54 protein-coding genes and 2 tRNA genes are annotated in these 57671 nt (G+C 55.9%); 33 read left to right on the top strand and 23 right to left on the bottom strand.

Translation table 11 applies throughout. The annotated features are described in order from the left end of the window. Positions 1-67: 67 nt before the first annotated feature. A complete protein-coding gene (locus I5L79_RS10735; protein ID WP_196955045.1) occupies positions 68-1015 on the bottom strand; it encodes an acetyl-CoA carboxylase carboxyltransferase subunit alpha in 948 nt (315 codons plus the stop codon). 254 nt (positions 1016-1269) lie between these two features. Here I5L79_RS10735 and I5L79_RS10730 point away from each other — a divergent pair. The 6 genes from I5L79_RS10730 to I5L79_RS10705 all read left to right on the top strand — a co-directional run bounded on the left by I5L79_RS10730 (position 1270) and on the right by I5L79_RS10705 (position 6593). Further along, positions 1270-1343: transfer RNA gene (locus I5L79_RS10730), tRNA-Asp, on the top strand. Between the two features lie 151 nt (positions 1344-1494). Then, the gene (locus tag I5L79_RS10725; protein ID WP_196955044.1) at positions 1495-2775 is read left to right on the top strand and encodes a site-specific integrase; all 1281 of its coding nucleotides are present in this window, start codon (positions 1495-1497) and stop codon (positions 2773-2775) included. Between the two features lie 499 nt (positions 2776-3274). Then, on the top strand, positions 3275-4015 hold the full coding sequence (locus tag I5L79_RS10720) for a hypothetical protein (RefSeq protein ID WP_073282589.1): 741 nt from the start codon (positions 3275-3277) through the stop codon (positions 4013-4015). Positions 4016-4146: 131 nt separating this feature from the next. Then, entirely contained in the window at positions 4147-4596 is a 450-nt protein-coding gene (locus tag I5L79_RS10715) for a hypothetical protein (RefSeq protein WP_196955043.1), read from the top strand. A gap of 288 nt (positions 4597-4884) precedes the next feature. After that, complete coding sequence (locus I5L79_RS10710; RefSeq protein ID WP_196955042.1) at positions 4885-5781, top strand: hypothetical protein; 897 nt, start codon at positions 4885-4887, stop codon at positions 5779-5781. Continuing rightward, positions 5778-6593 carry an agmatine deiminase family protein gene (locus I5L79_RS10705; RefSeq protein ID WP_196955041.1) on the top strand — a complete coding sequence of 272 codons (816 nt, stop codon included), beginning with the start codon at positions 5778-5780 and terminating at the stop codon, positions 6591-6593. The genes I5L79_RS10710 and I5L79_RS10705 overlap by 4 nt, the downstream gene beginning before the upstream one ends. Before the next feature lie 9 nt (positions 6594-6602). Here I5L79_RS10705 and I5L79_RS10700 read toward each other — a convergent pair whose 3' ends face one another. Further along, positions 6603-6992, bottom strand: coding sequence for a hypothetical protein (locus I5L79_RS10700; RefSeq protein WP_196955040.1), 390 nt, complete (start codon positions 6990-6992; stop codon positions 6603-6605). Positions 6993-7169: 177 nt separating this feature from the next. Between I5L79_RS10700 and I5L79_RS10695 the strand changes: the two genes are divergently transcribed. Genes I5L79_RS10695 through I5L79_RS10680 form a run of 4 tightly spaced genes read left to right on the top strand, consistent with a single transcriptional unit; the run spans position 7170 to position 11523 of the window. Further along, a complete protein-coding gene (locus I5L79_RS10695) occupies positions 7170-8315 on the top strand; it encodes a hypothetical protein (RefSeq protein WP_196955039.1) in 1146 nt (381 codons plus the stop codon). A gap of 46 nt (positions 8316-8361) precedes the next feature. Beyond that, positions 8362-9882 (top strand): hypothetical protein, encoded by a 1521-nt coding sequence (locus I5L79_RS10690; RefSeq protein WP_196955038.1) that lies wholly within the window; start codon positions 8362-8364, stop codon positions 9880-9882. After that, a complete protein-coding gene (locus I5L79_RS10685) occupies positions 9875-10693 on the top strand; it encodes a hypothetical protein (protein WP_231403040.1) in 819 nt (272 codons plus the stop codon). Before I5L79_RS10690 ends, I5L79_RS10685 begins: the two co-directional genes overlap by 8 nt. Before the next feature lie 50 nt (positions 10694-10743). After that, entirely contained in the window at positions 10744-11523 is a 780-nt protein-coding gene (locus I5L79_RS10680) for an HNH endonuclease (protein ID WP_196955036.1), read from the top strand. A gap of 77 nt (positions 11524-11600) precedes the next feature. On the opposite strand, the gene I5L79_RS10675 is transcribed toward I5L79_RS10680, so the two are convergent. The 8 genes from I5L79_RS10675 to I5L79_RS10640 form a co-directional block, all read right to left on the bottom strand. Continuing rightward, positions 11601-12095 (bottom strand): hypothetical protein, encoded by a 495-nt coding sequence (locus I5L79_RS10675; protein WP_196955035.1) that lies wholly within the window; start codon positions 12093-12095, stop codon positions 11601-11603. Positions 12096-12146: 51 nt separating this feature from the next. After that, positions 12147-12800: a PD-(D/E)XK nuclease-like domain-containing protein gene (locus I5L79_RS10670; RefSeq protein ID WP_196955034.1), complete on the bottom strand. Its 654-nt coding sequence runs from the start codon at positions 12798-12800 to the stop codon at positions 12147-12149. A gap of 45 nt (positions 12801-12845) precedes the next feature. After that, positions 12846-13091, bottom strand: a complete 246-nt coding sequence (locus I5L79_RS10665) for a hypothetical protein (RefSeq protein WP_196955033.1) — start codon at positions 13089-13091, stop codon at positions 12846-12848. Between the two features lie 59 nt (positions 13092-13150). After that, entirely contained in the window at positions 13151-13834 is a 684-nt protein-coding gene (locus I5L79_RS10660; protein WP_196955032.1) for a hypothetical protein, read from the bottom strand. A gap of 102 nt (positions 13835-13936) precedes the next feature. Continuing rightward, positions 13937-14251 (bottom strand): DUF3846 domain-containing protein, encoded by a 315-nt coding sequence (locus I5L79_RS10655; protein ID WP_196955031.1) that lies wholly within the window; start codon positions 14249-14251, stop codon positions 13937-13939. Positions 14252-14301: 50 nt separating this feature from the next. Further along, entirely contained in the window at positions 14302-14586 is a 285-nt protein-coding gene (locus I5L79_RS10650; RefSeq protein WP_196955030.1) for a hypothetical protein, read from the bottom strand. Continuing rightward, on the bottom strand, positions 14583-14897 hold the full coding sequence (locus I5L79_RS10645; protein WP_196955029.1) for a hypothetical protein: 315 nt from the start codon (positions 14895-14897) through the stop codon (positions 14583-14585). Before I5L79_RS10645 ends, I5L79_RS10650 begins: the two co-directional genes overlap by 4 nt. Then, positions 14890-15282 carry a hypothetical protein gene (locus I5L79_RS10640; RefSeq protein WP_196955028.1) on the bottom strand — a complete coding sequence of 131 codons (393 nt, stop codon included), beginning with the start codon at positions 15280-15282 and terminating at the stop codon, positions 14890-14892. Before I5L79_RS10640 ends, I5L79_RS10645 begins: the two co-directional genes overlap by 8 nt. 169 nt (positions 15283-15451) lie before the next feature. Between I5L79_RS10640 and I5L79_RS10635 the strand changes: the two genes are divergently transcribed. The 5 genes from I5L79_RS10635 (at position 15452) to I5L79_RS10615 (ending at position 18521) form a co-directional block, all read left to right on the top strand. Further along, positions 15452-15859, top strand: coding sequence for an SLOG family protein (locus I5L79_RS10635; RefSeq protein ID WP_196955027.1), 408 nt, complete (start codon positions 15452-15454; stop codon positions 15857-15859). A gap of 985 nt (positions 15860-16844) precedes the next feature. After that, complete coding sequence (locus I5L79_RS10630; protein WP_196955026.1) at positions 16845-17339, top strand: M15 family metallopeptidase; 495 nt, start codon at positions 16845-16847, stop codon at positions 17337-17339. Next, on the top strand, positions 17326-17784 hold the full coding sequence (locus I5L79_RS10625) for a hypothetical protein (RefSeq protein WP_196955025.1): 459 nt from the start codon (positions 17326-17328) through the stop codon (positions 17782-17784). The genes I5L79_RS10630 and I5L79_RS10625 overlap by 14 nt, the downstream gene beginning before the upstream one ends. A gap of 221 nt (positions 17785-18005) precedes the next feature. Then, positions 18006-18302, top strand: coding sequence for a hypothetical protein (locus tag I5L79_RS10620; protein WP_196955024.1), 297 nt, complete (start codon positions 18006-18008; stop codon positions 18300-18302). 30 nt (positions 18303-18332) lie between these two features. Next, the gene (locus I5L79_RS10615) at positions 18333-18521 is read left to right on the top strand and encodes a hypothetical protein (RefSeq protein WP_196955023.1); all 189 of its coding nucleotides are present in this window, start codon (positions 18333-18335) and stop codon (positions 18519-18521) included. Positions 18522-18980: 459 nt separating this feature from the next. Here the strand turns inward: I5L79_RS10615 and I5L79_RS10610 are convergent, their stop codons facing one another. Then, on the bottom strand, positions 18981-19322 hold the full coding sequence (locus I5L79_RS10610) for a hypothetical protein (RefSeq protein ID WP_196955022.1): 342 nt from the start codon (positions 19320-19322) through the stop codon (positions 18981-18983). A gap of 228 nt (positions 19323-19550) precedes the next feature. Here I5L79_RS10610 and I5L79_RS10605 point away from each other — a divergent pair, with 228 nt between their 5' ends. The 11 genes from I5L79_RS10605 to I5L79_RS10555 all read left to right on the top strand — a co-directional run bounded on the left by I5L79_RS10605 (position 19551) and on the right by I5L79_RS10555 (position 37737). Continuing rightward, positions 19551-21308, top strand: a complete 1758-nt coding sequence (locus tag I5L79_RS10605; protein WP_196955021.1) for a DUF262 domain-containing protein — start codon at positions 19551-19553, stop codon at positions 21306-21308. Then, positions 21295-23640, top strand: a complete 2346-nt coding sequence (locus I5L79_RS10600; RefSeq protein ID WP_196955020.1) for a DUF262 domain-containing protein — start codon at positions 21295-21297, stop codon at positions 23638-23640. Before I5L79_RS10605 ends, I5L79_RS10600 begins: the two co-directional genes overlap by 14 nt. Before the next feature lie 274 nt (positions 23641-23914). Beyond that, positions 23915-27313 (top strand): helicase-related protein, encoded by a 3399-nt coding sequence (locus tag I5L79_RS10595; protein ID WP_196955019.1) that lies wholly within the window; start codon positions 23915-23917, stop codon positions 27311-27313. A 12-nt stretch (positions 27314-27325) separates the two neighbouring features. Continuing rightward, positions 27326-28597 carry an AAA family ATPase gene (locus tag I5L79_RS10590; protein ID WP_196955018.1) on the top strand — a complete coding sequence of 424 codons (1272 nt, stop codon included), beginning with the start codon at positions 27326-27328 and terminating at the stop codon, positions 28595-28597. Positions 28598-28600: 3 nt separating this feature from the next. Beyond that, a complete protein-coding gene (locus tag I5L79_RS10585) occupies positions 28601-29263 on the top strand; it encodes a DUF4276 family protein (protein ID WP_196955017.1) in 663 nt (220 codons plus the stop codon). Between the two features lie 176 nt (positions 29264-29439). Then, complete coding sequence (locus I5L79_RS23655) at positions 29440-33114, top strand: Eco57I restriction-modification methylase domain-containing protein (protein WP_196955016.1); 3675 nt, start codon at positions 29440-29442, stop codon at positions 33112-33114. 134 nt (positions 33115-33248) lie between these two features. Then, entirely contained in the window at positions 33249-33920 is a 672-nt protein-coding gene (locus tag I5L79_RS10575; RefSeq protein WP_196955015.1) for a hypothetical protein, read from the top strand. 18 nt (positions 33921-33938) lie between these two features. Continuing rightward, entirely contained in the window at positions 33939-34580 is a 642-nt protein-coding gene (locus tag I5L79_RS10570; protein ID WP_196955014.1) for a hypothetical protein, read from the top strand. Between the two features lie 19 nt (positions 34581-34599). Beyond that, entirely contained in the window at positions 34600-35199 is a 600-nt protein-coding gene (locus I5L79_RS10565) for a hypothetical protein (protein ID WP_196955013.1), read from the top strand. Between the two features lie 55 nt (positions 35200-35254). Continuing rightward, positions 35255-35743 carry a GNAT family N-acetyltransferase gene (locus I5L79_RS10560; protein WP_196955012.1) on the top strand — a complete coding sequence of 163 codons (489 nt, stop codon included), beginning with the start codon at positions 35255-35257 and terminating at the stop codon, positions 35741-35743. A 41-nt stretch (positions 35744-35784) separates the two neighbouring features. Beyond that, positions 35785-37737: a DUF262 domain-containing protein gene (locus I5L79_RS10555; protein ID WP_196955011.1), complete on the top strand. Its 1953-nt coding sequence runs from the start codon at positions 35785-35787 to the stop codon at positions 37735-37737. Between the two features lie 129 nt (positions 37738-37866). Here the strand turns inward: I5L79_RS10555 and I5L79_RS10550 are convergent, their stop codons facing one another. The 12 genes from I5L79_RS10550 to I5L79_RS10495 form a co-directional block, all read right to left on the bottom strand. Beyond that, a complete protein-coding gene (locus I5L79_RS10550; RefSeq protein ID WP_196955010.1) occupies positions 37867-38274 on the bottom strand; it encodes a hypothetical protein in 408 nt (135 codons plus the stop codon). 9 nt (positions 38275-38283) lie between these two features. Continuing rightward, positions 38284-38703, bottom strand: a complete 420-nt coding sequence (locus tag I5L79_RS10545) for a hypothetical protein (protein WP_196955009.1) — start codon at positions 38701-38703, stop codon at positions 38284-38286. A 74-nt stretch (positions 38704-38777) separates the two neighbouring features. Then, the gene (locus I5L79_RS10540) at positions 38778-39605 is read right to left on the bottom strand and encodes a hypothetical protein (protein WP_196955008.1); all 828 of its coding nucleotides are present in this window, start codon (positions 39603-39605) and stop codon (positions 38778-38780) included. A gap of 18 nt (positions 39606-39623) precedes the next feature. Beyond that, positions 39624-44015 carry a DEAD/DEAH box helicase gene (locus I5L79_RS10535; protein WP_196955007.1) on the bottom strand — a complete coding sequence of 1464 codons (4392 nt, stop codon included), beginning with the start codon at positions 44013-44015 and terminating at the stop codon, positions 39624-39626. A 220-nt stretch (positions 44016-44235) separates the two neighbouring features. Further along, positions 44236-44985 (bottom strand): DNA cytosine methyltransferase, encoded by a 750-nt coding sequence (locus tag I5L79_RS23765; RefSeq protein WP_196955006.1) that lies wholly within the window; start codon positions 44983-44985, stop codon positions 44236-44238. Positions 44986-44987: 2 nt separating this feature from the next. Next, a complete protein-coding gene (locus I5L79_RS10525; protein WP_196955005.1) occupies positions 44988-45236 on the bottom strand; it encodes a hypothetical protein in 249 nt (82 codons plus the stop codon). 2 nt (positions 45237-45238) lie between these two features. Beyond that, the gene (locus tag I5L79_RS10520) at positions 45239-46009 is read right to left on the bottom strand and encodes a hypothetical protein (RefSeq protein ID WP_196955004.1); all 771 of its coding nucleotides are present in this window, start codon (positions 46007-46009) and stop codon (positions 45239-45241) included. Next, positions 45969-47027, bottom strand: coding sequence for a hypothetical protein (locus I5L79_RS10515; RefSeq protein WP_196955003.1), 1059 nt, complete (start codon positions 47025-47027; stop codon positions 45969-45971). The genes I5L79_RS10520 and I5L79_RS10515 overlap by 41 nt, the downstream gene beginning before the upstream one ends. After that, a complete protein-coding gene (locus I5L79_RS10510) occupies positions 47024-47626 on the bottom strand; it encodes a hypothetical protein (RefSeq protein ID WP_196955002.1) in 603 nt (200 codons plus the stop codon). Before I5L79_RS10510 ends, I5L79_RS10515 begins: the two co-directional genes overlap by 4 nt. Beyond that, positions 47623-47931 carry a helix-turn-helix domain-containing protein gene (locus tag I5L79_RS10505; RefSeq protein WP_196955001.1) on the bottom strand — a complete coding sequence of 103 codons (309 nt, stop codon included), beginning with the start codon at positions 47929-47931 and terminating at the stop codon, positions 47623-47625. Before I5L79_RS10505 ends, I5L79_RS10510 begins: the two co-directional genes overlap by 4 nt. 65 nt (positions 47932-47996) lie before the next feature. Further along, entirely contained in the window at positions 47997-48305 is a 309-nt protein-coding gene (locus tag I5L79_RS10500; RefSeq protein ID WP_073282512.1) for a DNA-binding protein, read from the bottom strand. Continuing rightward, positions 48305-48565 carry a hypothetical protein gene (locus I5L79_RS10495; RefSeq protein ID WP_196955000.1) on the bottom strand — a complete coding sequence of 87 codons (261 nt, stop codon included), beginning with the start codon at positions 48563-48565 and terminating at the stop codon, positions 48305-48307. Before I5L79_RS10495 ends, I5L79_RS10500 begins: the two co-directional genes overlap by 1 nt. A 303-nt stretch (positions 48566-48868) precedes the next feature. Here I5L79_RS10495 and I5L79_RS10490 point away from each other — a divergent pair, with 303 nt between their 5' ends. The 7 genes from I5L79_RS10490 to I5L79_RS10460 all read left to right on the top strand — a co-directional run bounded on the left by I5L79_RS10490 (position 48869) and on the right by I5L79_RS10460 (position 57490). Continuing rightward, complete coding sequence (locus I5L79_RS10490; protein WP_317191376.1) at positions 48869-49588, top strand: S24 family peptidase; 720 nt, start codon at positions 48869-48871, stop codon at positions 49586-49588. Positions 49589-49913: 325 nt separating this feature from the next. After that, a tRNA-Asp gene (locus tag I5L79_RS10485) sits at positions 49914-49987 on the top strand. 457 nt (positions 49988-50444) lie between these two features. Further along, positions 50445-50843, top strand: a complete 399-nt coding sequence (locus I5L79_RS10480) for a hypothetical protein (protein WP_196954999.1) — start codon at positions 50445-50447, stop codon at positions 50841-50843. A 326-nt stretch (positions 50844-51169) separates the two neighbouring features. After that, positions 51170-54022, top strand: coding sequence for a hybrid sensor histidine kinase/response regulator transcription factor (locus I5L79_RS10475; RefSeq protein WP_196954998.1), 2853 nt, complete (start codon positions 51170-51172; stop codon positions 54020-54022). A 190-nt stretch (positions 54023-54212) separates the two neighbouring features. Then, the gene (locus I5L79_RS10470; RefSeq protein ID WP_231403037.1) at positions 54213-55097 is read left to right on the top strand and encodes a sugar phosphate isomerase/epimerase family protein; all 885 of its coding nucleotides are present in this window, start codon (positions 54213-54215) and stop codon (positions 55095-55097) included. 89 nt (positions 55098-55186) lie between these two features. Next, positions 55187-56863, top strand: coding sequence for a GMC oxidoreductase (locus tag I5L79_RS10465; RefSeq protein WP_196954997.1), 1677 nt, complete (start codon positions 55187-55189; stop codon positions 56861-56863). Between the two features lie 12 nt (positions 56864-56875). Then, on the top strand, positions 56876-57490 hold the full coding sequence (locus I5L79_RS10460; RefSeq protein ID WP_231403036.1) for a gluconate 2-dehydrogenase subunit 3 family protein: 615 nt from the start codon (positions 56876-56878) through the stop codon (positions 57488-57490). Positions 57491-57671: the final 181 nt, after the last annotated feature.

Here is a 57671-nt window from a genome sequence, read left to right as displayed (position 1 = left end):
GGAATGAAGAATTGACGTTGGCCTGTTTCTTCCTTCCCCCTTTTCAATTCTTTATTCAAACTCAACCTTATCCTACCACCACGCCCATGGCCGAGAACTTGTCGATGCGCTGACTGATGCGCTCTTCGGCGGGCACGGCTTCCAGTTCGTCGAGCGTTTTAAGGATAGTTTTCTTCAGGGTTTTGATCATGGTGGCGGTGTCGGTGTGGGCGCCGCCAAGGGGCTCCTTCACGATGCCATCCACCAGGCCGGCCTTGAGCATGTCGTTGGCCGTGAGCTTGAGGGCTTCGGCCGCCTGCTCTTTGTAGTCCCAACTGCGCCACAGGATGCTGCTGCACGACTCCGGCGAAATCACCGAGTACCAGGTATTTTCCAGCATCAACACCCGGTCGCCGATAGCAATGCCCAGGGCTCCGCCTGAAGCGCCTTCGCCGATGATGATGCAGATAACCGGCACCTTGAGCAGGAACATTTCCTTGAGGTTGCGGGCAATGGCCTCGCCCTGCCCCCGCTCCTCGGCCTCCAGGCCCGGAAAGGCACCGGGCGTATCAATGAGCGTGATGATGGGTTTGCCAAACTTCTCAGCCAGCTTCATCAGGCGCAGGGCTTTGCGGTAGCCCTCGGGGTTGGGCATACCAAAGCGGCGAAGCTGGCGCTGCTTGGTATTACGACCCTTCTGCTGCCCGACAATCATGACGGAGCGCCCTCCCATCTCAGCAAAGCCACCTACCATGGCCTGGTCATCGGCCACGGTTCGGTCGCCGTGCAGCTCAATGAATTTGTCGGTCATGCCCTCAATGTAGTCGAGGGTGTAGGGCCGCTCGGGATGGCGCGAGAGCTGCACGCGCTGCCAGCGGGTGAGGTTCTGGTAGGTTTCCTTTTTGAGGGCTTTGATCTTGGCTTCGAGGGCCGCTACGGCTTCTGAGACGTCCACCTGGCTGTCGAGGGCCAGCTGTTGCATTTCACGGAGCTTGCCTTCGAGAGCGGCAATTGGTTGTTCAAAATCGAGGAGCATTGCCACGGCAGGATGCGAGAGAAGTTGCGGGGTGAGAGAAGAAAGCAAAGGTAAGTGAAGCCGTGCTTACGGCGCACGGCCCGGCCCTATCGTTTTTCAGAGAAAATTTTCTCCCTGATAAACAGCCGCTACCGCCGCCGCCGGAAAGTATTTTGCCGTTTTTACGGCCCAACAGTTGCGTCGTGCGCTTCCGTCTTCTACTTTTGCACCACTTCACCGGAAAGCAGCTGGCTTTTCACAGTGCGGTCTACCTTGGTTCGGTAGTTCAGTCGGTTAGAATGCCGCCCTGTCACGGCGGAGGTCGCGGGTTCGAGTCCCGTCCGGACCGCAACTATTTGTTGCAAAGAATCCCCTAGAGTCGCAAATCTGGTAACAGAAGCGGTTTTAGGGGATTTTTGCTTTGGGATGGATCAGGATTTGGACCCTGTATATGCGGAAATGCGCCCCCAAACGCACCCCCACATACACCCCCATCTCCCATGACGTTTCGGTTTGAACTTCGTACTGACCGGCCCGACGCTGCGGGCCGCTGCACTGTTTACCTGCGCGCTTACTACGAGGGGCAACGGCCCCGCTTCGCCACGCGGGAGAAATGCCTACCATCCGAATGGAATCCGGAAAAAGAGCGGTTCCGCCGTTCGCTTGGCGGGTACCAGGATGCTAACGATTATCTGGACTCCATTACGGAGCGGTTGCAGTCAACTTACCGGAAGCTACTGACGGAGGGTAAAAGTGTGACTCCAGAGCTGTTGAAGGCCTCGCTCCTGCCGGCTGAGCCGGCCCCAGAGCCGGTAACGATGCTGCCAATTTACACGGAGTATACTGACGCGCTGGAAGCGCGAGGCTACCGGGGCCCCACACTACTGGTGGTGCGCTCGGTATCGAAGCATCTGCAGAACTTTGAAGCTAGCCGCCGTAAACCCCTTACGCTTGGTCAGTACGATGTGGCCATACATGATCTATTTCTCTCTTACCTGCGGGTACGATTGAAAATGGCGCCTAATACTGTAGCCAAGATTGTACGACGGCTTAAAGCATTTCTGCGCTACGCCCGTGATGAGCGCGGGTTCATATTGGGTATTGAGTTAACTGCCATCAAGGCGGATTGGGTTGACGTAGACAAGCTATGCTTGGCCTCCTCTGACCTCATTAAATTGGAGCGTGCGATGCTGCCATCGGGGCTAGTACCCACTCGAGATGCCTTTTTATTCTGCTGCTATACTGGACTGCGGTACTCAGATATGCGTAGTTTGACCGGAGCCAATGTGCACGAATGGCAGGGCAGCCGAATTCTACGGCTTACTCAAACAAAGACCCGCACTGGAGTCAGTATCTACCTGACCGCGCCGGCAGCGGAATTATTGGATAAATACGCTGGCACTCGGGTTAGGCTGCTACCAGGGATGACGAACCAGGTAATGAATCGGAACCTGAAGCGCATTGCGCAGCTGGCTGGTTTGGTGGAGCAGGTAGAAACGGTAGAATTACGACAGAGTGAGCTGGTGAAGTCCTCAGTGGCTAAATGGAAGTTGGTGACTATGCACACGGCCCGTCACACGTTTGCCACTCAAAGCCTAATGCGCGGCATGCCAGTGGAAGTGCTGCAGAAAATACTAGGCCACGCCAAGATTCAAACAACGATGGTCTATGCCAAGATTGTAGAGGATTTCCAACACCAAGTAATGCGGCGCGTGTGGGAAGGAAAGAGCAGCGAGGTAGAGGTATCCAGCACAGTTTGCGTGGTGGAGCCGGCGGCTTGAATCCACCATTCTACGATGAATAACCGGCCCGCCAAGCGGGCCGGTTCTGTTTTTAGGGGCGAGGTGACTTCTCTTTTTGGGAGTATCAGCGGGGCGCTCCTGAAACAGCGGGCGAAACCACCGCAAATTCTGGGGGCGTAATTGGGGGCGTAAGCCCGACTTCATACCTGCAGCATACTGAAGCCATACCTAAGCCATACTCTAGCTATGCCAGAGCTATACTGATGCTTGGTAGTAGGCAGATGGCCTGAGGTTAATGCAAGTATTTTATCGTCTTTATTCTACTTTAGTAAGTTAATTATTGCATTTTGATAAATATTTGAGTGATATTTGAGAAAGTTATAGCTGATAATTCTACTGCTTTCCACTGCAGAGACAACAAACTCACTGGGGTAAGGCTTCAAAAACAAATCACGCGGCGTTACTGGGGGGGCTGCACCTGGTAGGAGTCGGTAATGAAAGCAGCCATATATTTTTTTCACCTTTTACCCCTACCACTATGGCACGTCAGAGCGGCGTAATCCAAATCAGTGGCACCGTAGGCGGCGTCGTTTTTGCGAAGGACGGCACGGTGCGCCAAAAACAGGGCTCGAACAAGAGCCAATTCAACTCCTCTGCCTCCATGCAGCGCGTGCGGGAGAATGCCAGCGAGTTCGGCACGGCAGCCAAGGCCGGTAAGCTGGTGCGCGATGCTTTGCGTCGCGTGGTGGTGCTGGCTTCTGACCGTCTGATGGTGTCGCGCCTGGCCCAGAAAATGAAGGAAATCCTCAACCTGGACGAGGATTCTGACCGTGGCGGGCGCCAGATTCTGCCGGAGAATCTGCCGGCGCTGCTGGGCTTCGACTTCAACGCGGGCTCGTCCTTCTCGGGCACGTACTACGGCGGCGTAGAGGCCACGCTGGACCGGGCTACGGGTACGCACACGGTGAATCTGGGCGAGTTGAACCCGTCGCGCGACGTGGCCGCTCCGCAGGGTGCTACCCACTACCGCATTACGGCGGCCGTGGGCAGCATCAATTTCGAGACGGGTGCGGTGGCCAGCGCCGAAGCCAGCACGGTGGAACTGCCGCTGAGCAACGCGGTACGTCCGGCCGAGGCGCTGCAGCTGGTGCGCGCTGCCGCGGCTGATGAGTCGTTGATTGTGGCCGTGGGCGTGGACTTTTTCCAGCAGCTGAACGGCAAGTTCTATCCGCTAAACTCCAACGCCTACAACGCGCTGAGCGTGGTGGCTATCGGTTAATTGTAGACCTGAGACGGTGGGAAGTGAGAGGTAAGACTTTCGTTCCGGTGTAAGCTGTGGACAGAATTCTTCCTCTTACAACTCACCGTTTTTGTCTCCCTTCTCATCTCTCATATTCTCACTTCCAGTATATGGCAACTCTCACCCCCTACCAACGACAATTTCGCACCCGGATGAAGCGGGCAATCCGGTTGCGGGCCTCCGCCGATGCCAAGGCCCGGCGCTATACGCAGAAGCTGGCAGATGCTATCGGAGCCGCCGAAGACGCGGCTACGCAGATGAACGAGCTGAATCAGCTCTACAACGTGGACGTGAGTACTTACACGCTGCTCACGCAGGCGTTGCACGCCAACAGCGGGCAGGAAGTGCTGCTCGACCATCTGGCCCAAAGCACACCGGGCGAAGAGTTGGTGATTTTCAACCAGATTCCGAATGGCAATGGCGGGCTGCCGCTGCCGGGTAACCCGCTGTTTGGCGAAGCGATGGCCACACCGCCGATTGTGCAGCAGCCCGATATGGCGCAGAGCGCAGAGGCTTCTCCACCGCAGATTATCGAGCGGGAACAACAAGTGGACATTTAACCTGCCTACCGGAATAAAAAAGGCCAGTCTCCTGATGAGGCTGGCCTTTTTTGGTTTCTGCAGTTGCTATTATAGCAATTATAATTATTGTATTTATTTTATAATCAACAAGACCTATATTGTATTAAAAAGAATGCAAAAGCATTGCGAATACCTGATTCATTGCAGTTCTTGCCTTCGTAAAAATTGAATTTAAGCATGGATACCCCTGAACAATACCGCCATTTTCTAGAGGATAGCCGGGTAGTCGGTGCCTCAGCCAAAGACACATTGTCGCAACTCCCCCCTATGCCCCGCTACTTGTATTACTACTGGGACGAACACTGGCTGGGCAGCGCGCAGACTTGGGACGATTTCACGTTTGTCTGGATGGCCGCCACCCGGTGGGGATGGCCGTTGCAGGATCTGCACAAGTGTTCCTTGCTGGAGCTGTGGCAGAATGCTGACCGCTTAGCCGCAGAAGGAGTGCCCTATATACAGCTGTACGCGGAATGGCTGGTAGCTAAAACGTTGCGGGAAGAGAATGCCAATGCACTGCTACTTCAGCTGTTTTTGCAGCTACACGTAGCTGAAGGACGCTACATCCCAAAGATTATTGACGCACTGGCTTATCTGCTGCTTAATCGGTTTGTACTGCATGCTGGAAGGCAGCAGTATCAGCTGACCGATATTGAGTTCTACTACCGTCGCGCGCCGCATCACAATGACCCGTATGTGCACGGTGGTCCGGAACAGGAGCACACGGGCACTTGGTTCTATAACCTGGCCGGTGGACTCGACCTAACGTGTGGGGACCGGGCAAGCGGGGCCGAAGGGGGAATACTGCTGCGCGGCCTACGGCAGCTGGATGGAGAAGGCTGCATATCAGGTATTCAGCTGGTGTTGCGCGAATTAGTAACTGCCTTGGGCGGAGCCCTAAGCAGCGGCTCCGGCTGGTGGTTGGGTATGGCTGACTCTCGAGTTGACATGCCCGTTTGGCGCACAACTCGGCAGGGGCTGGTAGAGAAAGAGGACCCGCTGGCTACGGACTTCCGCCAACGCCCTTACCGCTTTCTAGCTGATGCTGGCTACGTGCGTACACTACGAGGCAAAGAGGCTCTGGTTGTAGAGCTGCTGGAAACCGGCCAAGTAGGTGGCAATGAAGTTGCCCACCTGTTAGGCTATAAGCCCGCGTGGCTGGCATGAGAACGGTATTCGTGGCCGATACACTGCCAGGGGCTTTTCCCCAAGCACACTCCGAGCTGGCAGCAGCTTTACAAGCGGCCGATTACCAAGTTAACTACTTAGCAGGCACGCGTGACGTCTGGGTTCGTGATTTTATGCCGGTTCCAGTACCGGGCGGTGGTTGGGTGCAGTTTCGCTATGCTCCATCGTACCTGCGCACTCAACGGGAGCGGCTTACCATTACCGCTGCTAGACCGTTATGCAGCACTCTGGGGATCAGAGCGCGTCAGTCTCACTTGGTAGTGGATGGCGGAAACGTGGTGTTTGTGGGTAGCACCGCTGTACTGACGGACCGGGTATACAGCGAGAATCCGGGGGTAGCGGCCGGGGAAATACGGAAGCGTTTGCAAGAGGAATTACAAGCAGAAAGGCTGGTAATTATTCCGGCACATCCGGACGATTTCACGGGGCACGCCGATGGCATGCTGCAGCCTGTGGATGACCAGACGGTACTGGTTAGCGCTTATCGTAATGAGAAGCCGGCGTTTACGGACCTGTTTCGAAGAACTTTAGCGCAGGCCGGTCTGAGCAGTATTGCCCTTCCCTACAACCCCTATGGTAACCGGACTTATACTGATGCGTCGGGGGAGTATGTAAATGCGCTGCAGCTGCCGGACCTGGTTCTGGTCCCGTTGTTTGGCCAGCGCGAAGACGAGGCCGCCATGCGCACGTATGAGGCCGCGTTTGCTGCGCGCCGTATAGTTGGGGTCAGAGTTGAAGACGTGGCCCGGCAAGGCGGAGCTTTGCACTGTATCAGTTGGACTGCCGCGTGAAGGCCGGAATTACAAAACACTGCCTCGCTGCTTGCGACTAGCCGCTCGGGCGCGGCGCTCGGCTACTTTCATAAAAAAGGACTCCTGCAGGGTATCGGCGTGGTTGCGCCGCTGCCAGTCCAGCAGTTCGGCCGCCGTAATGCGCTGGCCGCGGGAGCTGCCGGTGCAATCGATATAGCGCAGGCGGCGGGGATGACTGGCAGGAAGCTGGGTGTAGGCGCGCACGGTTCCGGCGTGTAGCTGCAGCAGCTTGGCGGCCTGCGGGAAGGAGAACATCACCTCGGGCAGGGGCAGGCGGGAAAGGATGGTGGCCACCTGGTGCGCTATTTCCTGCTGAATGGTCTGCTCGAGCTGGGCTTTTTGGTCGTCGGTGAAGGTGAGGGTGATTTCGGGTATCATGGCAGAACGGGTAGAGTGAACAGGGCCAAGGAGTAACTGGACGATTTGCGGACGATATCTACAAGTTTTATATTCTGAAAATGCAACAGCTTATTATCTTGCGGGGCATTGGCATGGACAAGCAGCGACTATTGTTTTCGACTGATCAGTCAGCTCTAAAAATATATTTTTTGCTATATGAGAATAAAACTACCCTTCTGGGGTCGTCGTCAGCATGACACTGGTGAAGCGCTGACTGAAAACACCGGCGTAGCGGCTGCTCCAGCTGAACTTGTGGCCGCGCTGCCAGCGGTGGCCGCTCCAATTTCAGAATCGATCAAAGGCGACAAAGTCCTCAACGGCCCTGATGAGCAGCGCTGGATTGAAAACGATGGACTGCTGCGGGATGAAGGTGTACTCTTTGGCATGAGTGGTGGCGATATGGCCGCTAAGCTTGCCGTTATCGAGCACTATTACGCCCGGCAAATCCGGGAAGCCGAACAGGAGTGCCGGCTGGCCGGTGAGCGGCTGGAAACGGCGCAGCAGGTACTGAGTCAGCAGCAAAACCTCATGAAGGAGCGGCGGCAGGAGTGGCAAGAACTGCACACGCGCCTGACGCTGGCGGCACATGACTTTCTGCGAGCTACCGTAGGAATGGTGCTGTACGGGGGCGTAATCACGCTCGTGTATTTTCTACTATACGACTGGTTGAAACCTTATTGGCCCCGGCATACTGGGCTGATTGTAGCCGGGGTGTATGGATTTGGAATGCTGAGTTTATTCCAGCGCGGCTCTTTCCTGTACGCTGGTAACCGCCCCGTAGCGGGTACTGAACCCAGTGAGGCCACAACCGGAACTGAAGCGGCACGGCCACCGGAGAAGTGGAAGGTGATGCTAGAGGAAGTGGGCGTGCCGGCCGTGACGGCCCTGCTGGCCGTGGTCTGGGGCTGGCCCGACCACACGCCGGCCCAAGGCGTGGCCATGTACCTGTTCCTGTTTTTCGCTTTTCTGTTCACGGGCAAAGGATTCCTCAACAACATCGTGCGGGTCACGACCAGCCTGCGGGCGGTGGGCAACAACTTCCGGCAGCGTAAATGGCGCAAGCGCCGGCTGGCGGAGCTTACCAAGCTGCAGGTGGAAGATGAGCGGGTACTGAAAGAGCGCACCGATGTAGCGCGTTTATTAGAGGAGAAGCGGGACCTATTGCCCGACGCCGAGCAGCTGCGCCTGCAGTGTCTGACCAAGCAGGAGCTGTTCCGCAGTGAGTACGTTCTGGCCAATGAAGCCCGGGGCGTGCTGACGCTGGAGGAAGTTCTGAGCGTACGCCCTGAGCAGGCCAATTAAGTATCCCGGGCCGGCACAGCGCCCGTATCCCTGATTTACGATTTAGATGGCAGAGCAAGAAACTACCGCTACCACTGGCAGCGAGCAAACCCCTACCCCGGCAAGTGAGACAACGGCGGTAACCGTTTTACCAGCCCATACGCCGGCTCCTAATTCGGCACCTAGTGACAACCAGTCGTATTCCTTTCGGGCCTACGACCATGGCTTCACCAATGGGCTGCTACGCATTGAGGCACAAGACTTCGAGACGTTTGCGGAGGAATCGGAGAAGCTGCGCTTCATCCGTCACCAGCTGTATCTGGTGGAAACCGAAATCCAGGAGCTGCGCGAGACGAAAGTTACCGTAACCAGCGAGCGGCTGCGGCTGACGCAGGCCCGGCTGGAGGCGGAAGCACGCCAGCAAAACCTGCAGCTGCAATTGCGCCGGGCCGAGGACAAATGGCAGGAAAACCGGGCCAGTCAGACGGCTATCGACGAAACCAAGCAAGGCTTAAAGCCACCCTATGCCTGGCCCCCGGCCATCCTGTATCTGCTGGCGGGCTTCGTGTTCATCATGGCCGATATTGCCGTGATGCACGACATCACGCATAGCAGTCTGAACATGCGAGGTACGGTGGAGCCGTGGCTATTTTCGGTGGGTTTGGCCTTTGTGGCCTTTCTCATCAAGCCGGCTATTGATCGAATTCTGGAGAAACCTTACGAGAAAGCGGAAGATGTTAAACTCAATCATCGGGTGCTAGTAGGTTTCGCCGTGGCGGCGCTTATCATGCTCGGTGTCATGGGTTATTTCCGAAGCCAAGCCACATCGATTAAGGCTCAGACTAATTCTATTTCAAAGGAAATCAACGGCAAACAGCAGGAAAAGGATTTGGCGGATGATAGGCAGCAAGACTCCTCGACTTTGCAGAAAGAAATCACTGGACTTGAAGTAAGAAAGCAGGAATTAAATGCCCTGCTTTCTGAAAGTCTACCAATGAAAATCAGCCTGATATTAGCGGCTATGCTGTTTGCCATTGCCGGGGCCGTGTGCCTGGGCATTGCGTTTCCGGCCATCAACAAGCTGCACCGCAGCCAGTTTGTGCTGCGGAACCGACTACGGAAGCTAGTTCGCAGCGGCTTGCCGTTGGAGGAAGCGGTGACAGCGCTGGAAACGCAGCTGGCTCAGGAGCAGCAGAAACAGCTGCTGCTGCTGTTCACCTTCCAGGAGTTGGCGGACTTGCCGACCCTGACTACGCGTCTGGGTGCGCTGCAGGCCCGGGATTTGGTGCTCCGGCAGGAACTGGTACTTTGCCAGGCGGCCCGCCACCGTAGTCTATACCGGGATGGTAAGGCCCGCGGGGAGATTTACGAGCTGCAAGGCACGTTGAGCTACTCCGTGACCGATGCCGACCGGCGTGTGGCCGAATCCCATTCGCTGGAAGGCAGCGCTGCCACTGTATCTGCCTCGCCGGAAGAGGATGCCCGGCGCACCGGCAAGCGCCCGTACGTGGTACTGCGCCGCCTGATTTCCAAACACTACACCCGCCACCGCCAGAATGAACAGGCAGAAACCATCGAAATTGAATAAGCTATTTGTGTCCTCGTTTTGGGTCCTATGCTGTGGTGCGCTATTGTTGGCATCAGTTTGTCTGGCGGCACCCGTTGCCACTGTCGCTGCTGAGCAAAAAGTTACAACAGGTAGGAAACGGGTATTGGTTTTGATTGACCGTTCCGCCAGCATACAATCCGACGCAAATCAAGCTTTTGAGCGCATTGTAGAGCAAATCAACAAGATGGGAGGATACGGGGATGAGCTAGGAATAGGCTTCATTCACGGCAAAACCACAGCCAACGCACAGATTTTCAGAATCGAAGCCCGCCGCCCTGCAGATTATGCCGATATGGGTGGACTAGACCAGGACGAAGCAGATACGGATTTTGAGAATCAAGTACGCCAGCAAAGACGGAGGATGAAGGATGCTCTACGCAAAAGCTTGACCGTGGCTGCTAGCGACAAAATTGTACAGTGGTCGGATGTGTGGGGAAGCTTGGCAACCATGGATACCTTCTTCCGCAGTGCTGGCCTCAGTGACAACTGCCAAGTATTCATCGTTAGTGACCTGGTGGAATCAATGCCCGGCGCGGGGCGGCGTGACTTCCATAAGCAGCACCCGGCCAACGACGCCGCGCAACTCCGGCAGATGGCGCGAGCCGACGTGCCCAAGATCCGGAGTATCTACGGGCTGGGCAGTGCCTCCCCGTTGAGCAAAGTAGACCAGTTCACGGTGCTGTTTCCGGCCAGTGGCGTGCAGAACTCCCAAAACAACGCCATGACCCAGTACTGGACCAACGTGTTTGAACTGTTGGGGCTTTCCAGAAGCAAGATGTTGTTTCAGTAGGCTATTGGCCTTGTTAATCACTGCGAGTTCATTGCGAATCCACTGCTGCTATGAAACAAGGGCAACGCCTCTGGACGCGGGATGAATTGCTGCTGGCCATCAACCTGTACTGCAAGCTGCCGTTCGGGCAGCTGCATAAGGGCAATCCGGCCATCATGCAGCTGGCGGGGCTGCTGGGGCGCACGCCTAGCTCGGTGGCGCTGAAGCTGGTGAACTTCGCCAGTCTGGACCCGAGCCTGGACCGGGCGGGCATGAGCAACGCCAGCCACCTGGACCGGCAGGTGTGGGCGGAGTTCTATGCCGACTGGGCGGGGCGGGCGTTGGAAAGCGAGCAGCGGCTGGCCGAAGTGCAGCACCTGACGCTGGAAGAAGTGGCGGCGGAGTATGAGCCGCTGCCGCCGGTCCCGGTAGGCCGAGTCCGGGAACAGTTGGTGCAGGTGCGGGTGAATCAGCAGTTTTTCCGGCGCACGGTGCTGGCAGCCTACGACAATACGTGCTGCGTAACGGGGCTGCGGCAGCCGGCGCTGCTGGTGGCAGGCCACATCCGGCCCTGGGCGGTGGACGTGGACAACCGGCTGAATCCGCGGAACGGACTGGCGTTGAATCCCCTGCACGACCGGGCGTTTGAGCTGGGGCTATTCACGATTCGGCCCGAGGACTATGTGATTGAAGTAGCACCGACGGTGCGGGCGGGTAACCGGCCGGACGCGCAGGCGGCGGGCGTTATGCTGGGACAGTACCATGGGCAGCCGCTGCGGCTGCCGGCGCGGCGGCGGTTTCTTCCGGACCCGGCGTTTCTGGATTGGCACCGGGCAAAATGGGCCGTCTAGCTTAGCTGCTACTCTATAAAGTAAACGGCCCCGCCTTTTCAGGCGGGGCCGTCGTTGTTGAGAATGGGGTATTTACTTTATTGCAGTGCAGTAGCGTCAGTTACGTCGATGGCTATATCTGCTACGCTCTTGGGGGCGCTGGTCTTGAACTTGAAGTGAGCCGAGCCACCGGGCTTCACGAACTCGTAGACCAGGTAGCTCTCCTCCCCTATCACCGTGCCGGTTTTGGAGAACCACTGAATAGTAACTACCGGGTCTTTGAATGAGGCCAAAGTGGCACTGCTTTCGACGTTACCTTCGATGACTAATTGATCAATCAGGTTGCGCCAATGCTTGCCAGAAGCATCAAGGAATTCGGCGGGGTTCGTTTGTTCCTTTTCCAACAACTCGGCGCGTAGTTCGGCTGCGGTCTTGGGGGCACTAAATTTCTCATAGATAGGATCATCGTAGCGGGAACCACCTGCATTTGAATTGCTAATAAGGAATAGAAAACCAAGCCCACATGCTATCAGACACAATAACACGATACCGAAAGCACGACCTTTATCCGGTGAAGTAGAGGTATTTTTCATATCGACAATATTACTGCAAGGACTTCGATTCCTAAACCAGAAAATATGATTTTATGCAACCTGGTGGCTGTACTGTCGGCGGCTATATTCGCGGAGTAGAGCCTGATACTTTTTACGGCCTTGGTGCATTAAAACCAGGTTGGCACTTACCTCCACCGTCCAGAGGGCATGAGGTGCTTTCTTTTGCACGCCGATGATGAGGAAGCGGTCGGCCTGCAGGGCGTCGAGGTAGAAAGCGGCCTGGCGGTCGTAGTCGTACTGCTCGATGGTGGTTAGGAAGTGAGCCAGGTCGCGGCAGCTGGTGGTTTTGAAGTCGATGAGGGTGAGGCGGCGGCCGGCGGGGCTGCGCACCAGCAGGTCGGGGCGCACCTTTACTTCGACGCCGGTGGCGGTATGCACGGCGGTATGGGTTAGCTCGGGCTGGCCCCGGTACAGTAGGTCGCGGCAGTAGCGGTTGCGGCGCACGAGGCGGGCCAATTGCTCCAACTGCTCCCACGGGCATTTGTCGTCGGTGCGGGCGTAGGTGGCGGGCTCCAGGGTGGCCGCGTGGAAGGCGGTGCCGTAGGCCAAGGCGGCGGGACTGGGGTTGCGCAGCTGGCCGAGCACCTGAGCTTTGAGGTTGGAGAGGTCGGTGTTGCTGACGTGCAGCAAGGCACGGTGCTGGGCCTGGGTCAGCTGGGGGAAGGTTTGGACGTTTTGGAACATGGGGAGTAAGTAGCTAGAAATTAGGAGTTAGAATGGCCTGGGTGCTTACCAGACGAGGGCGAGGCGCTGCTCTTCGCCGGCGCGGTGGAGCCAGATGTGGGCCCCGCCGCAACCAACTTCGTAGGCCGGGAGCGGGAACAGCTCGCGCACGGCCGGGGCCAGGTCGCGCAAGTCGGGTAAGGGTTCGGCAGCTTCGATGAGCTGGGCCAACGCGGCGAGTTGGGCAGCTTCGACTTCGTCGCGGGCGGGCTGGTGCACGACCAGTTGCGGAACTTCGAGAGAGGTTTGCATGGGCAGTGGAATGAAATGGCCAAGTGGCCCCCTTCCCTATTGGGTTGGGGGCCGGGGCACTACTGGGCCAGCGCGGCAGTGAGGGCCGCTTCGAGCTGGGCGGGTTCCGACTTCGGGTTGGTGTAGCCGTGGCTGGTGCGCACGTCGGCGGTGCCGGTGGTGGTTTCCTCGCGCCAGATGGGAAAGTCGCGGGCAAACTCGCGGCGGGCCTGCACCTCCTGCGGGTCGGCGGGTTCGTAGCTGAACTCGGCGATGTAGTAGGTGGCCTTCTTGCCGTCCTTGGTGGTTTCCTTCTTGCTGGCCTGCACTTTCACTACCACGTCGGCCAGGGTAAGGTCGTCGTAGAACAGCGGCTCGATGAGCCGATACAGGTTTTCGACGCTGTAGCCGTGGAAGAGCACGGCGCAGATGGCGCCTTTGTCGTCGGCGTAGAACAACTCGGCCCAAAGCTTGCGGCCCATGTTCAGAATGTCGTCCTGGAATACGCGCCAGGCCAGCGGAATGAAGCTGAGGGCGGGGCCTAGCGGCGTGGTGCCGTTGATGTTGAACTGGCCGGCCTTGGCATCAAAGCGGATTTGGCGCGGGTGGCCGGGCAGGTAGCGGAAGCGCGGCACCTGCTGCACTTCGCCGGTGGCCTCGTCTACTTTGTCGATGAGGTAAGCCGGCGCGGCTTCGGCGGTGGGGGTGTTGGTGGCCAGGAGTTGAACGGCCGGAATCTTGGGGGCTTTGGTGGCGGTTGCCATAATAAAGAGGGAGTAAAGAGTGGGGCCAGTCGGCGGCCGGCCCCTTCGCCGTATTGAGGTTGGAAATCGTGCAAGCGCCGCTTGCACAAATGCGGGCGGGGGCTAGCGGAACTGCTTGTCGTGGCAGAGGATGGCGCGGCCCACGATACTATCCTGGCCGCGGGCTTCGGGCTGGTGCTGGTACCAGAGGTAGGTAGCCAGCAGGTTCAGGTAGCAGGGGGTGCGGAATTTGCCTTCGTCGTCGATGATGAGAATCAGCTCATCGGTGAGGCGCACCACGTCCACTAACTGGCAATCGAGTAGTTCGTAGAGTTCGGCCAGCTTGAAGCTGCGGCCGTTGCGGGGGCTGACCGGCTGTGGGTTGGCACTGTGCGGGTCGAGCAGTTGGGGCTGGTAGGTAGTAGCGGTAGCAGGCATTGTGCGGGGTAGTTAGGCCCTCGCCGGGGTGGCGCGGGCCGGTGGCTGGATTATTTCAGGTCCCACGGGTGGGGGTGGTAGTCGTCGGCCGGCGTAGGCAGCAGGCCGTAGCAGTCGGCCGGGCTCAGGCGCGGGGCGTTGAAGCGGGCAGCAGCAGCGGTGGCTGCCTCCTGGGTGGTGTAGCGGCCGGGGGCGGGCTCCTGCTGGTAGTGACCGGGGCCGCCGGGCACGGTACCGGGCTGGGCCACGTCGCGCACCACGGCCCAACCGGGGCCGCTGGCATAGAGGCAGGCCGCATACCAGCGGCCCGCCTGTGAAGTGATGCCGGGCGTCATGCTTGAGTGCCTTCGCGGAAAAGGATTTCCTCCAGCTGCTCAGCCAGGGCCTGCTCCTGGGCGCGGCCAACGTACAGCGGGCGGCCGGTGCGCCGGCAGTACACGCCGCGCAAGCGCACATGGGGCTGCTTCTGTCGTGACCAGCTGAATTCATCAGCGGATACCCACTGCACGTAATAGGCCACGGCAGCTACTATCTCACGCAGCCCGCCGAACAGCGACACGGGTAGCTCCCGCTCATGGAAACAGCGGCGGCGGGAGTAGCTGCCCGCCCCTACCGGGGCGGGCGCTACGGCGGCGGCGCTATACATAGCGGGCCGGAAAAAAGCGGCGGCGGAAACGGGCGCAGCGGTGGCGCTGGCAGCGGTAGGAAAAGCCGGGGCGGCGCACGGGTACCCCGGCCAGGGTACCGGCAGCAGCGGCCATCACCTGCGCGGCATGGGCCACAACTATGGCCGCCAGCAGGCTGGGCGCAGGCTGGGCAGCGGCAAAGGCCTGAACGGCAGCAGTAACCGCCGCGAAGGGGCACTCCGACTGCCCCATGTGGCAGGCCTGGCCGATGTGAAAGGAAGCGGTGTACTGGGTTTTGGTGTAGCCCTCCGGGGCTACGTAGTGGCTGATGGTGGCGAAGTGGCAAGCGGCGGGGCCGGACCAGGCAGCAGCCAGAAGCTGCGAAAACTGCAAAGCGGTGAACATGGGCTGTAGATGTTAGCCGTATGGTGCGCTGCCGTGGCCTTTGGCGGGCGCGTAGCGTCCGGGCCTCTCCCGAACTTCTATTTAAATATACGCAAAACTTCCTAGAACATTATACCAAAGTAGAACAAATTTTTAGCACTACAATACATTTTATTTTGTAACTTAGGATATGAATAATACAGAAAGCAGCCCCGACCTGCTGGGGCATACTGTGTGGACGGTGGCAGTGGTAGGCAGCCGGGGTATGACGGACTGCCCGGCCCTACTGACGCGCCTAGAAGCCCTGCGGGCCGGGCAACAGCTGGGCCTGGTAGTAAGTGGTGGCGCGGCCGGCGTGGATGCCCTGGCCGCCGCCTGGTGCCGCGCCCACGGGGTGCCCGTGGTGGAGCTACGCCCCGACTACCGCACCCACGGCCCTGCCGCACCCCATGTGCGCAACGCGGCCATAGTGCACCGGGTCGGGCTGGTGCTGGTGTGCTGGGACGGGGCCAGCCGGGGCACGCTGAGCGCCGCCCGCGCTGCCGCCCACCTGGGCCGCCGCTGCGAGTGGCTGGTGGCCCCACCCCCACGCGCCTGAGCCAGGCCGCGCCGGGTGATGGGCAGGTGGCGGGCCAACAAACCTGAATGCCTCGGCCTGGGGGTTTGGGGGGGCGGCCTGAGCACCCCCAATAGACCGGCCCGAAGGGCACCTTATGAGGTGGTAGCAGCCTGTTGAGGGCTGCGGTAGCCGAGGCAATGCAGAGCGGAGCGGAGCATGATGCGGGGGCTTGGGGGCCTCCCCAATAGACACTCGCCGAAGGCACCGAATTGTGCGTTGGCAGAGGCGGGGCGACCAAGCGACGCAGGAGCGCGGGAGGCCGGCCGGGGCGGTGGATATTGGTAGCGGAGGCCGGGCACCGGTGCGGGGGCTGGTGGGTGGCAGCGGGGGCGGGCCGGAGCGTGGGACGGTCGGCAGGCACGGCAGCAACCTGAGTGAGTGCGGGAGGTGGAGCGCGGGGCGGGGCGCAATGACTGGCGCGAGTGGCGCGCAGCAAGCATAGTGAGGGAGAAGCGCAGGTACGGAGCGACGAGGGAACGAAGCGCCGCGTAGCAGAACGAGTAGAGGGAATGAAGGCCCGGCTGGCGCGGGCAGGGGCTTCGGTAGCGGAGGCTGGCCGCCGGGCGGTGGGTTTGTGAGGCAGGTCGGCGGTGGGCCGGAGCGTGGAACGAGCGGTGAGCAGGCTGGCAAGCGGCGCCTTTTGGGGTGCGGCCTGACGGCCGGCGGGGGAACGGCAGCCGACTGCCGGGGCCCGTTTTCAGGGCCTGGGCGGGCGGCGTGGGGCGGCTCGTAGCAGGAGCAGCTTCAGAGTATCCGGAGGATGCGCAAGGGATAGGAAGGGGGGCGACGCAGGAGCCCGTGCGTCAGCACCGGAGCGTAGCGGAGCCCTGGATAGCCCGACCCGAAGGGGTGCGCCCAAAATAGTACCATTCGAGGCACTCATCCGACAGTTGTAAGAATTGGGAATTGATGGAATTATTTACCTATTTTGATACACAATATCAAACATTTCACCTTCTACTTTATGACACAATCGAGCACACTGGTGAAAGAGCGGCAAGTACCGCGTTTAAACGCAGTGCAGGAGCAGCGGCAGGTGACGCGGTTGGGGCAGGCAGTGCCGTATCTGGCGGCGGCTTACCGGCAGGCGCTCGGGCGCTGGGTTGGGGACCCGGTGTTGCGGCTGGTGGGGTTACCGTTTGTGACGGAGTGCTACCGGAGTCCGGAGCGGCAAGAAGAGCTGTATGCGCAGGGCCGTACGAAGCCAGGGCCGATTGTGACCTACAAGCGCGGGGGGCAGTCGAACCACAACCTCTCGCCTACTCCGGCGCTGGACGTGGCCTTTCTGCTGGCCGATGGGTCGGTGTCGTGGTCGGGGCTGTTGCTGAGCAAGTTTGCGCGGCTGATGAAGGCGGCCGATGCGCGGGTGGTGTGGGGTGGCGACTGGGTGACATTCAAGGACCGGCCGCACTTCGAAGTGCTAACCGGGCAGCAGAAAGGAGGTGATGGACGTGGCTAGTCCGATTCTGGACAACTGGGGCGTGGTGACGTCGGTGGTGGGCGGCGGGGTGGCAGTGTTGCTGTACTTCGTGAAGAGCTGGCGGGATGTGGAGGAGCTGAAGGAGCACCGTCGCAAGCAGGAAACGCAGACGTCGGTGCTGGCGGAGAAGGTGGATAGCTACCACACGGCGGCCGTAGCACGGGAGGCCAAGCACCAGCAGGCTTACGAGCTGAAGTTGCAGGAGCACCGCTCGGAGGTGCTGCGGGAGCTGGGCCTAGTGCGCAAGGAAGGCGCTGATGCGGTGCTGCGCCTCAACGAGAAGGTGGACGCCCTGGATAAGCTGCTGACGGTGATGGTGGAGCGGCAGAACCAGCTGCTGGACGCCTCGCGGCGGCAGGAGTCGCGCAATGAGCGGATAGACCGGGTGCTCTGGGCCCGGGGCCGGGACGGGCCGGATGAATAACGGGGGCAAGTTGTGCAGCAGGTTGCTGCACGATTGGCGAGAGGCAGTGCCGGTCAATATTGCAGCAATCTGCTGCAACATCAACTGGCTGGGGTGCTGGTCAATTTTGCAACAGGCTGTTGCAAGATTCCAAGGGCATTCCGCACTGGGTATTTGTGCAACAGGCTGCTGCACAATTGGCAGAGGGAGCAATGATTTTCACCTTTTAAACACATGAATCTATGGACCAGAAACTGACAGTTCTTGACCGGGTAACGCTGCCCACGCCCCGGTTTTTTCGGAAGGTGCGCACGATTGGGGCGGCGTTGGCGGCGGTAGGTGGGGTATTGGCTACAGCCCCGGTGGCGTTGCCGGCGGCCGTGGTGGCGCTGGGCGGCTACCTGGTGCTGGCCGGCTCGGTGGCCGCGGCGGTGTCGTCGGTGGCGGTGGACCCGGACACGGTGCCGGTGCGGGCCGATGGGCGCACGGCGGCTGAAGTGCGCGACATTGTGGAGCGCGGGGACGCGGCTTCGCTCTAGGCTTCTCTCCTACTCTCTTACTTCGACTTTATGGCAACCAACCCTCCTACCGGCGACAATGCCCGCAAAGGGGCCGTGCGTAGACGGTCTCAGACTTTTAACCCTGTGACCAAGCAGTTTGTGAAGCGCGACGCGGAAACGGGGCGTTTTCTGGATGTGAAGGAAGACGGTAAGCCGTTCAAGGGGGTGCGGAAGGAACGGAAGCCGCGACCTTCGTAGCAAATGCTGGTAATAAGAACGGCCACCTGTTTGGTGGCCGTTCTTATATTGAGGCTGCGGTCCCGGATAGTGTGTGCGGGCTGCAAGGGCAGGTAACTCGGTTACTGGCTAACCTCACATCTATTGCACTGGAAGCCTGGCTTTGCGGCCGGGCTTTCTTTTTGCGGCTCATTGCTTGGGCTACGAAAGCCTTTCGGTCAGAATCAAGTCAGCAGCGGAATACTCATTGTGAGCCAATATATCTACGGTGGCTAGGATGAGCACAATGGCAGTTGGCCAGATGATACGCTGCCCAATCAAATGCCTGTCAAGAGAGAGTATGGTTTCAAAAACAGGCTACAGCTTCGCTGAATAGCTATTTATAGCCAGTATAAGGGTTGTTTGTCAAATGCCCGTCAAATGCCCATCAAATAGGTTTCAGCAGGTGTGAGCTTGTGGGCTATTCCTATGCAGGGCTTGCTAGCGGCGTGTTCCCTGCTTACCGTCTTCAACTAACAGTTGAAGCATGCGGCTTTTCAGAGTAGGAAGCCCCTGAGTGAGCCAGAAGTCAGCTGAAACGTGGCCACCACTCATCCCCCCACCCTGGTAGCGGGGCACGTAGGACCGGTGGCCGGCGACTGGCTCCTCTCCTACCAGATTGTGGTACAGGAAAGCAAGCAATTGGTCGATGGTAGCGGGAGAAGTCGGTAGTTGGAGTGTGGCGCAGACATGCTCTAGCTCCTGCCAAAGAGCAGGGTCGCCCCGTAGGCCCCACTGGTCGGGGATGGGATGAAAGATAAACTGCAGCTGTGTCGGATTCATCAGCGGGCGGGGTTATGGTAGAACTTCAAGTAGCCTGATTTGCTTGGTGAAACCACCTCGCTCCTGCCAACGCTGCTGCTGTACTGCCTGCACCTCATCAGCAGTGATATTGTACGCTTCCCCGTTTGATAAGCCACCACTATCTCCTCTAAAAGTATTTTAGTGGAATTACCAGCTATTCAGCCATTATTGTGCTCTGGTATATCACTCTACTATTCTCAGCAGTCCTTGATCAATCCAAACAATTCTATTGCCGCCCCCTCTATTGCGGCGTTGGGGGGTGAACATTTTATGATTCCGGCTTATCAACGGGGTTACCGGTGGACTCAGCAGCAAGTGAAAGAGCTGCTGAATGATCTGGCCGATTTTAAGGAGCGGGCAGCTTCGGACCTCCGCTACTGTCTGCAGCCGATTATCGTGCGTGGGGCCCAGGGATACCGTGAGGTTATTGACGGTCAGCAACGACTAACGACTATTCATATTCTGTTGAGCTATCTACAGCGTGGCATGCCTGAGCCTGAGTTGTTTTCTCTACGCTACGAAACCAGACCCCAAAGCGTGGAATTTCTGGCCACGCTGGCCGAGCAAACAAAGCAAAGCAGCCGGAAGAACATTGACTTTCATTTCATGTACTCAGCCTACGAGGCAATTCAGGACTGGTTTGTGCATGAGGCACCAGTGAGGTGTATTGAGGAAGACGAGTTAAAAAGTCTACTACTCACTCGCTGCTTCGTCATTTGGTATCAACTTGACGAAAGTCAGGCCGCACATGATGTATTCATGCGTATCAACTCCGGCAAGATTCCGCTGACCAATGCGGAACTTGTGAAGGCACTATTCCTGAAAAGCCGTGCCGACGAGGATACCGAGCAGAGGCAGGATTTTACCTTGCGGCAGCTGGAAATTGCCAGCGAATGGGACCAGATGGAGTCGGCGCTGCAGCAGGAGGAATTTTGGTATTTCCTAAACCGGACTGCCCCGGACCAGGCGACGCGGATAGAGTTTATCCTGCGGAATCTGACCGAAAAAGAAGCAGACAGTCAAGATCCCTTTGCTACCTTCCATTACTTCAGCAAGCTGCCGGAGATGACTACCGTGGAGGGCGTACTGAGTCAATGGCAGCAGATTCGGCGCCGGTTTGAGGTGTTTGCGCATTGGTTTGACGACCGGCAGCTTTACCATCTGGTAGGGTATCTGTTAGCTATCGGGGTATCCTTAGGTGAAGTACTACAGCTGGCTCACAATTGCACTCAGTCGACGTTTCGCAGCCAGTTGAGAAAACGGATTCAAAAGGAGCTGCCGGCAATAGAAGCTATTCCGGCGCTGAGCTTCGACTCACCCCCAGATAAAGAAAGAATCTACCGAGTGCTTTTATTATTTAACGTGCTGCATTATGGCAAGCACAGCAGTCAGCGCTTTCCTTTCCACCGCTTCAAGCAGAGAACCACTTGGAGTCTGGAGCATATCCATGCTCAGAATTCGAAGTTGCCCCATAGTAGTACAGAGCTGAAGAAATGGCTAAAGGAACTACATAAACGCGTCGCCGAAGCAGATATGACAGACGTGCCGGAAAGCATACCAGCGGGCGGCACAATGACTGAAACCACCAGCCAATTACTCGACGCGTTGGACGTGGCCGGACAGCAGGAAGAGTTGACGCAAGAACAGTTTCTCGCTCTACAGGAGGAGGTGTTTGACTTGTTTGGTCCGTCCGATTCGCATAGTATCGCCAATCTGGCTCTGCTTTCTATGCGGGACAACGCCTCACTTAACAATGGATTGTTTGAGGCGAAAAGGGAGATGATTTTAAAGCGGGAGCAGCAAGGCTCTTTTGTCCCACTGGCGACCCGCAACGTATTTCTAAAGTATTATTCCTTTCCTCCGCGCCATCTGAGTTCGTGGACCAAGGCAGACCGGAGCGATTACGTTGAGGCTATACAGGATAAACTACGCAACTTTTTTGTCGCTGATAATGACAATTTCTAATATCGATAACGTGCCAATTAGCTTCTGGCAACTGATAAAAGACAGGCGAATTCGGATACCGCTGCTACAGCGTGACTATGCTCAAGGGAGAGCAGATAGCCAAGCAAGCTTGGTGCGAAAGCTATTTTTGAATGCTCTATATGAGGCCCTGACGGGAGCGAATAAGGCCCCGCTACGGCTTGATTTCGTGTACGGACAGGTGGAGAGCATCACGCTTCTCCCCCTGGATGGGCAGCAGCGCCTGACGACCTTGTTTCTACTGCACTGGTATGCGGCGGCCAAAGCCGGGGCATTACAAGGGGCCAGTGAACGGCTGCGTAAGTTCAGCTACCAGACCCGCCGCAGCTCCCGGGATTTTTGTCTGGGTCTGGTTGGGTATCAACCGAATTTTAAGGATATCACCAATGGGAGGGTATTCCGAGCACATCTACAGGATGCTGCTTGGTTTCAGCCGATCTGGAAGCGGGACCCGACCGTGGAGGCCATGCTGGTGATGCTAGCCGCTATTCATGACAAATTCCAGGATATTCCTGACCTATTTACGCGCCTGACAAGCGATGCGGTGCCGGTCGGCTTCCATTTCCTAAACCTAACGGACGTGGGGCTTACTGATGACCTGTACCTGAAGATGAACTCCCGGGGTAAACCCCTTACGCCATTTGAGAAGTGGAAGGCTGCATTTGACCAACTGTTGATCCAGCACCATAAAGTGCACGGAGAATTCTCGCAAAAAATGGACAATAAATGGCTGGATTTCTTTTGGCAGCAATACGATGAGGAGCCCGACAAGCTGGACCAGGCAATTGAGGAGTTTATTGATTTCTGTACCCGGATGCTGGGCGCCCGGCAACAGGTGGGAAAGCAAAAGAGCAAGGAGGCCTCAGTGGATTCTTTTGACTGGTACCGTGAGGTATATGCAGACGAGGCAAACGTGCGGGAGCTAGAACAGATGCTGGACCAGCTAAGTAGCCTACCCGGGCACAAGGCCGCAGACTATTTTGGTGAGCTCTTTACCACGCAACAGGAGCCGGGTAAGGTGCAGTTGTTCGGCAACGGTAAGGTAAATCTGTTGGCGGGGCTGGGGGAGCCGGGGTACAAAATGAAATTACTGCTGTACGCGCTACTGCAGTATGGTAAGCGGGTACGCCCGATTACTGTTATAGATTATGCCCTGCTGGACTATGTACGAGTAGTGCGCAATTATTTGGAAGGACGCCGTCGGCGCCAGTGGTGGGAAACTGGTTTTGTCTCTGTTTTAGATGCGGATAACTTATCAGCTACTCTGGCCGACCTGGATGCTTTGATGCCGGTGGCAACCGGGAATATTTACGAGCATTTAGCTACGGATTTGCAGCCACAAATAGATGGTGCGTGGTATCGTTTGGAGCAAGAGAAAGCGCGGTTGTTCGCAAGTAGGCCCGAGCTTAAAGAGTGGGTACATCAACTGGAAGATCTAGCTGTATTCCGGGGGCAGCTATTAGGCTTTCAGCCAGCCATCCCACCTACGGATACACAGGGATTAGCTGCATTGGCTGATAAGCTACCAGAGTTGGCCAGGTCAGCAGTAGCCATATGGGGGGATGCGAGTAACAGTCATTTGACAATCAGGGCACTACTGACTGAAGACGACTATTCATTCGATATTGGGAGTGGTAGGTGGTTTTTTGGTTTGGCGTCTGACCTATACCCTATGCTAACCGATGACAGCCAGAGAAAAGGGCTTCTACTCCATTTCTTGCAGCGATTTGCGGACACACCAGGCGCTGACGCGTCCGATAGGCTGCAACTGATGATTGATCGGTGGCTGGAATCGGCTACGCCACAAACTGAAAGCTGGCGGTATTACTTCGTGCGCTACCCGACAATGACGAGCGGTCATAACTTAGTATTGTACCATTGGGCGGAGGACCGAGCTTACGAGATACGACACTTGTCGAGGTCTTCTTTAAAAGGCTTTCACATCAATCCGTATGTGCGTACGGTTATCAGTCTGCTCAATAATTCAGCTCGTTGTACTAATGAAGACTCACGTGCCCATGATCGGGAGTGGAGCCCCCTGTGGTTGTATAAGGTACCTACAAGCAACGGCGGAACAGTAGACCTCTCTCTTTACTGTGAACAGCCGGGCTGGCGACTGGATCTTGACACTAAAGTTCAACTACGGCTGGCTCCAGCGTTAATGGATGAATTTGCATTGACCAAAATCGAAGACCTGCAACAGTACTGGTTGCCAGATTGTGCAGGATCTGACCGTGTTGAAACTGCAGTTCAGTTTATAAACAAGCTATACCAACACCCGCTTATAGTAGGTGATAGTCATTCGTTCGGATAGTACATGCTGTCAAATTATTAGATACTGGATGCCCCTATGCAGTGCGTTGACCACGGCTCTACAGCGCTGCTTGCTATGTTGAAAGAATGGCGCTAAGACACTTTTACATTGGTAAGGCCGTGATTTATTCTCTACCTTGATTGCCTTTCTACATTCTGCTGCTACTGCTCCAAGATTGAAGCAGCACGCACAGATCTTTTGCCTTTACTAGATTTCAGTAACCTGTCCAGTCGACACGGCGACACGGTTACTTCTGCATCAGCTGCTTGTCTCAATGCTCTTAGACAACAAAACCAAAGTAGACTCTAACCCAGTTACTGTATACGAATTCATTACGCGTTACCTCTGTCGGGCTGGTACCCTGGATGTGGTAACAGGCTACTTCTCAGTAGCAGCCTTGGCTCGCGTGTATGATGATCTGAATACTCACATTTCAGCTTGCCGGCTTATCATTGGCGACACGGCTCAAATAGAGCGGGAGTCGGATAAGATAATTGACTTACTCACAGACAACCTTGGTATCGAGCAAGCACTGCGGTTGAATAAGCTAGTGCCCAAGGCAGTAGCTTTGCTTGAACAGGAAAAGGTAGCCGTCAAGACCTTACGGCCCAACTTCTGCCATGCTAAATCCTATCTGTACGATTGTCATACCAACGACGCGCAGCACCATTTCTACGTCATGGGCTCTTCCAACCTGACGGAAGCTGGTCTGGGCATTAAGGCCACGAGTAACATTGAGCTGAACACAGCCAGCTTTGGGGGACAATCTGACTACAAAGAGCTGAAAAACTGGTTTGGGGAGCTTTGGAAAAAGCCGGAAGCCCGCTCGGCTATTAAGCTAGAAGACGGAACCACTAAAGATTTCAAGCAGCATCTCATCGACCTGATGCAGGACTTGAGCCGCAAGTACACTCCTCAGGAAGTGTATGAGAAAGTGCTGTACGAGTTGTTTAGAGGAGAACTGGAGGCTTTCACAGAAAGCCCGGAGCTGAGCCGCGACATCAGTCACCTACGCGAATCAGAGGTTTTTAAGATTCTCCTCCCCTTTCAGAAGGCGGGTGTGCTGAGCCTGATTCGAATGCTGCAGCAATATAATGGTGCCATTCTGGCGGATGCAGTGGGTTTGGGTAAGACCTGGCAGGCGCTGGCGGTGATTAAGTTTTTTGAGATGCAGGGGGCCGAAGTGATTGTGCTATGCCCCAAGAAACTGGAGAACAACTGGCAGCGGTACCTATATCGGCGCAACTCCCGGTTTGAAAGTGACCGACTGGATTATGTAGTACGGTTCCACACTGACTTACAAGGTGACCTGCTGGAGAAGAAGGCCGACAAAATCAAGTTGGACTACTTCCAGAGTGACCGGCCTAAGCTGCTGGTAATTGATGAAAGCCACAATCTGCGCAACGACAAAAGCAGCCGCTACAAGTTTCTGGTGAAGCAGTTGCTAGAGGCAAACCGTAACATCAAGGTTTTGCTATTGTCGGCTACTCCGATTAATACGGCGCTGACGGACGTACGTAACCAGTTTAAGCTACTGGCAGGGGGGCGTAATGACGGCTTCGCTGAATCGTTGCGCGTGCCTAATCTGCAGTATGTGTTTGCCAAGGCGCAGGAGCAGTTTAAGTTGTGGCAGGAACGGCCCGACCCTGGTAAGCGCGTGAGCGAGTTTGTGAAGGAACTTCCTGAGCACTTCTTCGAACTGACCGATGCCCTGATTGTGGCCCGGACGCGTAAGCAGATTAAGGGGCGGGATAACGGCCTGCACTTCCCGACGAAGGAAAAGCCGGTAAACCTGTATGTGGGATTGGACCGAATTGGTGGGCTGGAGGGTTTCGATACCATCTTCCGGGCCTTCCGGGTGAACATGACAGCTTACCGGCCGTCGGAATACACGGAGCAGAAGACTGCAGGCAGCATTCTGGAAGATGAGCGGCAGCGCGACAAGTTTTTGGTGCGCATGATGGCGATTTTGCTGGTGAAACGCCTGGAGTCGTGCTGGTACTCGTTTGGCTTGACGGTTAACCGAATTCTGACGCACCACGAGGGTGCACTAGCCAAAATAGTGGCTTTTGAGAAGCAGGAACGTAGTGAGGGCCGCCTAAACCTGAGCGACGAGGAAGAACAGGTGCTGGCCGAGGCTCTAGATGAGCTGGACGCGGACGACTATGCCGGGGCTGATTTTGCTTTGGGCAAGAAACGCCCGGTGGCATTGAACACGCTTACCAACCTGCCGGCTTTTGTGAAGCATCTGCGCATGGACGTGACTAAGCTACGGGCACTGGCTGGCCACGTGCAGCAGATGACGGATACCGTAGCAGCGGAGGACGGCCCGACCAGCGTCGATACCAAGCTACAGCGGCTGATGAAGGAAATAAAGGCCAAGCGGGCAAAACGCCCGAATCAGAAAATCATCATTTTCACGGCCTTTCGCGACACGGCGCAATATCTATTTGACGAGCTGGGCAAGCGGGGCTTTTTGCGAATGGCCATGGTGAGCGGGCAGGAAAGCAAGACCGATGATGGCTACCTGGGCAAAGACTTTGAGCCGATTCTGGAGCGGTTTGCACCTTTTACCAAGCTCTATAACGAGCGGGACTGGCAGGCGTTTTACGTAAAAAACGGGCTACCAGTAACCCACAAGCCCACATACCAGGAATGGCAACTGCTCATGCGGGCCCACGATGCGAAGGTGACCAAGCAATTGGACCAGCCGATTGACTTGCTTATCACGACGGACTGCCTTAGTGAAGGCCAGAACCTGCAGGACGGGGACTGCGTGATGAACTACGACATCCACTGGAACCCGGTGCGCCTGATTCAGCGGTTTGGTCGGGTAGACCGCCTGGGCTCGCCCAATGCCTCGGTGATAGGCTATAATTTCTGGCCGGCCGCGAGCTACGACGAATACCTTAATCTGAAGGATAGGGTGGAGAATCGAATGGCATTACTGTCGCTAGTGGGAGCTGAGTATGAGGACGCTTTGAATCCTGAATTTGAGGCCAAGATGACGGGCATGGACAAGACGCCGCTGGCAAGCCAGCAAGCCGATCGTATGATGCGCCAAATGCAAACCACTTGGGACGATATTGAGGAAAACGGGCAAACGCTAGGTTTGGACGACTTCTCGCTGGAGCCCTTCCGGCAGGAGTTGTTTGACTTGCTGCGCCGCTCGGAAGATAAGTACCGCCGGATGCCCAACGGAATCTATACCGGCTTCAAGGCACGGCCCGAGTTGCTGCCCGATGCGGGCAAGCTACCAGCTGGAGTAATTGCGCTGCTAGGCTACCCGCGACGGCCTTCCGGCGCGGGGCCCGAGTTCCGATATGAAGAAAGGCATCTGGCCTACGCCGCGCCGGGGGCAGCTACTCGCTTTGTAAATCATAAGGATATCCTGTCGCTGCTGAGCCTGCACCAGAAGGAGCCGCGGATGGTACCGGCGGCCATTGAGCAAGGCCAGGAAGCCGAACTGCAACGCCTGGCCAACCTGCTGGACGACTGGCTTGCACAACGCGGGGGGCGACAGGTGTTGTCGGCACTGGATAGCTTGTTCACTTTCGGTACAACTGGACAAGGTTCCAGTGCTAGTCTGGCCCCAACGGCTGAGCAGAAAATGCTGGAAGATAAGTTTCAAAAAGACCAATTCGACCTTATCTGCTGGTTTGCTATCAGCTAATACGTCACGACTATGCCTGCAAAAAACAGAGTAGCTATACCTCATATCACTCATCTGAGAGTGAAGAACTACCGGGCTCTTCGTGATCTAGAATTAAAAGACATCACACCATTGACTGTCTTTCTAGGCCCAAATGGCAGCGGTAAATCTACCGTATTTGACGTGTTTGCCTTTTTATCGGAATGCTTTGATAGTGGCCTGCGTAAAGCTTGGGACAAACGCAACCGCATGAAGGAGTTGCGGACTCGTGGGGGTACTGGACCGATAGAGATTGAAATCAAGTACCATGAGGGAGCTGCTAACTCGCCGGTCATTACCTACCACCTCTCGATTGATGAGACGGAGCGTGGGCCAATCGTTGCCGAAGAATGGTTGAAGTGGAGACGTGGTAGCGGGGGAAAACCATTCAAATTTCTTGACTTTAAGAAAGGTACCGGTCAGGTTATTAGCGGTGACTCCCCTGACATCGAAGCTGTCAGAATAGATGAAAGCTTAGCTGGCCCTGATATACTGGCTGTAAATGCTCTAGGACAACTTAACAAACATCCAAGGGTAGTTGCTCTACGCAAGTTTATTACAGGATGGTACCTGTCGTATTTATCGGTGTCTAATGCTCAACGCACGACGGAATCCGGACCTCAGGAACGGCTGTCCAGTACAGGGGACAATCTGCCTAATGTTATTCAACACCTAAAAGAGCTATATCCTGAACGGTTAGAAGAAATAGTTCGGGCACTTGCTAAACGGGTACCCAGACTCGAATCAGTGCAGGCAAAGCCGATGGACGATGGCCGTTTGCTGCTTACCATCCGTGATGCTCCATTTGAGGAACCTATACTTGCCAAATTTGCATCAGACGGCACGTTGAAGATGTTGGCTTACCTCACGTTGCTTTATGACCCGCAGCCACCGCAACTCATTGCCATTGAGGAACCAGAGAATCAGCTTCATCCAATGCTGATTCAGGAATTTGCGGAGGAGTGCTTGCTAGCAAGCACTAAATCACAGATACTTATTTCCACACATTCGCCCTTCTTACTTAATGCAATGGCGCCAGAGCAAGTGTGGATATTTTACCGTGATGTGCAGGGTTACAGCCAAGCTATTAGGGCTGATAAGCTGGCCGGCGTCAATGAATTTGTGCAGTCACATGCATTATTGGGTGACCTGTGGATGGAAGGACGATTTGGTATTGGTGACCCGCGCCAACCCAATAAAACGCCCCGTCTACGGCCGGAGCTTGAGTCTGATATAGGTCACGAATCCACTCGCAAGACGCGGTAGTTTATGCATGTCGAATTTTTTGTAGAGGAATTTTCCGCAAAGCTGGCACTCGATGCCTTTTTGCACCATTTACTTCCACCGCCGCATAGTTTCGAGGTTTTCAATATGAACTCCAAGGAGCAGTTATTCATCAAGCTTCCACAGCGGTTGCAAGGCTATGCTACCATGATAAATACAGGCGGGTACAACGACCTACGTGTAGTTGTACTGGTAGACCGAGATGATGATGATTGTCGGGACTTGAAGCAACAGCTTGATGCCATAGCAGCGGGAAACAATCTGGTTACTAAAACCGAAGCTGAGCGGTTAGCGGGAGCACCAGCGCCCTTTCAAGTATTAAATCGAGTGGTTTGTGAGGAGCTGGAGTCTTGGTTTTTTGGTGACCCAGAGGCTGTAACAAAAGCTTTTGAAAGAGTCGGCGACAGTCATTTTCGTAAAACGGATCTTCGCGCACCCGATGCTATAGTTGGTGGTACAGCGCAGGCCCTACTCCGCACCTTCAATAAAGCCGGCTACTTTAAAGAGTATGCAAATCCTAAACACAAATTAGGAAACCGCTGGAAGGCTGATGCCGCTAAAGCTATTGGTGAGCATCTGCACCCAGACCGCAACGAATCGCCTAGTTTTCGTGCACTTGTTGAAGGGATTCGCTCTCTTATTGCCTAATTACATTTTCTATGAAGCTTTCTTACTTTCTTGATACTACCCTTTCTCTTTTTGAGGCCGGGAAGCAGTTTTTCGAAAATGAACTGGACTTAGGGCTTAATGCCCTAACAGCGCAGCCAGTACCGCCACGCACATTTCTGAAGGGTTATACAGACAGTACTCCGGCACTAAGCAAAGTGCGTGAAGCATACTTTCTAGGTAATCTGACGGACCAGGTGTTGCGGGAGAACGTAGCCCGCCGCCGTGGCGAAGCTGACCTGAGCCAACGGGTACGCTACGAGGACCTTCGGAACCCCACCGACACTCAGAAATACGCAGGTCTACTGGTATTTGCGCTAGAGCTGACGGCCACCCCTACCCGAACGGAAGTGGCAGAACTGACTCGGGCTTTTAACCGGGCGAGCTATCATCTGCCAGTGCTATTGCTGCTGCGCTACCCGGCATTGCTGGCGCCGCATACCACCCGGCTGGCCCTGGCAGCCTCAGAGCGCGGACCGTACATGCAGACGTGGCGGGCGGGCGAAAAAGTGGGTAAAATATCTATTCTGTATGATATTAACCCCGCCCCAGAACAGTTGCACGCAGGCCATGAACGGCTGCTGGAAAGACTGAAGGTGCCCGGCGACATTCAGACACTCGAAGCACTGAGTAACTATTGGAATGCAGTGCTCAATGTGCAGCTGCTGAACAAAGACTTTTACCGTGAGCTTAGCAACTGGTATTTCTGGGCTATACGCCAGGTGAAAACCCCGGCCTACGACGGCGACCAGGGCGATGATGTGCGTAATGCAACGGCCATGATACGCCTTATTACCCGGCTTATCTTTACCTGGTTTTTGAAGGAAAAGCATCTGGTGCCCGATGGCTTATTTGAGCAGGACTATGTGTATGGCAAGTTGCTGAAGCCGGCAACAGAAGACCCACACGGCAGCACCTACTACAAGGCGGTTTTACAAAACCTGTTTTTTGCGACGCTCAACACCGAGATGCGCGACCAGGATGGGCAGCCAAACCGAGTGTTTCGGCCTAGCAAGCGCAATGAGCGCAACCAAAATGCGGCCTATGGCGAGGCTGGCTTCCTACGCTACGAGGCATTGTTTACAACCAGTGGCAAGGCGTTGGCCTTGGAGTTATTTAACCATATTCCGTTTTTAAACGGGGGGCTGTTTGAATGTCTTGACCCGACGCCGAAAGCAAAAGAAACACGGCAGCTAATTGACTGCTTTTCAGATGCCAATCAAGACAAGATGAGCGTTCCGGACGAGCTGTTTTTTGGCTCGGAGCGTGTGATGAACCTTGCAGGGGAGTATGGTGATATGGCACGTAAGCGAGAGAAGGTGCGCGGCCTGCTGCGCATTCTAAAAGGCTACACCTTCACCATTACGGAAAATACACCACTGGAAGAAGAAGTGGCGCTGGACCCGGAGCTGTTGGGCAAAGTGTTTGAGAACCTGCTGGCGGCTTATAACCCGGAAACCCAGACCACAGCTCGCAAGCAGACGGGCTCGTTTTATACGCCCCGCGAAGTGGTGGAGTACATGGTGGACGAAAGTCTGCTGGCTTACCTGCGCCCCTATCTGCCTACCGGGACGTTGCCAGCGCCCACGCTGGTTCAAACCGTAGACCAGCCCAACCAGAACCTGTTTGGCCAAACCATTCCGCAGCAGGCCACACTAAACCTGACACCGCCGGCCGGGCCGGCACCCGTAGCCCCCGATGCCGAAGCGGCCTTGCGCAGCTTATTGGCTAACCCCGACCTGCTCAACCCCTTCGACGATGCCACTACCGGGGTCCTGATTCAGGCGCTCGACCAGCTCAAGCTCCTCGACCCGGCCTGCGGCTCGGGGGCCTTTCCGATGGGTGCCTTGCAACGGCTCTCGTACCTGCTGGCCCGCCTCGACCCGAGCAACGACCGGTGGAAGCAACAGCAGATTGAACGCGCCTTGGCACCCATCCGGGACGACCTACGCAAGCTGGGTACGCTAAGCGATGCTCAAATCCGCACGAAGGCGGAAGAGATGGCTAAGCAGCGCATTAAGGAGATTGAGGAGACCTTCAGCGATGCCTACCAACTGGACTACGCGCGCAAGCTCTACTTCATTGAAAATTGTCTTTACGGGGTTGATTTGCAACCTATAGCTGTGCAAATCACCAAGCTGCGCTGCTTTATTGCTTTGCTGGTAGAACAGAAAGGGACCGGCAACCATGCCCGACAGGCCAAAAACAACCTTGGGATTTTGCCGCTACCAAATCTGGAAACCAAATTCGTGGCTGCCAATACGCTGCTGCAACTGGAAGCGGCAGGCGGGCAGCAGTCGGCGGTGACGGAACGGGCCCAAGAACTGCAGGCGGAGCTGCGCCGAGTACGCCACGACTACTTTACCGTGCGGAGCCGCAAGAAAAAGCTGGAACTCAAAGCTCAGGACGAAACCATTCGGGAAAGCCTGCGCCGGGAGCTGCAGTTTAGTCTGAACGGCCCCGATGCGCAACGCCTAGCCACCTGGAACCCCTACGACCTGCGCGAAAGCGCGGCCTTCTTTAGCCCGGCCTGGATGCTGGGCGTGGATACGGGCTTCGATGTGGTGATTGGCAACCCGCCCTACGTGCGGCAGGAGAAGTTTACGGGGATGAAACCGGCCCTGCAAAAGCACTACCCCGGTACCTACACCGGCACGGCCGACCTGTATGTATACTTCTACGACCGCTCCTTGCAGGCCCTGCGGCCAGGGGGCATTCTGTGCTTTATTACTTCCAATAAGTTTTACCGGGCGGGATACGGCAACAAACTGCGGGCGATGCTGACTAATTCCACCACGTTGCTAAGCCTGATTGATTTTGGCGACGCGCCGGTGTTTGACGCCATTGCCTACCCCACCATTTTGCTCACGCAAAAAGCAAAACCCACGGCCAACCATACTGCCAGGACATTGGTGTGGGAACCAGGGCCTTCTATTGAGCAATTCCCGACCCTATTTGCTGAAAAGTCATTTCCCCTGCCCCAGCAGACACTGACAGCTGACGGCTGGCAATTTGAAGAAGCTACGACCCGCAATCTGCTAACGAAGATGCGGAATGCGGGTAAGCCATTAACTGATTATGTTAAAGGCCGGTTTTACCGTGGTATTCTAACAGGTCTAAATGACGCATTTGTTGTGGATGCGGCCACGCGTCGGGAGCTAATTAAAGCAGATAAACGCTCTGCTGAGCTATTGAAGCCCTATTTGCGAGGGCGTGATGTGAAGCGTTGGCGGGTGAATGACACAGGCTTGTGGTTAATTTTTACTCGCCGAGGAACCGATATTGATAAATACCCGGCCATCAAGCAGCATCTGGCTCAATACCAGCATCAGCTTACGCCGGGTATATCGGGGGGGCGTAAACCAGGAAGCTATAAGTGGTTTGACATTCAAGATAATGTGGCCTATTGGCAGGAATTTGAGCAACCTAAAATCATTATTCCTGCTATTACGAAAGGAGCTTCCTATGCTCTTGACACGACTGGATTTTACACAAATGATAAAACCAGTATTTGCGTAGCCGACAAGCCCATGTACTTGCTGGGCCTGCTAAATTCCCGCTTATTGGAATGGCAGATTGAACAGACGGCTGCCACTAAACAAGGTGGTTTTCTGGAGTTCAAACCCATGTATGTAACGCAACTGCCAATTGTGAAGGCGCCTCAGAAGGAGGAGCAGGAAATTGAGCGGCTGGTTGCCAAAATACTCGCGGCCAAAGCGGCTAATTCTGAGGCTGACACTTTGCAGATGGAGCAGCAGATCGATGAGATTGTATTCGATTTGTATGGGCTGACGGAAGAGGAAAAGGTACTGGTGCAAGGGGCCGAAGCATGAGTAAGCAACGTGCGAAGAAGGTAAAGTTGATAATTGAGCCTTGGCCTCGGGTTTCGCCTGCAGACGAGGTATCGTTAGCTTGCATAGTTGCGCCTTACGTGCGTTGGCTCAGCCCACAATTGGTGCGTCAGCTAGTGCACGACAATCGTCTGCACTACAGTGCCTGGAGGCAATTGCTGCGCCGAAAGGCCATCTATTCCCATTTGTACCTTTGGCCGAATTCCGCCTGCGCTTATCCGGGCTTCCGTCGGAAAGTAGGCAAGCATGAAAAAGCCGGCACGGCCGGTGCCCACAGTTTATTACTGGATAAGAGCGGTAATCAAATGGGCCATAAGCCCTGGGAATTGCTTGCCACAACGGCCAGTGACTTTAAAAAACTGCGCAAGCAGTACGAATTGGTGCATTTGTTTCCGCACAAATCTGCCGAATGGAAAAAGCTGTTGCCACAATTGCCAGATGAAGTACGAAACTCTATTCCACTAGCATGGCAGCGTAGATTGAAGGCGCATGGATTGCCAGGGTTATTCAGTAATCCTGCTAATACTTGTTTTCTGCCTAGTGCGCTAGTGCGCCCCACTGACGGGCAAAGCATGTTACGGCAAGTGCTTTGGAAACAGGCGTTACGCTTGTACGGCAGTAGTAGCCTATTGCCGCAGCCAATAGCTAATGCGTTTAAGTTGTGGTTGCGTGACCAGCCTGACCCATCAGATTTGCAGTGGAGCACAGCCTATCATGGTGAACACAGTGCTTTACAGAAGCTGCTAGTTGACCGTAGTGAACGGTTAGCAGCCTTCCAAAAGCAATAATATTTTAAAACACAGTTAATGCCTCCTAAACATACCCACTCCCTCCAGTACCACAACGGCCACTTCTACAATCCTGAAACCAAAGAGCGTTTGGTGTTAAGCGACGGGGCCGCAATTGAGCTAACTGCCCACCCCGCTGATTTCCTGCCCTTTGAGCCTGCAGGCGATGCTTACAACCCGCAGCGGGTGCGTACCGAGGAGGACATGCGCAAGCTGCTCACTAATGACCCCAAAGTCGATAAGTTCTATAGGTTACTGGAAGCCGGTAGCGAGTTGCGCTTTGCCCTGCATCCGCCCAAGCCACCGGTACCGGGGGCCAAAGTAGCTGAATACACGTTTCGGGTGCGGCTGGATGAGCCTCTGTTCGTGTACATAAGCGCCAACGCAGGTAAAGAAGCTGACACGGCTAAGCTCGTAGATAGCGCCTGCCGGGTGATACGCGCAGAACGCACCAATCAATTCTTTGACAGTGCGCCTGACCGTCTGCGCTACTTTGAACCAGTATTTGCCCATTCGCTCAACAGCCTCATCAAAAACACCTACGTGCACTACTTCCAGAATGCGGGGGCACCGGGGCGGAGTGCTTTTGAGGTCATGCTGGTAGGCAATACTACGGAAACACTAAAACAGCTGCGCAAGCGGGTATTATCACAGCGTTAGCAAGCAAACCAACAATCTGATGCCCGCACCTCTTTTCTTTCAGGCAGCTGATTTGCTGGCCTTTCAGCGCCGCCTGCAAACCAATCCGCACTATGATGCCACCAACCCTGCTGACAAGCAGTATGCTGAGCAACTCAAGGCAGGAATCTTTGAGAAGACGGCATATTGGGGACAGCAGGTAGAGCGCCGGCTGTCACGAGGGCGCTATGAATACGTGATGCGCCGGACCTGGACGCAAGGCACGCATTTTCGGAAGTACTCGTGGGCACGTTTTTTCCTGTTGGGGACGCCAGATAAAGCCTTTTACTTCACGCTCGGCGTTGACTCAGGCGAAACCGACGATGCGCGGCGCCTGGCTGCAGAAGGGTTAGCACCGGCCGGACCGGCGCTGATCGTGAAGCTGGATGGTCATTTTGCCAGCGACGGCACCCTCACAAATGCGCAGTATGCAGAGGGTGAAGCTGTGCGCCAAACACTGCCCCTGGCAGCGCGCTGGTGGCGTATCGGGCCGGAGCAGTCGAATGACTACGACTGGGAGCAACTGGTTGCTGAAACAGTAGCTTTTATGCAACAACATGAAGCTGACTTGCGCCGCATTATGGAGGCTACGCGCCGATAACTGTAGCTGCTGATCATGTTAAACTAACTCCATAACTGCTTATCAGATATAGTACATGAGTGATGAATTAATTCTGTCCATCATCGACCGGTCAAATGGAACGGCCAACAGTGCTATAGTACTTCGCTCTCAGGAAGCTATTGCTCCTGATGTAGTATTTGCAGAGGTAGAAGTTAGGCAGTTACTCACCTCTTATTCTGGCACGGCAGAATATACGTCTTCGGACGATTTTTATCTAATTCGCTATGCCGGTAAATATGTGGCAGCGATTCAGGATGCCGGAGCTGGTGATCTACACTGGGTAGTAGCACCCGACTTTCGAGGAAAGGGAATACTAGCGGCTGCTCTGCAAAAGGCCGTGCTGCCTCATCTTTTCTTGAACCGTGATTGGCAGCAAGTAACTGTCAGCAGAGGTGTAGCTGGAGACTTTTTTGAAGATTCCAAGCGTGTGGCCCAGAAGGCGGGCTTTTTGGAGGTCAGCTCCACGCCATACGAATCTATTTACAAAATCAGGAAGCCAGGAATACAGTCACAGGCTGGCTAACCGCCTTTTTTCATTCGCTTTTTACAATCAAAGTTCAGTTTATGAATCCGCAAAAGGTTACCGCTCAACAGCTATTCACCATGCAGTGCCGCTATCTGGTGCCGTTATATCAACGTCAGTACGTCTGGAACGAAAATGACCAGCTGAAGCCCTTGTGGGAGGATGTTTTGTCAAAAACACTGGAGTTAATGCGGCCGAATATTGGCCGGCAGCCCCGCAAGCACTTCATGGGGGCGGTGGTGCTCCGGGGCCTAGTTGCGAGTGGATTAGAATATCAGACGTACGAGGTAATTGATGGTCAACAGCGGCTAACGACCTTGCAACTGCTGCTTCTGGCATTACGAGACTATGCTACCAGTAAGTCGTTGCAGACTGTGACTACTATACTGAATGGTATGACGGAAAACCCACCTCTTGGTGGCCGGGAGTACGAGCGGTGGAAAGTGGTGCCCACCACACGTGACAGGGCGGACTACGACGCGGTATGGGAATCGAAGTCGCCGGCCAAATTGCTGGAGGTGCGGCCCAGAGTTATGCTTGTCAAGAGTAAGCGGGCTGCGCCGCGACCACACCTCATTGGAGCCTATGAATATTTCTCACGGGCCATCAAAGGCTTTGCCGAAACCAATGAGCAGTTGGAGGATGATACATCGCCAACACCTGACTTAATGGAGATTACCCGGCGGGTAGAGCTGCTGGTGCGGGCCATCACCATGCAATTGGAACTGGTGCGTATTGATCTGGACCAGGATGATGATCCGCAGGTCATTTTTGAAACACTGAATGCCCGAGGGGCTCGACTATTACCGGGTGACTTAGTGCGGAATTTTCTGTTCCTGGAAGCAACGCGTCAGTTCCAAACGCAGGCCGAAGTAGAGAAGCTTTACAAAACCTACTGGCTGCAGTATGATGATACGGAGTCGGCGGGCTTCTGGAAAGCGGAGGTTCGGCAGGGCCGCTTCAGTACGCAGCGCTTTGAGTTGTTCCTATTCCATTTTCTAACAAGCCAGCTGCGGCGGCCGGACGAGGACATTCAACTGGGCTATCTGTATCAGGCTTTTGGCGACTGGTGGAAACGGGAAACTACCGGCAATGTGGAGCAGGTGTTGCAGACATTGCTCAAATACAGCGTCTTCTATCGTCGTTTGGTTGAGCCCACCACCAAAACAGATCGAGTGGCCTTATTTGGTCGGCGGTTGCGTACGATGGACCTTAGCACGATATATCCCCTACTACTCTTTTTGTTTGTGGAACGAGAAGAGCAAACTAAAGCAGAGGCTGACGGCATTGTAAGTGACCTAGAGTCGTATTTGGTGCGCCGGGTAGTGTGTGGGTTGCCTGCTCAGGCTCTTAACCGTGTATTCTTGAAGATGGCAACCGAATTGCGCCAACTGACAATAGTCGGACGTGATGAAGTCAGAAATTATTTATTGAGTCTAAGTGGGCCGACAGCAGAATGGCCTACTGATTCACTATTTCGCCACCGGTGGCTTACTACCGCAGCATATAACTCACTGAGTAAGCCGCGTATTCGTATGGTCTTGGAAGCAGTAGAGTGGCAGCAGTATACCAAGTTTCAGGAAAGCGCCCGACCTACTTTAGATAGTGCGACTATTGAACATATACTGCCTCAGAGTCCCACAGATAATGAGTGGCCGTTAGATGTAGCGCAAGACGCAGATGATGAGAGTCGGGAATTGGCACAGCAACTACGGTATGATCTAACTCATACATTCGGCAACCTTACGCTTGTCACGTCGCCACTTAACTCTTCACTGAGCAATAGTGCCTTTAGCATAAAGGAGCAGGAACTATCGAGTCAGAGCACGCTAATGCTCAACCGCTATTTCAAGCTATATAATATCAAAGAATGGAACACGGAGGCTATTACGGTACGAGGTGAGAGACTATTTGAAATTGCCACAGACATATGGCCGCGACCTGTGGTATTAGCAATAAGTAGTGAGGAAATCACCGATGTAATAGAGTCATAGAAATCAGGTATAGTAAGCCTTGCCAACTGCTTGATTAGGCTTTAAACTTTCAATTGGCCGCATAGATAAGAAAGCCCAACTACGTGTAGTTGGGCTTTCTTATCTATGCGGCCAATTGAAAGTTTAAATCTACTGGTAGAATTCAACCAGCAAATTAGGATCGTGAATAGTAAAAGTGACTTTTGCTAGACGTCCATTCTGATAAAATAGCGAGGAAAGATCTGGGTTGAATTTCTCGATTCTACCAGAAACATTCATGATATCCTTACTCCAGAGAATTCGGTTGTTAATTGTTGAAATTTCACCAAAAGAAAAATCTTTTTTAATAACTTCATTCACGTTTCTGTCATGGATGCTCACGTGCAATTGATTGTCAATAACCTTTGCATGAATCGTATTAGTTGATGGGCCACTCATTACACATGCACCTTCATGCCACACCTCAAACCTGGTGTAAGGAAAGGTGAACGGTCTTCTTGCTATTGAGCCAAGTGACTCGTCGATATTAGTCGGAAAATTATCCCAGTTCTCAGTCATGCTGCCGTATTATTTAAGGTACTCAATATCAACTCCCCGATCGTGCATATGTAGGATACACTTGTCGACTACCCCATCCGTTAGGTGAATCGTCAGGCCATAGCTGGCAAAAGGTACGCCAGTAGCGTCTGACCCATAGCCTCTAAGAATCACTTTATTGTTTTCCTGCTGAACGGCTTTCATCTGCTTGGGAGCCATCATAATATTATTTTGCCATAACGGATGGTTGCCATCCGAGCTGAAGGCAGTTACTGTATAACCTGCACCACCATTTACGTTAGGCTCCACCTTAATCACTCGCCCCGCCCCACCATGAGGGCCTGATACATGTCGCCCGCCTTCGTAGCGGAGATGATCTGACGATTTGAATACAAAGTTTAATGGCGTTTCCTTTTGGGAAGCGGAAGAAAAAATGTCAAAAATTCCCATTCAAATAAGTATTTAATACGATGCCTACTCTTGTTCGCTTTTCGGCTTCCGCGTTTTGTATGCCTGTTTGAATTTTATTTAAAAAGCATTATTGCAATTGCAATTGCAACACCGGCAATGGTTGCAATTTGGATGAATAAAGTCGTTTTGCTTGATGATCGAATTTCACCAGTCAAATTTCCAGTGCGCTGTTCGAACATATCAGCAAGTGACTGTATTCTATTCAGCATGTGGCTTTGACCTTCACTTATGCTTTTCAAAATATTGATCTGTTGACTTTCAATAGATTCCAGTCGATCAGAAAATTTAGCGGCGTTCATGGAGTCACGAAAGGCCGTGAGGCTGGCAGAGATAACCTGAAGTCGGTCAGTAATAGCAGTTAACCCATCGAGCTGCTTGCCTACAGAGGAAGTGAAGTCTTGCTTGACCTTTTGTAGCTGGTCCATTTGAGAGCCAAATTGGTCGTTCAGCTTACTGGCAGACTCACTGATTGTCTTGCGGAGCAAATCGGTCTGAGCACCTACACCTTGTTCGTGCTGCGCACGAATAGTGGAGAGAATGCGGGGCTGTTCTTCTACTACCGATTGCAAGGCCTTAACAGTGGATTCAGCACCATCTCGCAGGCTGGCAAGTTCCTTATGAAGTAACTCTTCTGCCTTCGTAGCCTGCTGCTGAGCAGCGGTTCGTAAAGTGGCAGATTGGGCCTGTATGTTACTCGAGTGTTCAGCCTTGAGTTGTTCGAGTAGCTCTCGTTGTCGCTGATCAATAGCCTCAGCAGCTTCTATAACAGCGACGGCAGCAGCTTGGACTTGGTCAGTCACTTCCTGCGCCTTGCCGATTTCGGTGGTGAATGAATGCAAGCGCGCAAGCTCCTGCTTGATGATTTCGAATGAAGGCTGCATAGCAGATAAGGGAAAGGCTTAGGCTAGAACTACCGACGTGGGACGGTTGTCAAAACGGTGGTTGAACTCCTGAAGCCAACGAGTGAGTAATTCCAACTCTAATTGAGCGGTGATGTGCGTGTTGATGTAGGCGGCGGCTCGAAGGTCGTAGCGGCCTGACTCGACTGCGAATTCGCGGGCAAATTCCAGCAAGGTCGTAGTGTTTAGATTATCCTGTTGCTGGAAGGCACGGAAACCAGCTAGCAGGTGGCCACGGGCTTCTTCTAAAACGCGGTCGGACTGACGGTCGTCAGGTTTTGTTAATTCCAGAAAGAGCGTGGTAAACCCACTAAGCAACAGCACTAGGCCGTTGGCACTGTAAGTACGGTCGTCGAGAAGGCGCCGGCAGGCGCCGCGCAGATGCTTGGCGTTGTCCTTCTCCTTTCCCAAGTTGTCTGGAGGATTTCGAAGGTAGTCTATATACCGCCAAAGAAGCATCTGGTTGAAGATTTTACCCTTATCTGTGTCTTTAGGCAAATGCTCGTTGCGGGCGTATTTGGAGTTGAAATAGAGGTCAAAATATTCACTCAAGTTCTCCCCATTGAGACCCATCTCGCAGGCATTAGCCATAGCGCTAATGGACTCTTGCCTTTTGGCCGCCGTTTCGGTGTATGTAAATTCAAGCAAGTCCGTTAAGCAGGCCTCCAATATGGGAACAGAGGTAGCGGCCTGTCTGACTGATTCAAGCCGAGCATCAACGCTGGGCTGGGTAGTGTACCGTAATAGATACTTACCGTAAGTCTCAAGCAGTTGATCCGTTTTTTGGCGCGGAGCAAAGTAGAGAGTCGTGGCGCGAGAACCATAATCGATGGTGTAGTCGCGTAGTACACCAAGCAGGCATAGGCGGTGCACTGCTTTGAATGTATCTTCCTCCTGCCGGATTTGCGGTAGAAGCTCTTTGATCAGCTCGCGCAAATCAGGAGGAATCCGTAGTGTGATACCATACGATTTGCTGTATTCTTTCTGCAGATTGGCTAGAAATTTTCCAGAGGTGTTGGCGAAAGCGGCAGCTTTACGAAGCAGAGTTACGGGCAATTCAATGTTAAACGTATTAGCTGCCTCGCTCATTTCACGGAGTGTACCGTTGGCAAAACCCAACGTCAGAGGCTCAGGGGCCCTACCGTACTTTACTTCTTCTAAGCGGGGCAGAATGCCTGGGGTGCTGGCGCTAGCGCTACGGCCACTAAGCGCTCGAACCAGAGCTGCCTGCGAGGTACGAGAATCATCAGGTAATTCTGTGAGCAAGTAATTGATCGTCCAGTTAACAACTGCCTGCGCTTGCAGAGAGGGAATGGATTCGTGTTTGTTTTTAAAATCCCCTCTAAGGTCCTGAGTGTTTGCAAAATGGATACGCCCGTACCCTATTCCGTGCTCTTGGTTTAGATAAAGATAGCTCGGAATGCTTTGCTTGGGAGGAGCATACAGGTTAGCCGTGACCGTGAGGTCAGGAAAGGCTGCCTCCAGCTCGTCATTGAGAGCTTCACACTGCTCTGCGGTAGGGAAGGTGATGCGCGTAAGCAGTTCGCGCATAATGCACTCTTCTTTGTGTTTGCCCTTAAAGGCATTGGCCAGGAAATTCTGCTGGATTTCGAAGTCTTCTTTATAATAGAGGACATAGTTAACGGCCGTGGCCCGGTCGCGGCCAGCGCGGCCAGCCTCTTGTACAAAGCTCTCAATGGAGCCCGGGTAGCACATATGGATGGTGTAGCGAACGTTGGGCTTATCGATGCCCATTCCAAAGGCCTTAGTGGCCACCAACAGGTTCAGCTTGTTAGCTTTAAACTCCGTTTGCATTCTATCCATGGCAGCAACCTCCCGCTGCTGGGTCTGCTCGGAGGCGTCGCCGTCGTCGGTGGTACCGCCCATGAAGTAGCCCGTTTTCAGGTGAGGCAATTTCTGTCCCGGCTCATTGAGTGAATACACCACATTGCGCACGCCTGAGGAAATTTTGGGGCTTTTGTGGGGGCAGAAAATCAAACCAGCATGCTCGTAACGGTCCAGATCGGGTAGATAAAATGTCTCCGTATCCAAATCAGGCACCTTGCGGACGGTCAACGCTTCTCCGTCTTCCGGCCTGATAGCAGGCAAACCGTTTAGTTCGATCAAATCCTGTGGGATTCTCGGAAGTAATTCAAGGATTGTCTGATGCTTTGCGGGCCCAGCAGCATCAAAAGCTAAGGGGTCGTCTACAGTAATAGGCAGGATGCGCACATGAAGCTCTTGGCGAGCTGAAACTTCCGTTCGAACTATAGCCTCGTCCTCATGTTCTAGTCCAAGCTCTCGCTGCACGTCGGCCAAGACATCAAATGAAGCAGTAGCAGTGAGTCCGTATAAAGGAATTGGAGTGGACTCACCTTCATAGGTAAGGCAGTGGAGACGGGCGTTGGCACCCAAACGCAGGTAAGGTGTGCGGAAATCATGCCCCCACTCTGATACGCAATGAGCTTCGTCGATGACGCAGTAGCTAAAGCCAACCCTGGGTTCGGCGCGGTGCATATTATGGAGCTTCTGACGAAACTCCGGAATAACCATGCGCTCCGGGGAAATGAAAAAGAACAGCAGCTCGCCACGGCCCAGACGGGCCAGACGTAATTCCCGCTGAACGCGGGAGCGAACTGAACCATTGACGAACGATGCGGCATCAATCCAGTTGTCGTGTAGGCCGTCGAATTGATCAAGCATGAGTGACTTAATCGGGTCGACAACCAAGGCCACTCCTGGTTGCAGCAAAGCTGCTATCTGGTAAGTGAGTGACTTGCCGCCACCGGTAGGTAAGAGACCAAGAACGCTCTTAGCCTGCAGGCCTCGGCTGATGATGGGTAACTGCCCTTTACGCAGGCCCATTTTGCGAAATATGTTGCGCACAAAGTATTTGAGAGCCGCCGCCCGTGGTCTTTCCTCAATTGGAAGAATATAGGATGACTCACTGTTTCCATCTCGCTCGACTATGGGAGAGTACTTGATAAGGGGCGCGGTGCGGAATCGACGAGCCTGCTGAGGAGCATGAGCAGTGCGAATTGTCAAGCAGGGTGTGCGGTCTAGAACAGGTGCTTGGGTGAAGCCGAGCCGTTGAAGAATAGACACATCCAGCAATAGATCATACTCGTCTCTGATTGTAGCTCCAAAAGCAATTTCTTGAACCGTGAAACCCAATTGACCAGGTATAATCAGGGGGGGGAACTCAGCAGCAGACTGTACGTGTAGCTCGATTTTAGGTAATTGCCGTTGCAGTCCCTGAAGGGTATAGAGTTGAGTCATTTGCTCTACAAGGGAGGCAACACCCAAGACTGCACACGGCAAGTCGCGTTCTATTACGACAATTCTCCAAGTCGGCTTGTGTGCTGACAGGATTCCGTTGAGCATACACTCAAGTAAAGTACGGTGGATGCGTGCTACACCAAGTGGGCCTAATGTGAGCCCCAACGCTGATTGCCCAGCGGATGTAGCAAGTAACGAGCGTTCAAAGTTGGTTCTTAGCTGCTGAAAATATTCGTGTTGTTGAATAGCCTCCTGCAGAGAAGCCAATGGTTTCTCGGGTTGCGAAAATTCAGTAGTGCGCAGACGAACTGGTTGCCAACCAGCGTCGCGGGTGGCTTTGTCGCGGGCTGAGTCTTTGCGCCGCTGGGTATCATCTTCCCAGTGTTGACTGCCATCGACCTCAAGCACGAACCCGCGGGTGAGAGGGCTAGTAGCTATGTTATTCCGCTGCCAAGGATATGGCAGCGGGAGGGTGAAATCGACTGACTGGTCGGTAAAGTCTTCAGGATTATTTTGCAGGAGCTTATGCAACTGCTCGGCGTCATCGGGAGCCCACTCAAGTAGATTGCGCAAACTTGTTTGAGCCTGTACTATCTGCATGAGGTAAGATCCATCAACAGCGGGCAAAATCTTGGTCAGAAAGCGGCGCTCATAGTCGCTACCGTGTGACTCCCAACTTTGAAGTTGATTGAGGAAATGTGCATCGGCTCCTAGACGCGGATCGATAGGATGCAAAGCTCGCCAGAGCCACTGAGCCCATAGATCGGGTTTAGCGGGAGGAACTAATGCGAAGGCCAGTACGCCCTTGCTCATTTGCTCTTTGCAGAAATGAGCGCCACCTGGCCAATAAGCCGACAAAATAGCTTTGGCAATAGAAACCGGCGCCCTGGTAGGCAGGCCCCGGCTAACTAGATTGGCGGCTACCGTCCATAGTGCCTCGTCATCATGCTCAATGCCAGGACCATCAAACCGGATAGAGGATTCGACCTCGAACCACGATAGATGATGAAGCATCGCACGGACCTGAGATGCCGGAATCGGATTGTGAAGCTGGGTATCGGATAGAAATCGGATAACCTCCTCAATGGCATAACCTGCCTGAAGCTGAGGCATAATGGATGTAAAAATTTATAAACTGAGACGCTAAAGAAATTGAGACGCTAAATATAGGTCAGATTTACACGTTACAGGAGTGTTTTACAGAACAGATAAACACTATTTATTAAATTCAAGTAGGACAGTAATTGCTAGGCAGGCGGTATTTGACTTGTCGTTTGATTCGCTGCTTAGAGACAAAACACCTCACTATAGTGGTGAGGAAGCATTATTATTACTACACATAGGCAATGCAACGCAGTAAGTTGAACGCTACAATCGGGTGTATACTATTGCCTAGGGCGTGGAGGGCGGCGTTGCGGGTGGTAGGGTCCAGTCCTTCGGGAAGCCCATCAGCCTCTCGTAGAACCTCACGGAGAGAGGCGTACCGGGGGCGCAGTTGTGGTTGAGCAGGAACGAGGGAATGGAGCAGAACTGACCCCGGGTCCGGTTCTTCTGGGACGGGGGTAGCGTGCTGTTGCGGCTGTCGTTGGCCACGGGCGTGGGCAACCAGCCAAAGCCGTTCGCGGCGGTGGTCGGCGTCTGCGGCAGCAGCTGGAAGTAGCAGCGGCGGGAAGACGGAATAGCCCGCAGCTTCCAGGTCAGCGCAGATTTCTTCGAGTACCAGCCCGTGGCTACGAGCAAGCAGGCCCCGAACGTTTTCTGCCACGACCCACGCGGGGCGGCACTCGACCACGCAGCGAAGCATCTGGCGCCAGAGCGTGAGGTCCATTGCGCCTTTTCCAGCAAGGGAGAAGGATTGGCAGGGGAAGCCGCCGGTAAGCACGTCAACTGTGCCGGCGTAGGGCGTGGCGTCGAAGGTGCGGATGTCGGGGTGGCGGTGGGCATAGGGGAAGTGACGGGCGAGGACGCTGAGGCAGAAAGGGTTTTGCTCGACCTGAAAGATGGTGGGCCAGCCGAGCCACTCGGCGGCGAGGTCGAAGGCACCGAGGCCAGTGAAGAGCGAGGCATGGGTTAGTAGCTTCACTCCTATTGGCTGCTGGACTTGGATTTGATAAGGCTGGTGGCCGGCGTGGCTGACAGCACCGGAGTTGGGGTTGGCGCGTGCAGCTGTTCGAGGTCGGCCAGGGCGTCACGGGTGGCGGCTAGGCGTTGGTCGGCGGCGGCTTGGGTGAGGCGCTTTTCACGCACCCAAGCAGGGTGTTGCCGGATTTTGGTGGCCAGGTCGCGGCGCAACTCGGCCAAGCGCTGGGCGGGGGTAGTGGTGTAGGAGTGCATGTTCAGGCGGCGGAGTTGGGGCGGTACTTTTCAGCCAGGCGGCGGTCTTCGGCACGGTGGCGGGCGTTGATGAACTTTTGAGCTTCGGTACTGGGCTGCCAGTCGGGGCGCGGGTCGCGCTGGGCGGCGGCGTGGGTTTCGGCGCGCAACTGCTGGGCCTGGTTGTCGGTGAGCAGGCCGCGGCGGAGCTTGTGCTTGATGACAGTGAGGCGCTGGCGCAGGTGGTCGAGGTTGGGGTGGTCGGGCGGGAGCTGGCGGCCGATGCCGGCGGCGACTTGCGGGGCAGCTTGCTGCAGCTGAGCCAAGGCGCTGTTTTCGGCGGCGGTGCTGCGGGCTTTCTGGTCGAGGTGCTGCTGTTCGAGGTGCTGAGCCTTCTTCTCGAAGTAGGTTTTGAGCAAGCCGTAGATAGTGGCGGGGTCAAGGGCTTGGTAGAAGATGGTGCCGGTGGTGCGGGCCTGTTTGAGGGCCAGCACGATGTCGCGCAGGGAATCGTGGGAGTAGGTAAGCAGCAGCGTATCGGCCAGGTCGAGGATATCGGCGGCGGTGGGCTTGTCGGGTACGCGCACGGAATCCACGAAAGCGCGCAGGATGACGGCCAGAAGCTTGCGGATTTCATCCTCGCCGTACTGGCGGCTGAGCTGGAACAGCTTGGGCGCGGCGGCGGCCTGCTCGATGGTGAGGCCGACGCTAAGCTGGGCCACCAGGATGGCCGTGGCTTCGGTGGTGGGTTGGCTAACCAGGGCGCCGAGGGTAGAACTGCTCGTAAAGCGCATCAATTGTGCTGCCGGGCTGCTGCCCGCCGGGGCCGGCAGATGCCCCTGGCGGTGAGGTTGGAGCGAGTTTGAGGCGGTTGTCATGGGCGTCGTTGAGCATGAAGCGTTGGGCGGTGGCCAGCCAGTCGCGGCGGCGGGGCGGCTCCCCGGTTTTCCGGTCGCGCCAGAGGCGCACTTTCTCGTGGTAGAGGCGCAGGTCGGCCAAGGCGTAATCGGTGCCCTGGAAGGCCTGGATGAACTTTTCCACGTCGGCGTACTCGGACTCGGCGAAGGTTATTTCCGGGCGCGGCGGTCGGCCGGGGCGGGTGCTGGTGGCGGCCTGGCGGACGGTGGACGCCCGGGAGCCGGCGGCCGGATTTTTTGGGGGCGTAATTGGGGGCGTCGGTTCGTCGCCGACCACCTCCGCCCCTGAAAGCCTGTCGTTGGTGGCCGGCTTCTCCCCTATTTTTTTTTCGGGGTGCGGCGCCCCACTACGACCGAAGGGAGTAGGTTTATGGGTAGAGGTTTTACTACTACCTGTTTTATCATATAAGGAGTGTTGGGGCACTTCTGCCCCCAATGCGGGCGGCATGAGGGGCAGTTCTGCCCTAAGTAGTTCAGGCAGTTCTGCCTCCGATGAAGCAGTGGCATGAGGGGCACTTCTGGCCCCGATGCCGGGCTGCGCGGGCAGTTGTGGCCCCGATGCGGGCGGGGCCTGAGGGGCGGTTTCGCCCCCGATGCCGGGGGCGTCGGAGAGGTCAGCCAAGCAGCAGGTACTGGGCTGGTAGCGGGTGTGGCTGGGCTGGTAAGCCAGCAGCTGCCAAGCGTGCAGGTCGCGCAGGGCGGAGCGGTAGGTCTTCTCGTTGCCGATGTGGGCGACGCGCATCAGGTCGGCGTGATGCAGGGGCAGGATGGCCGGGAAGCGGGCAGCGTTCCACTGGTAAAACAGCGCCCAATACAGGCTGACGTGGTGCGGGGTGGCCGCGGGCTGACTGGCCAGCTGCTGGTGGGCAGCGCGGGTGTGCTGGATGTAGTTCATGCATGGGCTACCACGGGAATCAGGGGAATCAGCGCGGTACCGGGCTCGTCAGCCGTGGGTTCGAACAGGTCGAGCTGGCGGTAGTCGGTGCATTTGCCGCGCAGGGCAGCTTCCACTTCGGTAGTGGCCGCGTCGAGGGCGGTTTCCAGCAGACCGGCGTAGGCGTAGGTGGGCAGCTCGTCGTCGAAGGAAACGTAGGGGCTGGTGAGGTTGAGCACCTTGCCGCCGGCAAGCTGGCGTTGACCGATGAGCGTGACGCCCCGGCCGCCGTTGCCGATGCTGAAGCCGGTAAGGGTGAAGGCCTCGAAGTGGGGCGGCAGGGTGCCGGTTTCGTCGTCGGGCCAATAGTGGGGCGTTTCGGTCAGCTGTTCGCAGAGCAGGCAGAGGTGCGGGACGAGCTGGGCCAGCCAGTGCAGCAGGTCGGGGTGCACCTGCTCCTGGGCCGTGAGGCAGAACGCACGGGGCGGGGCGTCGTCGGCGCGCTGCTCGGTGAATTCGCAGGTGAGGTGCTGATTTTTGACGCGGGCTTTCTGGATGCGAATGATGGAGCGGGCGGCCGGAGCATCGGGGCCGACGATGGCGTGGAGCTGGGTTGTCATGGAGTAGAGGTTGGGGATGAAGCAGATGAGGGGCGGGAGTAGCGGCGCGGGTAGGCATCGAGGGCGGAGCGGCGGAAACCCCAATCCTTCTCGTTGAGGCGCACTCCCTGGATGCGGCCTAAGCGCCGGGCCCGCCGCAGGGCCTCGGCAGACAACCCGATGTAGGCGGCGGCCTGGGACGTGGTCAGCACATCGTCGGGTGGTGCCGGGGGCGAAAGGAGTTCTGCCAGGGCTTCGCCTAACCGGGTTACTTCGGTTTGGAGCGTGCGCCACTCGGTTTCGGAAACAAGCACAACTAGCTGCATGGTGTTGGACATTAAGGGTTGAACCATGTCCAGAAAACCGATGCGGGGGCCGGAAGTGCTCAGCGTCAGGCTGCTTGCCGTTCGTTGGTGGGCAGGCGACGAGTGTAGCGGTACTGGTAGCGCTTCAGCTCAGAGCGGTAGAAGCCCCACTCCTTCTCGTTGATGCGGACGCCTTTGAGGCGGCCGGCACGGCGGGCTTTGCGGATGCCTTCGGGCTTCATACCCAGGAAAGCGGCAGCCTGGCGCACGGCCAGCACCTCATCGGCTTCGGCGGCTTCTACTCTGATACGTGTCTGCTCGGCGCTTTCCAGCTTTTCCAGTCGGCCGAGAATCTGGCGCCACTCGGGCTCGGGGATGAGGACGACGGTTTGCATCAGGCTTCATTGATTAGGCGGGCAGCTCGTTCCCGAACTTGCCGGCGGCGTTCTAATTCGGCCTCAGCAGTTTCTAAAAAGGCCTCAATCAGCTCTTTGCGGTTGCTACGGCCGTCTAGGGCCTGGTACATAGCGGAGCGGCTAACCTTGACACCGCGCTGCGCTAGCAGCTGGATAGTGTCGCGTACAACGGTGTTGCCAGTGCCGAGTCGCTGCAGGATTTGCTGGAACTCGGTAGGCGAATTGGTATTTTGTTCCATGTTTTTGTGTGTTGTAGTGTATAAGTAAGAATTTTTGACTACCTTGTCACACAAACATACACTTCTTTGAGTGTAAATATTACACTCAGGTGCTAAAAAATCATGGACAAAACACCTGCAAGCCATTCCACATCTGCCAGCATAGCAGATAGAATTCAGGATTTGTTGAGCCATTATGGCTTAAATGCCAGTAGCGCCACAAAAAAGCTAGGCTATGGGACTACCAGTAAGATGTATAAAATCTTACAAGGGGCCGAACCTAGCTATCCTACCATAGTAGATTTTTTAAGCCTCTGGCCGGAAGTGTCGCCAGACTGGTTGCTGTTGGGTAATGGCTCCATGTTTCGGGGTGGGGTGACTGACACCGGGGAGTCCACTGAAAAAAAAGCAGAGAAAAAGAACACCCTGAGCCGGGCGGTAACTGACCGTCAGGTGCTGACGGTAACGGTAGACCGCCAAGGGGAAGAAAACACCCTGATGATACCGGCTCGTGCCCAGGCTGGCTATGCTCGCTCCTTCAATGAGGCAGTATATCTGCAGCAGATGCGGCCTTACCATATTCCCGGTTTCGAGCACGGCACCTACCGTGCTTTTGAGGTGTCGGGGGACAGTATGGAACCGACTATCAACCACCGTGACATTGTGGTGAGCCAGTACGTGGACCGCTGGGACCTGCTGCAGCCAGGCGAAATCTATGTGGTCGTCACGCACGAAAACATCCTGCTCAAGCGCATTCCGCGCCGCATCACCAACCGAAACGGTATGGTGGACTTGCTGTCAGATAACCCAATGGTAAAGCCGTACGACCTGCCCGCCGCTGACATTGTGCAACTGTGGGTGGTGCTGGGCTATATTTCTACCTACATACCTACCACACCCGACATTACCTCCGAGCGGTTGTGGGAGGTGATTGAGCTGTTGGGGCACGACCGGGGTGAGGTTAGAAGATATCTGATGGAAACCTCCCCCAATGACGCCCCCAATAATTCGGCTACTGCAAGCAACCAAAGGATAAACATCTGATTTACAAGGCATATTGTTCGCTTTATGGGGAGAAGTTCAGGTTCCGTCCGGACCGCAAATGCCCTTCAGCGCAAGCTGGAGGGCATTTTGCTTTTCCGGTCTACCAACTGGCTCCTGCCCCACCGCAGCATTCGCCCGATCGTCGCTGCGTGCCGTACCACAAAAATAATTGCGCGGCTATTTCCTTTACATCCAAGAGGCTAGCCCAAAAATCGGGCTTTTTACGTAGCCAGGACGGTTTTCCATGTTTGGAAATCGAAAACTACCTTTACCTTTGTACCACTTCACCGGAAAGCAGCTGGCTTTTCACAGTGCGGTCTACCTTGGTTCGGTAGTTCAGTCGGTTAGAATGCCGCCCTGTCACGGCGGAGGTCGCGGGTTCGAGTCCCGTCCGGACCGCAAAAGGCCCCTGCATCCATTGATGCAGGGGTTTTTTCATTTTCAGGTGGCAATAAAGTCTGATGAAACTTCAATCATCTTCTTGAGCGCATTGTGTTAGGCTGGCGGGCATGTAGCTTTCGGGAAATGACACTTCATGCGACTTCGCACTCTTTTGCTCTTCCTCCCGGCCTGCGCCTTTTGCACCGGCGCCACCGCTCAAACCTATAGGTTACAGTCCTTGGATGGTACGCCTCTGCAGGTGCAGATACGAGAATTGAGTGATTCTTCCCCCCGATCTTTAGCCATAGTTTGTGGACAGGACACGGTGTTTGCCTACGATTACTGGGCTCCGGGGCGAGTGAAGGTGATAAACAAGGAATTTTTACAAGTCACCTACGCCGTTCGGGGTGGGTCAAATCTGGGAATTAGGAATACGCTCTTACTCTGCATAGACAAAGGCCACCTCCGCCAAGCTATGAAGGCGCGCACCTTCTTTGAATACGACCTGCGGAATGCTTTCTATATCCTTGGCAGTCCCTACGAATACGAATTGTTTCGAGCACGTACCCAACTGGTAGGTACCACAGCCAAAACGTACCAACTTCACCTCACCGTCCACGACGAAGCCCGGTCCGCCCGGAGCCCAAGCATGAATCATAATGACACGAAGCACGTGTGGCTAAGTTTTGACCGCAACCACGGCGTCTTTTGCAGTACAACGAAAAAGCTTCCGCCCCTTTTTTCCGCCTACGACCCACAAACAGGATGGGTCATCCCGCTAAAGGCGACGGAACCAGTGCCAGTCATTGCCCTGCACAACAGCACATATTACTTCGTTAATGGAGAATGGTACGAGGAGGCTCGTAACGAGTAGCCAATAAAACAAGCTGATTAACTAACGCTCTTTTTGCTACGCTACGCGCGCTGGCCTTGCAACCTTCGTGTAGCATGCTAAATAACCGCAAAGACTCCTTTTACTGGAGTTTACAAAATTCACCTACAAGCCAGTTAGCTAACTGAACGAGTTTATTGAAATCAAACTTTCGATCCATTATATAGCTAGAAATGCAGCGCAAGCGGAGTGTTTCGCATATCCACGGCGGCAAGGCCATTCTCACCTAGCCCCTCGGCTTTTTCCTATCTTTGGTGATGAGGTAGCCCACCATCAGCGCGCGGCTATTGGTATCAACTACTCTCCGCTTGCTTTACCCTAGCTGCTTACGTCGACTCCTGGTGCTGGTGAGCCTGCTGGGCTCATTGGCCGCCTGTGCCCCCACTCCGCCGCCAACGTACCGCATCGGGTTTTCGCAGAGCGTGAGTGCCGGCGACTGGCGCGAGGCCATGCTGGCCGGCATGAAGCGGGAAGTTTCCTTTCATCCCGAAATTCAGTTTCTGACACGCGATGCCCAGGGCAACAGCCGGCAGCAGCAGCAGCAGGTACATGACTTGCTCGATGCCGGGGCCGATGTGCTCGTAGTCGCGCCTAATGAGGAACACGCCCTGTCGTCGGCCATTGAGGAAGCTTACCGGCGCGGGGTGCCCGTGATTCTGCTGGACCGCCACACCACCTCCCCGCACTACGCGGCCTACGTGGGCGGCGACAATGCCGGCGTGGGCGCCGCCGCCGCCCGCTACGCGGCGCTGCGGTTGCAGCAGCGCGGCCGCATAGTGGAAATTTTGGGCTCCCCTTCTTCCGTCTCGGCGGAGCGCCACCGAGGCTTTGCGCAGGCCCTGCGGGCGTACCCGGAAATCCGCGTAGTGGGCGAAGTGGTAGGCGACTGGGGGGCAACTTCCCTGCAGCCGGCCCTCTCCAGACTGTTGCAGACATACCCCGAAACCGACCTGATTTTCGCACACAGCGACCTGATGGCTCAGGGCGCCTACGAGGTGTGCCGGCGGCTGGGCCGGAAAGATATTCGCATCATTGGGGTGGATGGGCTGCCGGGGCCGGGCAACGGCATGGAAATGGTGCAGCAGGGCCGCGCTACGGCTTCGCTGTTTTATTCGCCCGGCGGGGAGGAAGCTATTCGCGTGGCCCTGAAGATTCTGCACCACCAGGCCTACGAGCGGGAAAACATCCTGGGCACCATCGTTATCGACTCAGTGAACGTGCTGACTTTGCAGCAGCAGGCCACCAAAGTGGCCAGTCAGCAAGCCGGCATTGAGCAGCAACAGCAGCTGCTGCGCACCTTACAGGCCACCTACACCAATCAGCGCACGGCACTGTACGGGCTGCTGGCCACGCTGCTGGCAGCCGTGGTACTGGGGGCCAGTGCCTGGCGGGCCGCCCGCAGCAACCGGCGCATCAACCGGGAGCTGGCCCGGCAGAACGAGGCCAACGACGTCATCAACCGGGAGCTGGTGCGGCAGAATGAGGCCAACGACGTCATCAACCGCCAGCTCAGCACCCAGAACGAGGAAATCAGGGCTCAGCGCAACCAGATTGCGGAGCTGGCCGAGCAGGCGCGGGTAGAAACCGAGGCCAAGCTGCGCTTTTTCACCAACTTCTCCCACGAGCTGCGTACCCCGCTCACCCTCATTATGGGTCCGGTAGAGGAAATGCTGACCGGCCCCCACGGCGCCGCGCTCCTGCCCTCCCACCGCCACGACCTGGGCCTGGTGCGCCGCAACACCCAGCGCCTGCTTCAGCTGGTCAACCAGCTGCTGGACTTCCGCAAGATTGAAGTGGGTAAGATGGCCGTGCAGGCGCGGGAAGACGACTTAGTAGCCTTCGTGCGGGAGCTGGTGGAAACCTTTGAGCCGGCAGCCCGGGTGCAGCAGGTAGCGCTGCTGTTTCAACCCGCTGTGCCGCAGCTGCCGGGCTGGCTTGACCGCAACGTGCTGGACAAAGTCTTTTTCAACCTGCTGTCCAACGCCCTGAAATATACGCCTGCCGGTGGGCAGATTACGGTGCGCGTGTGGCCCGCTGATGATGGCCAAGCCCTGCAGGTAGAGGTGGCCGACACCGGCCGCGGCATCCGCCCCCAGGACAGCCCGCACATTTTCGAGTGGTTTTACCAGGGCGAGCAGCCGGCCACGGCCAAAGGCTCGGGGATGGGGTTGGCCCTGGCGCAGGGGCTGGTGCGCCTGCACCAGGGCAACCTCACGTTCAGCAGCCAGCTGGGCCAGGGCAGCACGTTCATCGTCACGCTCCCGTGCGAGCTGCCGGCGGAGTTGCGCACCACAGCCGCCCTGCCCGAGGCGCTGGCCCTGGACGAGCCGCGGGCTTTGCCCATCGAAGACCTGACTGCCGAAACTGCCGCCGGGCAGGAGCCGCTGGTACTGGTGATTGAGGACAATGCCGACGTGAACGAGTTTGTAGCGCGCAAGCTGCAGCCCCACTTCCGGGTGCAGACGGCCGCCGATGGTAGTACCGGCCTGCAGCTGGCCAAGGACCTCATTCCCGACCTGATTGTGTGCGACGTGATGATGCCCGGCCTGAGCGGGCTGGAGGTAGTGGCCCAGCTGCGGGCCGACTGGCGCACCTCGCACGTGCCCGTTATTCTGCTCACCGCTCGTACCGCGCCCGAGCAGCAGGTGGAGGGCGTGCAGGCCGGGGCGGATGTATACCTGACTAAGCCCTTCAACCCCACGTTTCTGCTCGAAAGCATTCATACCCTGCTGGCTAACCGCGCCCGCCAGCACGAACACACGCGTCGGCAGCTGGGGGCCGCCGCCCAAGCCACACCCGATGCCGCCGCCCCCGACCCCAACCCCGACCAGGCTTTTCTGCAGGCTCTAACGGCTCAGATAGAGTCGGACCTGACGCGCACCGACCTCACGGTGGAAGAGCTGGCCCAGGCCCTGGGCTTCTCGCGCACCCAGCTCTACCGCAAGGTGAAGGCCGTGCTCGGCACCAGCGTAACCGACTACATCCAGCTGGTGCGCCTGCGCAAAGCCCGCGAGCTGCTGCTCAACGACAAGCTCACAATTACGGCCGTGGCCTATGAGGTGGGCTATACCTCGCACTCCTATTTCTCCAACAGCTTCAAGGCCCGCTACCAGGTGTCGCCTTCCGAGTTTCGGGCCCGCCACCTGGCCGATTCTGCTTGAAAAATTGTGTGTGAAGCGTTCAAAAACTGATAGGCTATGCCTGTTTTCGAGCAACATTATAAATTTAATTTACTGACTGACAGGCATTTTAACCTTATTGTTGAGCATACACACAGGCGGTGTAATTACTGCATAAGCGCATATCCGGAGAAATGGAGCTTTGGCTTCCACTCTTTCCTAAATCTGCCGCATGCATTCCCGCCGCACATTCGTTAAGTCCGCCGCGCTGTTCTCTGCGGGCGTTTTGCTCAGCCCGGAGTTGCTGGCTTCTTCCAAAAAAGGTATCGGCCTGCAGCTGTACACGGTGCGCGACGCCATGCAGCAGGACCCGGCCGGTACGCTGGCCCGGGTAGCTAAACTGGGCTACACCTGTATGGAAGGCGCCACCTACACCGGCAACCAGAAATTCTATGGCATGGAGCCGGCTGCTTTTGCCAAGGTGCTCAAGCAGAACGGCCTGAAGATGCCCAGCAGCCACTACCTGCTGGGGGAGCAGGAAAATAACGGCCAGCCCACGCAAGGCACCATCCTGCACGGCTGGGACAAGGCCGTGGACGATGCCGCCCAGGTGGGCATCAAGTACATGGTATGTGCCTGGCTAACCGAGTCGGAGCGCGGTAGCCTCGACCATTACAAGCTGCTGGCCGAGCGCCTGAACAAAGCCGGGGAACGGTGCAAAAAGGCCGGCATCCAGATGGCTTACCACAACCACGACTTCGAGTTTGCGGCCCAGAACGGCCAGCTTCCCTACGACGTGCTGCTCAAGGAAACCGACAAGAACCTGGTGCAGATGGAGCTCGACCTCTACTGGGCCACCAAGGCCGGCCACGACCCGGTGGAGCTGTTCAAGCAGAATCCCGGCCGCTTCCCGCTCTGGCACGTGAAGGACATGGACAAGACGCCCCAGCAGAACTTCACCGAAGTAGGCAACGGCAGCATCGACTTCAAACGCATCTTCGCCCAGGCCAAGCTGGCGGGTCTCAAGCACTTCTTCGTGGAGCAGGACCAAACGCCCGGCTCGCCCTTCGACAGCATTCAGCAGAGCATCACGCACATCAAGCGCAACCTCATCTAGCTGGCTGTGAAGCTGGTGGTCAGTCCTTGCCAGGGCTGATGACTGGTCACAGACAACCCCACAACTGACACTCTTCCCACCCATTTCTTATGGAAAAGAATACCTATGACGCCATCGTCATCGGATCCGGCATTTCGGGCGGCATGGCTGCCAAGGAGCTGACCGAGAAAGGCCTGAAAACCATTATGCTGGAGCGGGGCCGCAACGTAGAGCACATCAAGGACTACGTGAATGCCAACAAGAACCCCTGGGAGTTTGCCCACCGCGGCGGCAAAACCGAGCAGATGGTGAAGGACTACCCGGTGCTGAGCCGGGACTATACCCTCAACGAAAGCAACCTGGATTTCTGGGTAAAGGAAAAGGAAAGTCCCTACGTGGAGGTGAAGCCCTTCGACTGGTTCCGGGGCTACCAGGTGGGTGGCCGCTCCCTGATGTGGGGCCGGCAAAGCTACCGCTGGAGTGAGTACGATTTTGAGGCCAACGCCAAGGACGGCATTGCCGTGGACTGGCCCATTCGCTACAAGGACATAGCGCCCTGGTATAGCCACGCCGAGAAGTTTGCGGGCATCAGCGGCAACCGCGACGGCCTCCCCCAACTCCCCGACGGCGAGTTTATGCCGCCCATGGAGATGAACTGCGTGGAAAAGGACGTGGCCGCCCGCATCCGCAAGCATTACAAAGACCGCCACATGGTGATTGGGCGCACGGCCAACATCACCAAGCCCCACCACAACCGCGTGAACTGCCAGTACCGCAACAAGTGCTGGCTGGGCTGCCCGTTCGGGGCTTACTTCAGCACGCAGTCGGCCACGTTGCCGGCGGCTATGGCCACGGGCAACCTCACGCTGCGGCCGTTTTCCATCGTCACTAAAATCCTCTACGACAAGGACACCAAGCGGGCTAAGGGCGTAGAAGTACTGGACGCGGAAACCAACCAGACCTACGAGTACTACGCCAAAATCGTGTTCCTCAATGCTTCCACGCTGAATTCGGCCTGGGTGCTGATGAACTCGGCCACCGACGTGTGGCCCGAGGGCCTGGGAAGCAGCAGCGGGGAGTTGGGCCACAACCTGATGGACCACCACTTCCGGACCGGTGCCTACGGGGAGATGCCCGGCTACGAGGATAAATACGTGTACGGCCGCCGCGCCAACGGCATTTACGTGCCGCGCTTCCGCAATCTGTTCGGGGACAAGCGCGACTATATCCGGGGCTTCGGCTACCAGGGCGGTGCCGGCCGGGAAGGCTGGAGCCGCGACATTGCCGAAATGAGCATCGGCGGCGACTTCAAGGATGCGCTGTCGGAGCCCGGGCAGTGGACGATGGGCCTGGGCGCGTTCGGCGAAACCCTGCCCTACCACGACAACCGCGCCTTCCTCGACAAAACCAAGAAAGACAAGTGGGGCCTGCCTGTGCTGGCCATCGACGCGACCATCCGGGAAAACGAGCAGAAAATGCGCATCGACATGATGCAGGACGGGCAGGAAATGCTGGAGAAGGCGGGCCTGAAAAACGTGCGCACTTACAACAACGGCTACAACATGGGCGGCGGCATCCACGAAATGGGCACTGCCCGCATGGGCCGCGACCCGAAAACCTCGGTCCTGAATGCCCACAACCAAGTGTGGGACGCCCCCAACGTGTACGTCACCGACGGTGCCTGCATGACGTCCTCGGCTTGTCAGAACCCTTCTCTCACCTACCTGGCCCTCACGGCCCGCGCGGTAGACCACGCCGTGGGTGAGCTCAAAAAACAAAACCTCTAACCCCTACTAACGATGATGAACCGACGTGATGCCCTGGCCCGCGTAGCACTGCTGATGGGCGGAGCCGTTATCGGGGGCGACTATTTCCTGAGCAGCTGCTCCTCCCCCAGCGAGGAAAAAACCACGGCAAAAACACCCCCAACGGCCGCGCCCAAAGAGCTACCGGCTGTGCTCAACGCCGAGCAGGTGGCTTACCTGAACGAAGTGGGTGACACCATTCTGCCTCCCACTAAATCACCCGGAGCTAAGGCCGCCGATGTAGGCAGCTTTATGGCCGTAATGGTGCGCGACTGTTACCGCCCCGACGACCAGCAGGTGTTCAAGCAAGGCCTGACCAAGCTCGAAGACGCTGCCAAGCAGAAGTACAGCAAGGGCTTCCTGGCTTTGAATGCGGCCCAGCGCACGGCCCTGCTCACGGCCCTGGATGCCGAGCAGAAAAACTACATCAAAACCAAAAAGCCGGAAGCGCCCAACCACTACTTCCGCATGATCAAGGAGCTGACGCTGCTCGGTTACTTCACCTCCGAAGTAGGCGCCACCAAAGCCCTCCGCTACCTGCCCGTCCCCGGCAAGTACGATGGCTGCGTGCCCTACAAAAAGGGCGACAAAGCCTGGGCTACGACCTGATTTTCCAGGAATCAGAACGTCATGCTGAGCGCAGCCGAAGCATCTTGGTAGTGTAGTAATACCCACCGCCATAACAAAGCAGTAGAGATGCTTCGGCTCCGCTCAGCATGACAGCTACTTTCACAACGTCAGCATACCAGATGCTTTTACAAGCGCAGCATGACGTTCTTCCAAATCAACC

Origin of the sequence: Hymenobacter guriensis (assembly GCF_015773195.1) — a bacterium.
GTDB lineage: Bacteria > Bacteroidota > Bacteroidia > Cytophagales > Hymenobacteraceae > Hymenobacter > Hymenobacter guriensis.
Note: the sequence above shows the minus strand (reverse complement) of the source record. Positions and strands in the feature narration are given on the sequence as shown.

Bases quoted from the DNA above. Each gene is read 5' to 3' on its own strand.
- I5L79_RS10705 (WP_196955041.1), top strand. From the start codon at position 5,778: ATGAGAACGGTATTCGTGGCCGATACACTGCCAGGGGCTTTTCCCCAA.
- I5L79_RS10480 (WP_196954999.1), top strand. From the start codon at position 50,445: ATGAAGGCGCGCACCTTCTTTGAATACGACCTGCGGAATGCTTTCTAT.
- I5L79_RS10470 (WP_231403037.1), top strand. From the start codon at position 54,213: ATGCATTCCCGCCGCACATTCGTTAAGTCCGCCGCGCTGTTCTCTGCG.
- I5L79_RS10540 (WP_196955008.1), bottom strand. From the start codon at position 39,605: ATGCAGCCTTCATTCGAAATCATCAAGCAGGAGCTTGCGCGCTTGCAT.
- I5L79_RS10735 (WP_196955045.1), bottom strand. From the start codon at position 1,015: ATGCTCCTCGATTTTGAACAACCAATTGCCGCTCTCGAAGGCAAGCTC.
- I5L79_RS10660 (WP_196955032.1), bottom strand. From the start codon at position 13,834: ATGGCAACCGCCACCAAAGCCCCCAAGATTCCGGCCGTTCAACTCCTG.
- I5L79_RS10650 (WP_196955030.1), bottom strand. From the start codon at position 14,586: ATGACGCCCGGCATCACTTCACAGGCGGGCCGCTGGTATGCGGCCTGC.
- I5L79_RS10525 (WP_196955005.1), bottom strand. From the start codon at position 45,236: ATGCACTCCTACACCACTACCCCCGCCCAGCGCTTGGCCGAGTTGCGC.
- I5L79_RS10635 (WP_196955027.1), top strand. From the start codon at position 15,452: ATGAATAATACAGAAAGCAGCCCCGACCTGCTGGGGCATACTGTGTGG.
- I5L79_RS10570 (WP_196955014.1), top strand. From the start codon at position 33,939: ATGCCTCCTAAACATACCCACTCCCTCCAGTACCACAACGGCCACTTC.
- I5L79_RS10695 (WP_196955039.1), top strand. From the start codon at position 7,170: ATGAGAATAAAACTACCCTTCTGGGGTCGTCGTCAGCATGACACTGGT.
- I5L79_RS10665 (WP_196955033.1), bottom strand. From the start codon at position 13,091: ATGCAAACCTCTCTCGAAGTTCCGCAACTGGTCGTGCACCAGCCCGCC.
- I5L79_RS10565 (WP_196955013.1), top strand. From the start codon at position 34,600: ATGCCCGCACCTCTTTTCTTTCAGGCAGCTGATTTGCTGGCCTTTCAG.
- I5L79_RS10510 (WP_196955002.1), bottom strand. From the start codon at position 47,626: ATGACAACCCAGCTCCACGCCATCGTCGGCCCCGATGCTCCGGCCGCC.
- I5L79_RS10700 (WP_196955040.1), bottom strand. From the start codon at position 6,992: ATGATACCCGAAATCACCCTCACCTTCACCGACGACCAAAAAGCCCAG.
- I5L79_RS10505 (WP_196955001.1), bottom strand. From the start codon at position 47,931: ATGCAGCTAGTTGTGCTTGTTTCCGAAACCGAGTGGCGCACGCTCCAA.
- I5L79_RS10550 (WP_196955010.1), bottom strand. From the start codon at position 38,274: ATGACTGAGAACTGGGATAATTTTCCGACTAATATCGACGAGTCACTT.
- I5L79_RS10640 (WP_196955028.1), bottom strand. From the start codon at position 15,282: ATGTTCACCGCTTTGCAGTTTTCGCAGCTTCTGGCTGCTGCCTGGTCC.
- I5L79_RS10465 (WP_196954997.1), top strand. From the start codon at position 55,187: ATGGAAAAGAATACCTATGACGCCATCGTCATCGGATCCGGCATTTCG.
- I5L79_RS10600 (WP_196955020.1), top strand. From the start codon at position 21,295: ATGACAATTTCTAATATCGATAACGTGCCAATTAGCTTCTGGCAACTG.
- I5L79_RS10520 (WP_196955004.1), bottom strand. From the start codon at position 46,009: ATGCGCTTTACGAGCAGTTCTACCCTCGGCGCCCTGGTTAGCCAACCC.
- I5L79_RS10625 (WP_196955025.1), top strand. From the start codon at position 17,326: ATGGACGTGGCTAGTCCGATTCTGGACAACTGGGGCGTGGTGACGTCG.
- I5L79_RS10725 (WP_196955044.1), top strand. From the start codon at position 1,495: ATGACGTTTCGGTTTGAACTTCGTACTGACCGGCCCGACGCTGCGGGC.
- I5L79_RS10615 (WP_196955023.1), top strand. From the start codon at position 18,333: ATGGCAACCAACCCTCCTACCGGCGACAATGCCCGCAAAGGGGCCGTG.
- I5L79_RS10500 (WP_073282512.1), bottom strand. From the start codon at position 48,305: ATGCAAACCGTCGTCCTCATCCCCGAGCCCGAGTGGCGCCAGATTCTC.
- I5L79_RS10535 (WP_196955007.1), bottom strand. From the start codon at position 44,015: ATGCCTCAGCTTCAGGCAGGTTATGCCATTGAGGAGGTTATCCGATTT.
- I5L79_RS10645 (WP_196955029.1), bottom strand. From the start codon at position 14,897: ATGTATAGCGCCGCCGCCGTAGCGCCCGCCCCGGTAGGGGCGGGCAGC.
- I5L79_RS10515 (WP_196955003.1), bottom strand. From the start codon at position 47,027: ATGAACTACATCCAGCACACCCGCGCTGCCCACCAGCAGCTGGCCAGT.
- I5L79_RS10610 (WP_196955022.1), bottom strand. From the start codon at position 19,322: ATGAATCCGACACAGCTGCAGTTTATCTTTCATCCCATCCCCGACCAG.
- I5L79_RS10590 (WP_196955018.1), top strand. From the start codon at position 27,326: ATGCCTGCAAAAAACAGAGTAGCTATACCTCATATCACTCATCTGAGA.
- I5L79_RS10710 (WP_196955042.1), top strand. From the start codon at position 4,885: ATGCCCCGCTACTTGTATTACTACTGGGACGAACACTGGCTGGGCAGC.
- I5L79_RS10720 (WP_073282589.1), top strand. From the start codon at position 3,275: ATGGCACGTCAGAGCGGCGTAATCCAAATCAGTGGCACCGTAGGCGGC.
- I5L79_RS10715 (WP_196955043.1), top strand. From the start codon at position 4,147: ATGGCAACTCTCACCCCCTACCAACGACAATTTCGCACCCGGATGAAG.
- I5L79_RS10555 (WP_196955011.1), top strand. From the start codon at position 35,785: ATGAATCCGCAAAAGGTTACCGCTCAACAGCTATTCACCATGCAGTGC.
- I5L79_RS10460 (WP_231403036.1), top strand. From the start codon at position 56,876: ATGATGAACCGACGTGATGCCCTGGCCCGCGTAGCACTGCTGATGGGC.
- I5L79_RS10675 (WP_196955035.1), bottom strand. From the start codon at position 12,095: ATGAAAAATACCTCTACTTCACCGGATAAAGGTCGTGCTTTCGGTATC.
- I5L79_RS10680 (WP_196955036.1), top strand. From the start codon at position 10,744: ATGAAACAAGGGCAACGCCTCTGGACGCGGGATGAATTGCTGCTGGCC.
- I5L79_RS10595 (WP_196955019.1), top strand. From the start codon at position 23,915: ATGCTCTTAGACAACAAAACCAAAGTAGACTCTAACCCAGTTACTGTA.
- I5L79_RS10495 (WP_196955000.1), bottom strand. From the start codon at position 48,565: ATGGAACAAAATACCAATTCGCCTACCGAGTTCCAGCAAATCCTGCAG.
- I5L79_RS10670 (WP_196955034.1), bottom strand. From the start codon at position 12,800: ATGTTCCAAAACGTCCAAACCTTCCCCCAGCTGACCCAGGCCCAGCAC.
- I5L79_RS10620 (WP_196955024.1), top strand. From the start codon at position 18,006: ATGGACCAGAAACTGACAGTTCTTGACCGGGTAACGCTGCCCACGCCC.
- I5L79_RS10630 (WP_196955026.1), top strand. From the start codon at position 16,845: ATGACACAATCGAGCACACTGGTGAAAGAGCGGCAAGTACCGCGTTTA.
- I5L79_RS10585 (WP_196955017.1), top strand. From the start codon at position 28,601: ATGCATGTCGAATTTTTTGTAGAGGAATTTTCCGCAAAGCTGGCACTC.
- I5L79_RS10655 (WP_196955031.1), bottom strand. From the start codon at position 14,251: ATGCCTGCTACCGCTACTACCTACCAGCCCCAACTGCTCGACCCGCAC.
- I5L79_RS10545 (WP_196955009.1), bottom strand. From the start codon at position 38,703: ATGGGAATTTTTGACATTTTTTCTTCCGCTTCCCAAAAGGAAACGCCA.
- I5L79_RS10560 (WP_196955012.1), top strand. From the start codon at position 35,255: ATGAGTGATGAATTAATTCTGTCCATCATCGACCGGTCAAATGGAACG.
- I5L79_RS10690 (WP_196955038.1), top strand. From the start codon at position 8,362: ATGGCAGAGCAAGAAACTACCGCTACCACTGGCAGCGAGCAAACCCCT.